This is a genomic window from Mesorhizobium sp. M0293, assembly GCF_040321735.1.
Classification (GTDB): Bacteria; Pseudomonadota; Alphaproteobacteria; order Rhizobiales; family Rhizobiaceae; genus Mesorhizobium.
Genome location: NZ_JAMYSA010000040.1, coordinates 1 through 56,521 on the forward strand (window position 1 = coordinate 1; position 56,521 = coordinate 56,521).

Here is a 56,521-nt window from a genome sequence, read left to right on the forward strand (position 1 = left end):
CGGGTTGGTGTCTCCCTTCTGTGCCTCCCAACCCCCCCCCGGTACATGCTTGTTACCCAAAACCCCGCCCCCCCCCACACGGCCAGACCGCGGGGGGGATTTTGGTACTCCCCTTCCCCCCCCCCCCCCCGGTCGACCAGACATGCGTCACCCCACGGAATCCGGATCATGGTCCATCCTCCAGGGTTGCCGCGATCCCGACCGATGCCGTATTGACGGCGACCATGGTTGGCGTTTTGAAATTGGCGGAGAAAAAGCACATGTCAGAACAGATGAAGATCATCTCCGCCGCCAGGTCGCATGGCGGCGTGCAGGGCGTCTATTCCCACGCTTCGGATGCCTGCGCCTGCGACATGACTTTTGCCGTTTTTGTACCACCGCAGGCCCGTGAAGCGCCTTGCCCCGTAGTGTGGTACCTCTCCGGCCTCACCTGCACCCATGCCAATGTGATGGACAAGGGCGAATACAGGCGGATGGCCGCGGAGCTTGGCCTGATCGTCGTTTGTCCCGACACCAGTCCGCGTGGTGCCGACATTCCCGACGAGAAGGGCAATTGGCAGTTCGGCAGTGGCGCGGGCTTCTATGTCGATGCGACGCAGCAGCCTTACGCGAAGAACTATCGCATGTATTCCTATGTCACTGAGGAACTGCCGGCTCTGATCGCGCAGGAATTTCCGGCCGACCTGAGGCGCCAGGCGATCTTTGGCCACTCGATGGGCGGCCACGGCGCGCTGACGATTGGGCTGAAAAATCCAGAGCGCTTCAAAAGCTGCTCGGCGTTTGCGCCGATCGTGCAGCCGGCCACCGCCGGCTGGTCGAGACCGGCCTTCGAAAAGTATCTCGGCAACGACGAGGCCTCGTGGCGCGGCTACGACGCCACCTCGCTCATCGAGGATGGACACCGTTTTCCGGGGTTTCTCATCGATCAGGGAACGTCGGACGGATTTCTGAATGACGGGCTGAGGCCCTGGCTTCTGGAAGCGGCCTGCGCCAAGGCTGGCATCCCGCTGACGCTACGCATGCAGGACGGCTACGACCACTCGTATTTCTTCATTTCCAGTTTCATGGACGACCATCTGAAATGGCATGCGGAACGGCTTTCGTCATAAGCCGATTTGGGCCTATCTCGACCGTCGGCCGTTAAGCCTTGCGCAATCTATGCAGTCTATCTTGGCTGGCAGATTGTCGAGGGAACATGAAACGCAAGCCGCTTCTGCTTTTTGCCTTCCCGTTTCTCATTCTTGCGATCCTGGCAGGGGAGCGCATGGCGACGTTCTTGCTGGGAGCCTATCCAGCCAGCCCCACCGCATGGTGGATATGGCTTGAACTGCGTCCGTTGGCGACGATGCTTTGGCAGCAGGTCGATGTCAATCTGGGGGGCTCGATGGCTCTCGACGCCGCCATCCTTGCCGCGGCATCGATCGTCTGCTGGATGGCGTGCAACACCAGAAGGTCGGCTTTCTTCTTCCTCGCCAACCACGTCGCCCTGATTTTCGCCGGGCTGATGATCGCGGTCGGCAGTCATCCGGAAACGGCGAGCACGATTGCCGCGTTCACGTCGCCGAGCGGTCTTCCATTCTCGCTGACGGTCGATTTCACCTTGAAGAACAGCCTGGTGCTGCTTCTGGGCGTCACGGCCTGTGCATACTGCCACATCGCCTTCCTCGGCGAAGCGCGGGCGCGGACCGAAGCCCGGATCATCCGCAGCCTGGCCCTGCAGCGCGATCTCTAAACTGTTCCAGGCGGTCTAGTTGATCCTGCGGTAATAGACCTTGCCGTCAGGTTGCTCCATGCGTTGGTAGTTGGAGCTTGGGGCAGGGGGCGAGGCCGGCGCGATCCTCTTCCTCGGCGCACGCGGCGCTTCGATGACGCTCGGTTCGCTCTCGCCTTCGAGAGCTTCGGGCGCTTCCGCCAGCGTACTGGTGGTGATCTCGGACGGTTCCGCCGCACTCGGCATGGCCTCGCCGCCGGCGACCGGCACATTCTGTCCCAGCCGGGCAATGCTGCCATCGATCTCGTTGAAGCTGCCTTGCAGTTGGCTGTCCAGTTTCTCGAACCTGCTCTGGAAGCCGTTATTGACCGTGTCGAGCCGTGCCGCGATCCGCTGCTCGAACGCGCCGAGCTGCTCCAGCCGCGCTTCGACGAAACGCAGGTCGCTCATGCCGCGATAGAGATAGATCGCGGCCGCCATGTTGACGGCGGTGATCAGCAAGGCACCGCTGGCGATGAGAATGCCAACCGTCTTTGTCTTGCTGGGTTTCTCGATGGCGCCCTGTTCGCGCTGCTCATGGTTTCCGATGTCGATCGCCGGCATGTCCGGTTCGCTGATCGTCGTCATTGGACCACCACCTTTGCGCCGACCGCGACGCGCTTGAAAAGATCGATCACATCCGTGTTGGTGAGCCGAAAACAGCCCGATGTCCCGTCGAAGCCGACCCCTGACGGATCGTTGGTGCCGTGAATGCGGTAGAGCGTGTCGCGCCCGTCCCGAGACAAATAGAGCGCCCTTGCGCCGAGTGGATTGTAGGGACCGGCGGGCACCATTTTCGGCAGCTCCGGCTGGCGGGCCCGCATTTCCTGTGGCGGGCGCCACTCCGGCCATTCGGTCTTCGCCCCCACCTTGACGACGCCGGTCCAGCCGAACCCGTCGCGCCCGACGCTGATCTGGTAGCGCAGCGCCTGGCCCTGGCGGGTCACCAGGTAAAGCGCCTTCTCATCCTTGCGGATGATGATCGTTCCCGGCTGCTCGGTGGTTGGAAAGGCAACGGCCTTGCGCAGGCTGGGGCCCATCGCCGGCAGCGGCGGCCGCTCGGCAAGTCCCGATCGCGCGTCGGCGAAATCGTGGACGGACAGCGCCAGCGCCACGCCGAGCACGCAGGCGCCGGCGAGCCGCCCAGCGATCCGATATCTCGCGATCCGATATCTATCGGGCAGCGTCATCGAGCCGCTCTTTGAACATCCGCTTCAGATCCTTGTTGAAGCGCGCCCTCCCATCCACTTCCGATGGCGGGATGGCCCTGTTCAGTGCATCGGTCAGAAGCGCGTTGTCCAGCGCCACCGACTTGATGTGCGGCGCCTTGAATATCTTTTCGAGCTCGCTGCGCGAAAAGTGGTTCCCGAACCACTTGCGCTTGTGCTTGTTGGCGACCAGCGTGATGCTGACGGCATTGCCGCGCAGCTCGCGGATCTTCTTGTAGAGCCGCTTGCCTTGCCGCAGCGAAGCGACATTGAGTTCGAAGACGATGAAGATCTCGTCGCTCGTCGACAGCACGGAATTGTGCCAGGGCGTTTCGAGATTGGGCAGGTCGATAACGATGTCGTCGAAGCGGTAGGCGACGAGGTCCAGAAGCCGGAAGACGAAATCGCTGCCATGCGGCTCGAACGGCAGTTGCGGCCGCTCGAACGCATAGAGGGTGAGGCCGGACGGGCGCGAAAGCTTGATCACATCCATCAGCTCGACATCGAGCCGTTCCGGCTGGCCGATGATGCCGGCAAGATCGAACTGGTTGAACAAATTGAGATAGGCGCCGCAATTGGCGGCCTGGAAATCAAGATCGACCAGGCAGGTCGAAGCCGCGCGTTCGGCGGATTTCGAGGCCAGGAATTCGGCCGCCGACAGTGCCAGCGTCGTGGCGCCCGCGCCGCCGCTGGCGCCGATGAAGGTGATGATCCGGCTTTTGGTTCCCTGGTTGCCGGTATCGTGGAAGGTCACCGCGTTGAGCAGCTCCTTGCCGTCGAGCGGCTTGTGCAGCCAGTCCGAGGCGTTCATGCGCACCAGCACGCGCGTCTGCTCCGAGGTCAACTCGTCGGAAACCGCAATCAGCGGCACGGTAGCCCACAGCGCGCGCGCCTCGACAATGCCGGGCCTGCCGAGCAGCTCGCCATTGCCGAGATCGAGGATGACAATGCCCGGGCGCGTATCGGCCGGCGGACCCTTGAGAAAATCGCCCGTCTCGGAAACCTTGACATCATAGATCGCCAGCGCATCGAGCCGCGTCGCCACATCCCGCTTGAAATCCGCATCCGAAGAGAACAGCGCAACCTGCTTGCGCTTGGTCGGCGTAACCTTGGTGTTGATGGCATTCATGGCCAGGTACTCTTTAGGTCTTCGCCCGTGACCGTGCTCAGCATGGAGGGCATGGTGATGTTTCCGAATCCGAGAAGTCCGCCCAGGAAGAAGAACTGGAAGGGATGGTTGGTGATGCTGACGGTGATCGTCGGCACCGGCCCGTTGGGCCGCGTCCAGTAGCCGAGGCCAGAGGCGGCATATTCGATCCGCACCTGCGATTTCTCCAGCATCGGCAGGAAGTCGTGCATTCCGGCACGGTTGGCGGTGCCGTCATAGATCGCATCGAACGAGGCTTGGCTCGCGTTCGAGGCGTCGCACGTGCCAGGCCCGATGCTGCAGCAAGCGACACCTGCTACGTTCGCAGTGCAGGCATAATCATACGTGCCGGCTGGCACCGCGTTTCCAACATCCGTGGCAACGCTGGGGGTTTTTGCTTCGAGAGGCAGTCCGATGGCGACTGGCGTGGAAATCCGCGCCAGCCTTGCGCCCGCCTGCACGGCCTTGTTGCCTGCGTTCCACTGGTAGTAGGCGTAGCCGAAGTCGACGAACCCGAGCACAAGTGTAAGCAGCAACGGCATGGCGATGGCCATTTCAACCATCGTGGTACCCGACTGCTCCGCGCTGAATCTTCTTTTTTCCATCACCATCCGAAGACGCGCTCCTGATGCGATACGGTGATGTCGATCGTTCCAAAACCCAGAAAATCCCAAAACACGACGCCGCTGTAGGGCAGCGTGGTGCTGACCTTGACGACGTCCACTTTGCCCGTGTTGCTCAGGTAGAGCTGGGTTCCACTACCGTCGACCGCGTCCGTATGGGTCGTAGTGACGTGGACTTCTGCCGTGGTCCATCCCGTGACCCTGGCGCTGCCACCGATGGCGGCGCCGTTCACTGCGAGATTTGTCCCCAACGTAACGCAATTGTTCCAGTTGCTGTCGCTGCAGCGCGCCATATAGCGGGCCGCGTCCTCCACGCCAGCTGCGAGCAGCAGGCGCGTGTTAAGAATGTTTGAGAATTCAAAGACACCCGCCGACAGCAGCAGCACCAAGGGGACGGTGATGGCAACCTCGACCAGGGCGGTGCCGCAGTCGTCACGATTAAACTTCCGTATTATGTTTATGAGCTCGGTCAGCATGGCGCTACCGGTACAATTGAGCTTCGTTGCGCTGAAGCTTCTTCAGCGTGCCCTGGCCGACGACCGTGCTGATATCCTGCATCTCGCCATAGATGTCCGCGTTAGGCGGCCCTCCGGCCGTTTCAGTCACGAACACACTGCCAAACGCTTGTACCGGCAGGGTCTGATGGCCCCCTTTGACCCCCTTGTTTTTGACCAAGTTGCTAACGCAATCAATGATCGCGACATAAAGAAGTCGCCGGTCAGCGCCCTGCGTCGTCGTATTGCATTGGGGGTCCGTCTTTTCCTGCCCGCTCTTCAAGGTCGGATTGTCGATTTCGTATTTGTAAACACAGTACCGGCTGGGGCTTGCGCCACAGGAGGTTGTCACCTCAGCAGTGCTTGCATTGCCATGGTTGACGGACCAGTAGCCCGCGAAGTCCCAGGTGCCATCGCCCAGCACTCCAGCTTGCGAACAACTGCCCGATGTAAAGCAATTGTCCCTAGGCAATGCCTTGTAGTTATTCGCCTGCCCGCTGTTGGGCGCATCGTAGGTGCAGTTTGACTTGCCTGCATTCTTCACAACCATGCCCTTGCGGACATTGGGGGCCGGCGGATTGATGGCTGGATCGGTTTTGTAAGGGCCGCTGTTGTCGTAGATGTCGAAGCGCGTATTGATGCCGTTATTAACCGGGGGGATGTCACCGGGGCGAGTCGTTACCCCACTTTGGTCATAGCAAGCGGGCGGGTTGGTCACCGCGAACATTTCCGTAATTGAGCCAGTATCTTTGTCCCCTTCCGGCGATGAAAGGAAACCGTAGTTGCCGGGAAGATATTGGGCGTCGTTGCCACCCTGCTCCTTCAGCCAGATCATCGGTTTCTTGGTTCCCGAAAGGGCCGTCTGGAGTGCGCTCACCGAGGTGTATGGGTTGCAGATGAACATCGGTGTGAACTGGCACAATGCATTGGTGAAGCCCGCAACAGCCTGTGGCTGTATGTCCATCGTGTCGTTGCTGCCGATGAAGCTCGCAGGGAAGATCGTCGTGAAGGCACCCGCGCCATCCGCCACCCCGGAGGGGTTCACCGTCACCTCCGCGAATTTAACGGCTTTGGGATCGGTGCTTGCCCAGTTCACGCCATTGCCGTCGACTCCGACGGCACTCAAAAGAGTGCTGTCACTGGCAGGTATACCCGTCAGGAATGTGATGGTCAGGTCGGCGCGCGCCAGCGTGTGATCATTCGAAGTTGAAAACTTGGTGCTGTTGGTAAGGAGATTGTCAATTGCCCGGTTGGCCCGGGTGATCGCATCGGCGTTGCCATCCAACTCGGCGGCTGCCGCGAGCGCGTAGGCATCAACACCCTTCTGCAAATCGTTATGGAGTCCGTTGGCCCGGCTCATGTCGATGGCAAGCAGGGCGAAGCCGATAAGCACCGGCAGCATGATCGCCACCAGGATCATCGCTATACCGCGTTGATCGTTCCAGAAGGCACGAATGGTCCCCAACATGACCTTACTCTCTGCTTTCTTGCACCAGGGCCCCTCGCATGCCCGGCGCCCTCCGCATCCTTCCGTTCAGTTCACTGTGTCACGCCCGATCCGCCGACATTGACCGTAATCGCCGGCGGCGGTGGTGGCGGCGGTGGAAATTTGTAGTTGTGCGCAACAAGTGCGGCGCGCGTGCCGTCGCCTTCGATCTTCGTATTGTTGGACGCCGGATTGAGCGGGTCGACCGTCTGCAGGAGCGAATTGAACTTCTGCGTGTCGCCGGCGGCCAGGGTCACCGAATCGTAATGGTTCAGATAGTCCGCGGCGCAGCCCGACAGCGCACCGGCGCACAGGATGAGGATCAAGGCGCTATTTCTTGACATAGAGCATCTTGTCCTTCGATTTGAAGTCGAGCATGTGGCCATAGGGGCCGGTGACGCCTTCGCCCAGTTCATATTTGCGGACCATGTCCTTGGTCACTTCAAGCTGGCCGAGCACGAAGAATTCCGGATCGTTGGCGGGCCGCGTCTTGTCGAACGGCGTCGCCAGCTGCTCGCCGGGCTTCACCGGCCGCACGATATGCGGCGTGACGATGACCACCAGTTCGGTCTCTTCCTTCTGGTTGCTCGAATTGCGAAACAGCGTCCCGATGACCGGCACCTGGCCGAGCCACGGCACCTGGTCCTGCTGCTTGGTGGTCTTGCTGGACAGTAGGCCGCCGACCGCGAAGCTCTGGCCGTCGCGCAGTTCGACGACGGTATCCAATTTGCGGTTGGTGAAGATCGGGTCGCCGGCGGTGGTGAAGCCGGTCAGGTCGCTCACCTCCGGCGCAAGCTTCATATGGATCTTGTCGTCGGCGAGCACGACCGGCGTGAACAGAAGATTGACGCCGAACTGCTTGTACTCGATCTGGATCTGGCCATCGGCGGTGACACTGCGGATCGGGACCTGGCCGCCGGCGTTGAAACTGGCCGTTTCTCCGGAAAGCGTGGTCAGATTGGGCTCGGCCAGCGTTCGCACGACACCCTTGGCTTCGAGCGCTTCGATGATCAGATCCACCTTGATGTTGCTGTCGATGACTCGGGTGATCAGTGCCGCGAAGGGATTGCTGTTCGAAAGGAGGCCGCTGATAATATTGCCCGTTCCGGCCACCACATTGTCTTCGTCGACGGCGGCAATGCCCGTTCCGCTACGAGTTGTGCCGCTGTTGTTCTTGGTTCGGATCGAAACGCCGAGATCGCGGCCGGCATTGCGCTTGGCTTCCAGCACGCGCACTTCCAGATTGACCTGCTGGCTGTCATCGACAGTAACGGAGTTGATGATGGCGTCGGGACCATACTGCTGCGCAACTTGCATGATGGCCTCCAGCGTCGCGCCGTCCTTGACATGGCCGCCGAGCCTGACTTTGCCGTTGATCGAGCCGATTTCAATGCGCGACCTCGGTGCCACCTGGCGGATCGCCTGCGCCATGTCGCTGACATCGACGCCGACCTCGATCTGGAGGGCGCCGAGCGAGCGCTTGTCCGTGGAGAAAAGATTGACCGTGGTTGTGCCGGTGCCCTTGCCGATGACATAGAGCGTGCGGTCGGTCATCGGCTGGGCATCGGCGATCTTCTCGTCGCCAACGACGATGTCGCCCAGATTGGCACTCACCTGGACCGTCACCGATTGCGACATCGGCAGGAAAATCCGATGGACGCTTGGGGTCGATACATCGATGAAGCGGTCGGCTGCATAGGCAGCAAAGCCCGAAAGCAACAGCGCTGCCAGACAAGATAACGCGGCCGCCGCCACCCTCAACTTAGACCCCTGCATCCCCGTCTCCCCAATCGCTGCCGGTGGCAGCTCCGTCTTATTTGCCGCACTGTATCATGGTTGTCGCGGCACGTCATATGTCTCGAGTTTAACGCCTCGAAAGACGCCCACCGTCACTTGTACCGGCGGCGCGGGGGTCACATATTTGACCACTTCCTTGACGACAGGCTGCGGTGCGGGTGCCGTCACCACGACCGGGGCGGGCTTTACCTTGCCCAGTTCATCGAGGCGGCTTCCCACTTTTTCCACAGCCTGCGTCAACCCGGCGATCCTGTCTTCGGCGCGTTTGCGTTCCTCCGCGGCCGCGGCTTCCGCTGCTGCCTTCTTGTCGAGCTCAGCCTGCCGCTTGGCGACGTCTTCCGGCGTATCGCCGGTCAGGTCGGAAAGTGTCACCCGTTCGGTCATTTCGCCCTTGCTGGCCGCCGCCTGGCGAAGCGCCAGCGACAACTGACCCGCGCCCGCTGCAAGGGTCAGCTTCTGCGCATCCTTGGTGCTGGCCTCCAGCGTCACGGACTTCACCACCGTCGGATTGTCCTTGCTCACATCGGCAACCTGGTCGATGGCGAGCACCTTCATGCTCTGCAGCAGTACATCGACAAAACTCCTGTCCGCACCGTCGTCGCCGCGCGCAGAGCGCGTCAGAAGTATGTCGACACGGTCGCCCGGGAAGACGAAGCCGGCAACGCCAAGCACGTCGTTGACCCGAATGGAAACAGCTTTCATGCCGTCGCCGAGTACCGCGGAAAGTGTGGCACGCTGGCCTGGACCGGTGATCTTGCTGGCTAGAATAGGTTCATTTGCGCTTATCGTTTGAAGCGCCTGCCTTGTGCCTTCGCCGGCCATGGCATCCTTTGTCGTCTTGAAAGCGCCTGCCGGTATTGCGCCCGCTGGCCAGGGAATTTCACGCAGCTTGTCGACGCTTAGGGTATCGCCGAATTTCAGCGGCATTGCCGCCACCACGACCGTGTCGCGCTGGGCGCCATTCGACTGTGCCATCGCATTGCGCTGGCTGGCCAGCCAGATATTGGCAAGCACCACCGCCAGCACGCCGAACACGCCGGCGAGGACAATCATGATGAGAGTATTGGCGCGCATCTTCCCACCCCAACTCGCCCCCCAAGGGCGAAGCTAATTTCTTTTCGATGCAGAAAACCTGGGTCGAGATCGAGCGATCCCGACCCAGCGATATATGATTACGACGGATCGCAAGCCCCAGAACCCGTGCCGAGCGCGTCCACGCCCTTGCCGTCAAGGTTTGCGCAAAGGCCGGTAAACTGGTCTCCGACCCAGGCGCCGATCGCTAGGATTGCCAGCAGCGACGCCGCAGCGATGATGCCGACCAGGATGGAATATTCGACCATGGCAGCGCCGTTTTCATCGTCGCGGAACTGCCGGGTCATCGTCATGAGCTTCTTCATGCCAATTTCTCCCTTTGGAGGTTAGAACCCGACGAGACAGAGCAAAGGATGAAATCCATACCCAAGCATCCCCCGTCATCTCGATCCTAGGTCCCGAGAAAATGCAGAGTCAAACGAGATTAAGGGTTCCTTAACTTTCATATACGTGATTCGGCAAGAATATTGCAAACCGAGACCTTCTCAAGGGATTGATTTTTTTCATTTTTCAACCGTCCTTAACCATCCGTTCACAATTTTGCCGCGGATGTGGCGAAATTAGGAAAGCATTAGCTATAATGCATATTCCTTTATATCTAAGGGTTTAGCAGCCTTTCCGGGGCGGTTTGGCGCCGAAAAACAAACGGACGCGGAAAACGGCGTCGACGCTCTGACCGCGAACAGATGGCCATCTCAAATAAACACGTTATTTCAGGCTCCTGCTCTTAACTATGTAGAAAGTATTGGCTGTGCGTGGGGCGTCTGGGCGCTTGTGCCCCCGGTGGTTAACAGTTAGTTTTCTCTAATGTGAGTCCGAGGGGAGTATAAGCAATTATGCTGGGGCGGTTTATCAAAGGGCCAGGCGAGCAGCAGGCAGCGACAAAGGCGGAGCGGTTGGCGGTGCTGCCTGTTGCTCCGGCCCTTTCGCCAGCCGCTGATATTGAATCGCATGGCGACGATTTCCTGACCCTTAAGGTCGAGCTTCATCGCCACCTTATCGATCGGTTCAATCTGACCGCTCTGGAAAATGCGTCCAAGGATGAGATCCTGAATGAGATCCGTCCGATCGTCCGCGAGTTCGTGCGAAATCGAAATGTGCCGCTGAATGCGCGGGAGCTCGATCAGTTGACCAGCGACACCGCCGACGAGATGCTCGGGCTGGGGCCGATTGAGCCACTGCTCAAGGACGATTCCATTACCGACATCCTGATCAACACCCACAAGCGCGTCTTTATCGAGCGGCGTGGCTTGGTCGAAGAGACGCTAATCCGGTTTCGTGACGAGGCGCATCTGCTGCGCATCATCAACAAGATCGTCTCCGCCATAGGCCGCCGCGTCGATGAATCGTCGCCCATGGTCGATGCGCGGCTGGAAGACGGATCGCGCGTCAACATCGCGGTGCGGCCGATCTCGGTCGACGGCCCGCTGGTGTCGATCCGCAAGTTCTCCAAGAACCCGTATTCGCTCGAACGCCTGATGGCGCTCAACTCGATCAAACAGCCGATGATCGACATGCTGCGTATCGCGGTGCAGGCACGCAAGTCGATCCTGGTTTCGGGCGGCACCGGCAGCGGCAAGACGACCTTGCTCAATGCGCTGTCGAGCTACATCCCGTCCAGGGAGCGACTGATCACCATCGAGGATGCAGCGGAACTGCAATTGCAGCAGCCGCATGTCGGCCGGCTGGAGACACGTCCGCCCAGTGTTGAAGGGAAAGGTGAGGTTCGCCAGCGCGAGCTGGTCAAAAATGCGTTGCGCATGCGGCCGGACCGGATCATCGTCGGCGAAGTGCGCGGCGAGGAAGCTTTCGACATGCTGCAGGCCATGAACACCGGGCATGAGGGCTCGATGACCACCATCCACGCCAACACCCCGCGCGACGGGATTTCGCGGCTCGAGCAGATGGTCGGCATGGCTGGGATGCCGATGACGCACGAGTCCATCCGGGCGCAGATCGCTTCGGCCATCGACATCATCGTGCAGACACAAAGACTGTCGGACGGCGGCAGGCGCGTGACATCGATCTCGGAAATCACCGGCATGGAGGGCAATGTCGTGCAACTGCAGGAAATCTATCATTTCGTCCGGCGCGATGTCGCCGCCGATGGCACGATCATCGGGGAATTTCGCGCCACGGGTGTCAGGCCGAGGTTCGCGGCGGAAGCGGCAACGCTAGGACACCATTTCAACAAGGACGCCTTCAATCCGCAGGTTGCGCTCTGATGCTGACCGGCCAGGCATTGCTTTATTTCATTTACGCGCTTGCGGCTGCGTCGGTCATCCTCGCCGGCGAGGCTCTGTATCTTTCCTTTGCCGGGCGCCGTGCAGCGGTCGGCGCCATCAATCGTCGGTTGAAGCGACTGTCTGATGAAGTTCCGGCTGAACGGACTCTGCAAAACCTTCTCCGCGAGCGGGGTTTGACGGAATCTGGCGACTTTCTTTTTGGGCTGATCGGGCTGAACAGGCTCTATACCCAATCCGGCATCACCGGAAATCCACTCACATTCGCCGGCATATTCGTCTGTGCCGGGTTGGCATTGGCACTGCTGCTGTCGTTCCTCTTGGGCTTGTCGGCCCTACTGGCGCTCGTTGTATTTCTGGTTGTCGGGTTTGTGTTGCCCCTTCTCATGCTTCGCCGCGCTCGCAATAAGCGAATCCAGAAGTTCGCCAAACAACTCCCGAATGCTCTCGACATGATCGTGCGCTCGCTGCGCGCCGGACATCCAGCCTCCGTGGCCATTGGCCTTGTGGCACGCGAGATGCCTGATCCTCTGGGCACGGAATTCGGAATCGTATCCGATGAGATCACCTTTGGTCTGAGTATTGAACAAGCCGTGCGAAAACTGTCTCAGCGGGTCGGGTTCGAGGGCCTCCACCTACTTTCGATATCGCTCTCCATTCAGTCCAAAACCGGCGGCAATCTTACCGAAATTCTTGCCAACCTTTCCTCGGTTCTGCGTGAACGCCAGAAGTTGCGGATGAAAATAAGAGCGCTTTCGTCTGAAGGCCGCGTCTCAGCCTGGATCATCTCGCTATTTCCAATTGTGATGTTCCTGATCCTTCAGATCACTGCCCCGTCCTACTATGGCAAGGTTTGGCACGACCCGATGATTACGCCTGTGTTTTTGGGCTTTGGCATATGGGCTCTGCTAGGCGACTTCATCATGTATCGAATGGTCAATTTCGATTTTTGAGGAGCTTATCATCAACCTGCTTTCTATAACCAACGACCTGAGCTTTCTGGTTTCCACCGCCGTTTTCGTGGCTGCGGTCGCCCTTTTCCTGTTTGGCGCGCTTGTCTTCTTGCCGGCCTTGCAGACGCGAAAGCTGGTGGCCCGAAGCCTCATGGCCGAAGGTGTGGTCGATCCTCGCTCGCTCGCGGGTCAGGAACAGCTGGCCAAGATCGCGGCGCAGCGGCCGGTCGACGCGTACTTTCGAACGATGGAGAAGGAGCGGCAAGAGCCGAGCGCGCTTGAAACTAAGCTCTTTCGTGCCGGCTTCTATCAAGCGAGCGCTCCATTGATCTATACGCTATCGCGACTTGGCGCGGTGTGTGTCGGATTTTTGGCTGCCTACGCATTTCTCCCGCGAGTGTTGCCACCGCACCTGCCCGGTTTCTTTGCCCTTGCCGGCTCAGCCCTGCTAGGATTGGGGTGCATAGTGATTCCGAGCATTCTGCTCGATCGCTTCGAGAATGCTCAGAAGGAAACCTACCGTCGTGGCTTTCCGGATTTCATGGATATGATGATCACCTGTGCCGACGCAGGTATGAGCCTTGAGGCAGCGGTCGAGCGCGTTGGTTCGGAGTTGGCCGGTACCCACAAATGGCTGGGCATCCAGCTTGCTATCATGAACCTGCAACTGCGCGCGGGAAAACCTTTACGTGAAGCACTGCGTGAACTCGCAGACCGCATCGGACTTGAAGAAGCAAGGGCGCTGGCTGTGCTTTTCCGGCAATCAGAAGAGTTGGGCACCAGTCTGACGGATGCGCTGCGCGTCTACAGCGAAGAAATGCGAGGACAGAGAATTCTGACCGCGGAGGAGAAAGCCAACTCACTGCCTGTGAAAATGATGATTCCGTTGGGCCTGTGCATCTTTCCAGTCGTGCTGATGGTCATTATGTTGCCGGTCATCATTCGGATGAAGGGCATTTTCTTCTGATCGCTTATATGCTTTGGTCCTAAAATAGATTCGGGGCCCTTTGGGGATACAATATGAAGAGGGTTTTCGCGGTCGCGGCCTGTCTGTTGATGGCGGTGCTTGCCGGCTGCCAGACGGCGGACGTAACCGATGGTGTTGTTCGCACCAATGAGCCATCGAAGGGGGATGTGACGTCCTTTGGCGATGCTTTCGACGGGCTGAAGACGGTCAGCGACGTCGAATATTACGCCTCCGACCAGGCTGTTGCCGAAGCCAAGAACCAGTTCCGCGCCGAAAACTACGGCAATGCCGGCGCGCTGTTTTTCAAGGCGACGCAGCTGGCGCCCAATGATGGCAATGCCTGGATGGGATTGGCCGCCTGCACCGACCGGATCCACCGCTTCGATCTGTCCGACCGCGCCTATGCCCGTGCGTCCAAGCTGGTCGGCGCGACGCCTGAATATTACAACAATGTCGGCTATTCCTACCTGCTGCGCGGCAAGCTGCAGGATGCACGCAGCAATTTCCTCAAGGCCTATGAACTGGCGCCCAACGATCCGACCGTCGCCAACAATCTGAAGCTTCTGTCATCAAGCGTGCAGAATATCGAGCGCTAGCATGTTGCTCGTCGAAGCGCTGCTGCTGAAGGTCCTCGCCATCCCTCTGCTGGCAAGGATTGCCTGGCTCGACTTCACCACCCAGAAGATATCCAATCGCGACGTGTTGCTGCTACTCTGCCTCGGGGCGGGGGGCTTGCTGCTGCTGTCGCTTCAATCCGGCGCGTGGTTGGAGATGGGGCTGAGCGCTCTCGCAGGCCTCATGTTGTTTGCCGCACTCTTCCCTTTCTGGGCGCTGCGCAAGATCGGTGCCGGCGATGTCAAGCTGATGGCGGTCGTGCCGTTCTTGATCGGACACAGCGATCTCATCGTGTTCTGCGGATTTCTGCTCATTTTCACCCTCGTCACGGCCCTAATCGTGAAGAGACCACTGATGCTCCCGCAAGGTGTTTTTCGCCTCTACGTTCAGCACCTGGACCGCAAGCGTGTGGTGCCGTTCGGCGTGCCGATTTCACTGGCCGTGATCTGCACGATAGCCTTCCATATCTACGAAAGGCTGGTGCTGGTGGGTAGCTCCGGAATCCTGAATCAGCTTAACTGACCCTTTTACAGTCGGATCCTCCGCCGGAAGCGCGGGGTCACGGCGATGTAAGCTTTGTTTAATGGCCGGCAGGCATTCTATGCGCGAATGGAGGCTTGAATATGACACCCAATTACCGGTCCACAGTGGCTTGGCTTGCGGCTGGATTGATCGTTGGCGCGGTGGCCGTCCCGTTTGCGGCTGTTGTCAAAAAACCGGCGTCACCAACAATTATCAGCGCCGACCCGCCATCGCTCCCAATCCTCAAAAAGAAGTTCATCCGAAAGTGGCGCCTAACATAGCGCCCCGCGTTGTACCTGTCCTCGGAGTGCCCAGATCGATGGCTAGATGATATCGATAGTCAAGTCCGTACTTGGTGATAGTTCGGCGGCATGGCGGGCCAATCAACCGTTCTTTGCGACAGCTTTTGTCTATGTACTGGTGGCGCTTGCCGCCGCAGTGCATTGGAATATTCCTGTCAGCCTCGAATTATATAACCTGGCTTTCTTGCGGGCTGGTTCTGTCGTGATCGTCATCCTGTTTGTGATAGTTTCGATGCGCGTGCTGCTTGAGCGGCCACAGAGACCGTTTCCTGCTCTATGGGCTCGGCTGGTAGCCAACAAATTGCCTAACCGGATCATCATAGGTTTGCCGGTAGCTTTGGTCTTGCCTGTCTTTTTTTCGTTGTTCACCAGTATCAAGGGCGGTCTCAGCAAGATTATGCCTTTCTACGCCGACTCCACCATCATTGCGATTGACAGGACAATCCACGGTGGCGTCGATGCATGGCAGATATTGCATCCACTACTTGGGTACGGCCTGACAATTTATGGTCTGAATTCTTTTTACAATATTTGGTTTGTGGAGATGTTCGTTGTGCTATTTTGCGTCACGTTCTCAACGAGCAGTGGACGCCTTCGCTCTCAATATTTGGTGGCATTTGTTCTTACCTGGGCATTGTTAGGCAATCTTGCGGCCTCGATATTCGCTTCGGTTGGGCCAGCTTTCGTCATGCCTTACTACGACGACGCCGCGTTTTCTCCGCTGATGAATCATCTTCGCACAATCGATGTCACCTATCCTCTGTGGGCTCTTAAGGCACAGGGCGCGCTGCTTGCCAATGCGGCCATAGGCGGTCCACAATTTGGCAGCGGCATTTCAGCCTTTCCTTCGCTGCACGTCGCTGTCGCAACTTTGAATGCTATTTATCTTTGGCGCTTCGGCGCAATGCTGCGCTGGGCCGGTGTCGCCTTCCTGATCATAATCCAGATAGGGTCAGTCCATCTGGCTTGGCATTACGGGATTGACGGATATGCTTCGATGCTGGCGACGCCGATCATATGGTTCGTTGCCGGACTCATAGCGAAACCTTGGCCGCGCTCGACGCGAATCGAAATCCCATCCCATAGTCGGTCAGGGCTACGAACTCGGGTTCACGGGTTCCTTCGCAGCCTTCGCCGGCGCGTAGGCTGACGGAAACGAAAAACCCGCCTCTACGGCGGGTCACTGGCGCAAATCAGCACCATAGGCAAATATGTACCATAGCTGAGGGCACGGAGTCAAGAAAAAATTCCTATCATGAACGGCGCCGCCGACACCGCCGAACTGGCTGTCGTCAGGTTTTTCGTCAACCTGAGTTTGGAACCCGAGGACCTTACCGATCAATCAGGTCGATGGCTAAATAAACGATCACAGGGAGAAGGCAGCATGGCACTTCACCTTTCGGCGGATGCGCCGGTCTCAGTCGCCCCGCAAAAACATCTCTTTGGTCCGTTCATCGACTTTTTCATGCTTGGCGGGAGTGCGTTCGTGATCCTGCCGGTCCTGTATTTCGTGCCTCTCAAATACGAAGGTCTGGTGGCGCTGACGGCGTTCTTGCTGTCTCATCTCATAAACCAGCCGCACTTTGCCCATTCGTACCAGATTTTCTATCGCAATTTCGCGCGCAAGGTGCGCGGTGATGGGTACGACAGGAATCTCCAGCTTCGTTACATTTTCGCGGGCATTTTCGTCCCGCTGATCATGTGCGCTTTCTTTGCCTATGGCTCCGTGACCGGGAACGCTCGCCTGCTGGGATATGCGACCAATGCGATGGGCTTTTTCGTGGGCTGGCACTACGTCAAGCAAGGCTACGGCATGCTGATGGTGGACGCCGTGTTGAAGCGCAAATTCTTCAGCGATCAAGACAAGAAAGTGTTGCTGTTCAACGGCTATGCCGTGTGGCTGTTCGCCTGGCTCCAGACAAACGCGGTGATCACCGAAAGGCAGTTCTGGGGCCTGGATTACTACACATTCGCTGTCCCGCCATGGCTCCTCAACATCGCGCTCGCGGTCGCCGCTGCTTCCTCGGCGGCCACCGTCGTGATGTTCGTCAATCGGTGGCGCAAGCATGGCGGCGCGCTGCCGTATAACGGCGTCGTCGCCTATGTCGTCACCCTCTATGCCTGGATCCTGTTCGTGACGATAAATCCGCTCTGGCTGCTTGTGGTGCCGGCGCTCCATTCGCTGCAGTACCTGGCGGTGGTCTGGCGTTACCAGACCAACGTCGAGCGCGACCGCGCGGATGCCGCCAGGGATCCGGGACTCAAGGTCCTGTCCATTCTCGGGCCGCTGTACAGGCTGCGGGTGCTGATATTCATCGTCGCCGGCACAATTCTTGGCGCGCTTGGGTTCTGGCTCGTGCCGATGGCGCTGACCGCCCTGGTTCCCTACGACAAACAGGTGCTCGGCTCGTCGCTTTTCCTCTTCATAGCGTGGATATTCATCAACGTGCATCACTACTTCCTGGACAACGTGATGTGGCGTCGCAGCAACCCGGAAGTGTCGAAATATCTGTTCCGCTAGCCACGTGACCCTCCGCCCGCGAGATGTTCAGTCCCGCAGCAGATCGAACATCAGCTTGAAGAAACGGTCCGCATCGACCTCATATGCGATGCGGGCATTGTCCTTTTCACCGCGCTCGCTCCAGAAATCGGCGATGGTCGCGCCGAAGGCGTAGGTGCCGGACAGATCGACGCCGATATGGGCAGGGCGCATGCGCACCAATGTCGGGTCGATGGCGAGCGCCAGCGCCAGCGGATCATGCATGGCGCCGCCGACGCCCATCGAGTCGCGATGCAGCTTCTCGTAGAACAGCAGCCAGTCGTTGACGAGCCGGCCGAGTGGCGTGTCGATGGTGGCGAGTTCGGCATATTGCGGCGCCTCGACCAGCACCTGCATGGTGACGTCGAGGCCGACCATCAGGATCGGCACGCCGCTGTCCAGAACGATCTTCAGCGCTTCGGGGTCGCAGAACGCATTGAACTCGGTCGGCGTGATGATCTCGCTCTTGCGATAGAACACGCCGCCCATCCAGATCAGTTCCTTGATCTTGGGCAGCACATCGCGATGCTTGAGGATCATCAGGCCGATATTGCTGAGCGGGCCGGTGGCAACGACCAGGATCGGTTCGGGGGCGGCGCGCAGCTTGTCGGCCAGGAAATCGACCGCATGCCGATCGACCGGTTTGATCGTCGCCTGCGGCAGGTAGGGCGAGCCCTCGAGGCCGCTTGGACCATCGGCGGTGCCGAGCACCAGCAGGCGCGCCAGCGGACGGTGACAGCCCTGCGCGACAGGCACGTCGCCAGCGCCGATATATTCCAGGATGCGCAGGGCGTTGGCGGTCGTCTTCTCGACCTCCGCATTGCCGCAGGTCGTGGTGACGCCAACGAGTTCGATGGCCGGAGAGCGATGCGCCATGACCAGCGCAATGGCGTCGTCATGGCCAGGGTCGCAGTCGAACAGGATGGGAGTTGGCTTGATCATCATGTCGTCTTTCACGCCGCCCGCTCGTAGCGCGCTATGGTTTTCTTGAAGCTATCGAGGAAACGCCGGCCGTCGAGGCCGGTGCAGATGCGGGTGGTCCTGGGTCCGCCGCCGGGCAACAATTGCCGGCCGCGATAGGCGACGGTCTGGCCGCGCGCCAGCCTGCCGTCGAGCACGACGTCGGCAAACAGCGGCTCGGTCATCGTCGCCAGGCCAGGATCGAAAGCCAGCGCCACGGTGATCACGTCGTCCATCGGGAAGCCGACAAGGTCGAAGAATTCGCGCCAGATGTCGATGTAGATCGGAAAGCTGTCGGCGATCATCTCCAGGACGGGATTGTCCCTCGCGACGGCCTGCATGTCGGCGATGTCGTCGCGTGTCAGCATCGAATCGGCGACGCGATTGTCCTCGCAGATGTCGAGCGGGACGAGAATCTTCTCGACATCGGCGTTCAGCACGATGCGCGAGGCCTCCGGGTCGGCCCAGATATTGTATTCCGACAAGGGCGTGATGTTGCCCGGTGTCTGGAAATTGCCGCCGAGCACGATCAGCCGCTTCAGCGCGCCGGTCAATCGTGGCTCCTGCAACACGGCCATCGCCGCGTTGGTCAACGGGCCGGTGGTCACCAGCGTGATCTCGCCCGGATTGGCCATGACCGTACCGATGATGAAATCGACCGCATGTCCTGATGTGGCTTGCCGCACGGGCGTCGGCGCCGGCGGGTTGAACTTCTCCAGGCGATCGCCGAACCGGGCAACAAGCCGTTTTTCGAAATGGACCGGCGCCTCCATGTCGGCCTTGGCGTTGCCGACGATCGGCCGCCATGCGCCGGCGTGAACGGGGATGTCGTCACGCCCGGCGAGCGTCAGCGTGTTGAGGACGACGTTGGTGACCTGCTCGATCGGGCCGGCCGCACCCGTCACAGTTGTCACGCCCTCGAGCCGCAGCTTCGGATTCACCGCTGCAAACAGCACGGCGAGAATATCGTCGCCGGCCGAATCCACGTCGAGGATTATGCGTTCCATGGAGGGTTCCTTCACTGGGGATTTCTGCCGCCGGGCTCGGCGTTCTTGTCCACCGACAGCAGTTTCCGCATCGACTCCAGTGTTTCCGCGATGGCCCTTGGACGCGCCCGGTAAGACAGCGCAAACAGGGCGATCAGCGCCACGACGTAGGGGACGGTGAGAACCAGATAGGACGGATAGCCGAACGTCTGCAGGCGCAACGAAAAGGCATCCGCGAAGCCGAACAGCAGGCAGCCAGCCAGAACCTTCAGCGGATCGCCGTTGGAAAAGATCAGGATCGCGACCGCCATGAAACCGCGGCCCGATGACATGTTTTCGGTGAACATGGTGATGTAGCCGAGTGACAGATGCGCGCCGGCGAGGCCCGCCAGCAATCCGCACAGCAGGGACGCGGTGTAGCGGACGCGGGTGATCGAGATGCCGAGCGCCTCGGCGGCTTCCGGCTTTTCGCCGACGACGCGGATATAGAGGCCGAGCCGCGTCCGGTTGTAGCACAGAACCAGCAGCGCCACGGCGATGAAGGCGACATAGACGAGTGGCGTGAAGCCGGAGATCAGCGGCGCCCATGAACCGAGAAGGTCGCGGGCACCGGGCAATTGGACTTTCGGCAGGCCGACGATGCCGTGCCCGACGATCGATCCGCGCGTGCCGAAGATCGCTTTCATCAGCGAGATCGTCATGCCGCCGGCCAGGATGTTGAGCGCCAGCCCGACGACCACTTCATTGGCTTTGAAACTCACCACCAGAACAGCAAAAGCCAGGGCGAAGACGAGCGCCGCCGCGACGCCGCAGGCGACGCCCGCCAGTGCGGAACCCGTCCAGATCGAACCGAGGACGGCGAAGAAGGCGCCGACCAGCATCTGCCCTTCGAGGCCGATGTTGAAGATGCCGGCCTTGGTGGTGAACGAGCCGCCAAGCGCGACCAGAAGGATGGGCGCGGTGGTGCGAAGCGTGGCTACGATCAGCGCGATGTTGACCAGCCTGTCTAGAATTTCCATCGCCGCTCCCCTGCCTGGCTGTCGCCGCGCCTTCTCACAAGCACCTGGGCCGACACGCTGAGGATGATCAGCGCCTGGATCACGGTGATGATCTCGCGCGACGCACTTGTATCGACCTCGAGCAGCAGCGATCCGTTGCGCAGGGCGCCGAAGAACAGCGCGGTGAAGATGGTGGCGACCGGCGAGCCATTGGCGAGCAGGGCGGCGATCAGCCCATCGAAGCCGAAACCGGGAGCAAACCCTTCCATGAAGCGGTGATGGACGCCGAGCGTCTCGACGCCACCGGCCAGCCCGCCGACAGCGCCCGAAAGGAGCAGTACCAGGAAACCCTGCCGTTTCACGTTGACGCCGCCATATTCGGCGAATTTCGGCGCCGAACCGACCATCGTGACGCTGTAGCCCCACCGGGTGTAGCGGAAAACAAGGGCTGCGCCGACCGCCAGCACCAGGCCAATGACCAGGCCCCAGTTCAACCGCGAGAAGGTGAAGATCTCCGGCAGATAGGATGTGGGCAGGATCGGCGGCGTCTCCGACCAGCCGCCCGGCCGTTTGAAAAGGAAAATGGTGAAATAGGAGGTAAGCAGCACCGCCACGTAATTCGACAGGATCGTCGAGACCACCTCGTTGGTGTTGTAGCGGGCGCGGAAGTAGGCGGGGATGGCGACCCAGGCCGCGCCTGCCACGATCGCGAGCGCCAGCGCCGCCAGCGTGTGAATGCCCGCGGGCAGGGGCATGGCAAAGCCGACCCAGGCGGCAGCGAAGCCGCCGAGGAACAGCTGTCCCTCGATGCCGACGTTGAACATGCCGCCGCGCAAGCCGATGCAGGCAGCGACACCGCAGATCAGGATCGGCGTCGTCTGCAGCAAGGTCCCGGCAATCTTCTCCTGGTCGCCGAAGGCGCCGCGCAACAGGGTCATGAACACACGCACTGGGCTTTCGCCAACCATGAGGATGATGATCGCACCCATCAGCAGCGCCACACCGATGGCGATGATCTGGCCGGAAACGGCACGCAAGTGGTCTTTCATCATGCGGTCTCCGCCGCGAAGTCTGGCGCGGCCACGCCTGCCATCATCATGCCGATGCGCTCCTCGTCGGCGTCATCGCCGGCGACCTCGCCCATGATCCGCCCGTTGAACATCACCAGGATACGGTCGGCAAGGGCGGCCAGTTCATCGAGCTGCACGGAAATCAGCAGGATCGCGCGGCCGGCGGCGCGCTGGCGCATGATCTCGTCATGAATGGCCTCCTGGGCGCCGATGTCGACGCCACGCGTCGGCTGATCGATCAGCAGGAAATCGGCGCCGTTGGTGAATTCACGTGCCAAAACGACCTTCTGGATGTTTCCGCCGGAAAGCAGCTTGACGGCATCGCCCGGTCCGCGTGCGCGAATATCGAAGTCCTTGATCAGCGTTTCGGCATTCTGGCCGATGGCGTTCCAGTTGAGCACGCCGCCGCGGCTCCATGGTGCGCGATGCTGGCGGCCCATCAGGATGTTGGCCGATATCGAAGCGTTGCGGTCGACCCCGCGGACCATGCGGTCGCCTGGAACATGGGCAAGGCCTGCCTCGCGGATCGCGGCAGGCGAGAGGGCGGTGAGGTTCTGCCCCTTCAGCCAAGCCCCGCCATGGCTTGCCTGCCGCAGGCCCGAAAGCACTTCCGCCAGCTCTGTCTGACCATTGCCGGCCACACCCGCGATCCCCACCACCTCGCCGGAGCGGACCGTGAAACTGGCGTCGCGAAGGGCCGGCAGCAGGCGATCGTCGCGCGCCCACAGATCCTTCACTTCGAGGACCACGTCGCCGTTCAGCGACGCGCGCGGCCGTCGGTCGAAGCTGACCTCGCGGCCGACCATCATGTGCACCAACTCGTCCTTGCTGAGTTCGGCCTTCGGTCGCGTCGCCACCTTCCTGCCATTGCGCAGCACTGTCACCGTGTCGGACACTTCCATCACCTCTTCCAGGTGGTGCGAAATGAAGATCACCGTCATGCCCTCCGCCACGAAGCTGCGCAGCGTCTGGAACAGTTCACGGCTCTCTTGCGGCGTTAGCACCGCGGTAGGTTCGTCGAGGATGATGGTGCGCGCGCCGCGCACCAGAACCTTCAGGATTTCGATGCGTTGCTCTATGCCGACCGAAAGAAGCCCGACGCGCTCGGTCGGATCGACCTGCAAGCCGAAGCGCTTCGACAGTTCGCGCGTGCGTGCAATCTGTGCAGCGTGGTCGATCAGCCCGTGGCGACGGATTTCCATGCCGAGAAAGACGTTGTCGGCGACCGAGAGCGAGGGAACCAGCTTAAAATGCTGGTGAACCATGCCGAGCCCGGCCTTTATCGCCATGGACGGGTCGGCGATCACGATCTCCTCGCCGTTCAACCGGATCGAGCCTTCGTCTGGCTGCAGGAGGCCGAACAGGATGTTCATCAGCGTCGTCTTGCCGGCGCCGTTCTCGCCGATGATGGCGTGGATCTCGCCGCGGCGGACCGCAAGGTCGATGCCGTCATTGGCGACGAATGCGCCAAAACGCTTGGTGATGCCAGTCAACTCGACGGCCATTGCGGCAGTGCTGTGAAGGGTCGGCGACCCCGGCGTGTTGGACAACATGGCTCTCGCAGATTGGACACTGATCCGCCGCGGCAAGCCGCGGCGGATCAGTGTAGCGCTTTCTTGGGAGGGAGGCGCTTTTGTTGGTTTACTTCGCCTTGGCGATCGCGATCTTGCCGTCGAGGATGCCCTTCTTGATCTCATCCAGTTTGGCTGTCACGTCAGCCGGGATCTTGGAGGCGATGTCATCGCAGACCTTGACTTCGACACCACCCGAGGCGAGGTCGAACGTGCGTGTGCCGGCGGTGATCTTGCGGCCTTCGACCTCGTCCTTGATCAGCGTATAGACGGCGATGTCGCCGCGCTTCAGCATGCTGGCCAGCACATTGCCGGGGGCCGAGCCGCACATGTCGATGTCGACGCCGATCGAATATTTGTCGACCGCGGCACTTGCCTGCATGACGCCTTCACCTGTCGGGCCGGCAACGTTGTAGACGATGTCGGAGCCTTGGCCGTAAAGCGCCTGGGCAAGCTCGCTGCCCTTGGCGGGATCGTCAAAGGTTCCGGCGAACACGGAGTTCACCTTCACATCGGGCGCGGCGTATTTGGCGCCTTGCTCGTAACCACCGAGGAAGTTGCGGATCACCGGGATATCGCGGCCGCCGACGAAGCCGATGGTCTTACCGTCGCCGATCTTGTCGAAGGCGGTGCCCTTGGCTTCGATCATGCCGGCGAGCGCGCCGGCGACGAAGGAGCCCTGTTCCTCGGCGAAGTTGGCGTAGATCATCTTGGGGTTGTCGAGGACGCCATCGATGAACACGAAGCGCTGGTCGGGATATTCCGCGCTGACCTTCTGCAGCGAGTCCACCAGTTCCCAGCCCATCACGAAGATGAGGTCATACTGTTTGCCCTTGGCAAGGTTCTCGAACTGCTGCTGGTAGTCGAGCGCGCGATTGCCGGTATCGACCAGCTTGAGGTCGATGCCGAAATCGGTCTTGGCCTTGTTGAGGCCGTTGACGATCGAAACGCCGAAGCCCTGAGCAAAATATCCTGAGATGGCGGCCACGGAAACCTTGGCCTGTGCGGCGGCCGACCCGAACGAAATGGCAAGCATCGTGCCGGCCAGACATAAACTCTTGAGCGCCCTTTTCATGTCATTCCCCTTCAGCTTTTTTCAGCTTTTGAAGCCACGCTTTGACCACCCCACGTGTCGCCGGGACAGCGGCGAGTTCGTTGATGGTCATATGAGTTTAGGAGCGGCTCAACAGGCTGTCAATCGCCATCCGCTGCAGTTTTCTTGGCCCTTCGCTCACTTGCTGAACGTCTGCGCTTGACAAATATCGACGATGCATAATTGTTGATACTCTAACGAGTTTTCATGAACGACGTGACGAAGGAAGCGAACAATGCCGGCTGTGTTGGTCAGGAAATTTCTGGTTCAGGTCGAAGAGATCTTCCATGAGGGCGGGCCCCAGGCGGCACGCCCGCTGAAGCGTGGCGCGGTCGTTGCCGTCATCGCCAACCCTTTTGCCGGACGCTATGTCGAAGAGATTACCGGCTTCATGGAAGACCTGAAGCCGCTCGGTCTCGATATGGCCCGGCGCCTGATCGACGCCATTGGTGACGGCGGCCAGGCCATCGAAGGCTATGGCAAGGGTGCCATCGTCGGCGCCGCCGGCGAGCTTGAACACGGCGCGCTCTGGCACAATCCGGGCGGCTACGCGATGCGCGAACTGCTCGGCAACGCCAAGGCCATCGTGCCCTCGACCAAGAAGGTCGGCGGCCCCGGAACGCGCATCGACATCCCGATAACGCACATAAATGCCTCCTATGTGCGCAGCCATTTCGATGCGATCGAGATCGGCATTGCCGACGCGCCGCGCAGCGACGAAATGGCGGTCATCCTGGCGATGACGACCGGCGCGCGTGTTCATGCACGGGTCGGCGGTCTTGCCGCCGCCGACATCAAGGGTGAGGACGGATTGCGATGAACCCGGAAATCCGCCGCATCATCACCATCGTCGAGGAAACCCGGATCGAAGGCGGTCGTCCCGTCGATCCGCCGACGCGACGTGCCGCGGCCATTGCGGTGATCCGCAACCCTTATGCGGGCACCTATGTCGAGGACCTGTCGGCGCTGAGCGCTGTCGGCGAAGCGTTGGGAGACATCTTGCCCAAGCGCGCTATCGCTGCTCTCGGCACTGCCGGTGACCGGGTCGAGAGCTTCGGCAAGGCGGCCGCCGTCGGTGCTGACGGCGAACTCGAACATGCCGCAGCTATCCTTCACCCAAAACTCGGTGCCCCGTTCCGCGATGTGCTCGGCAAGGGTGCCGCACTCATTCCCTCATCGAAGAAGCGCGGCGGCCTCGGCGTGTCGCTCGACATTCCGCTCGGCCACAAAGATGCGGCGCGGGTGCGCAGCCATTTCGATGGCATGGAGGTTCGCGTTCCCGACGCACCGCGTGCCGACGAGATCGTCGTCGCCATCGCCGTCACCGATTCCGGCCGGCCGCACCCGCGCGTCGGCGGGCTGACCAAGGACAAGATCGTCGGCGAGGATGGCGTCAGCTAGAGCAATTCCAGGAAAAGTGCACGACGGTTTTCCCGGGAAAAGCGCATGCCGCTTTCCCTTGGAAATTGCGTAAAAACAAAGTCCGTGAAGGTCGTCGCCATTACACAGCTCTGACCTCCGGCACCCGCATCGCCGGCGGGGTGTTGCGGCTCCGGCCGGTCCGCACCACGCCATCGATGACCACCATTCCGATGCCTGGAAGATTGCCCAGCGCCACGCTGTCGAGCAGCCCGTCGCCGGCACCGCCGATCGCCTGATCCATGAAGATCAGGTCGGCGGCGCGACCAACCTCGATCATGCCGCGATCATCCAGCCCGCGCACGCGCGCCGTGTTGCCGCTGGCAAAACAGAACGCCACTTCCGGCGCGATACCACCCAGCGAAGCCAGCATGGTCAGGGTCCGCAGGATGCCGAGCGGCTGCACGCCGGATCCGGCCGGGCTGTCCGTGCCGAGGACGACGCGCGCAAGTTCGCCGCGCTGCCTTGCCAGGTCGAGCACGAACAGTCCGGTGCGCAAATTGCCGTTGTGGACGATTTCAAGCGCCCTCGAACCCTTCTCGCAGATCTGCCGTATTTCCGCGTCGGGCAGGGCGGTTGGCCCGCCATTGACGTGGGCGACGATGTCGGCGTCGACCTCCAGCACGACATCCGCGCCGATGCGGCCGGAGCCGGGCAGAGACGGGCCCCCTGTATGGGTCATGGAGGTCATGCCGTATTTGCGTGCCCAGGCGATCATCTGCCGGCCGGTCGGCCCGTCCTTGACGCCGCCAAGCCCGACCTCGCCGACAAGCGTCACCCCGGCTTCGGCGAGAGTGCGGAAATCCTCTTCGGTAAGGCCGGGTTCCAGGATCGGTGCCCCGGCCAGGATCTTCATGCCGTTCGGACGGAAATTGGAGAAGGTGCGCTGGGCAGCGATCGCCAGCGCCTTCAGCCCGACCAGGTCGCGCGGGCGGCCTGGCGTGTGGACTTCGCCCGCCGAGACGATGGTGGTGACGCCGCCATGCACGGTCGAATCCATCCAGCCGATCTGGTTCTGGCGCGGTGTCCAGTCGCCGGCCACCGGATGGGCATGGTTGTCGATAAGCCCCGGCGCGACCGCGCAGCCCATCGCATCGATGATCGTCGCTGCGCTGCCGTCAACATCGCCTGCCTTGCCAATGCCGGCGATGCGGCCATCGGCCACGACGATGGTGTCGGCGTCGATGATCGGTTGAGCGAGATTGCCGCTCAGCATCAGACCGATGTTGCGGACAACGAGCGTGTTGGCAGACGACTGGGGGTCGGACGACATCGATTCTCACTTCTGCTGTTATGGAAAAAGGTCTGGACGCCGCTTATTTGCCGCCGTCGCCATTCGATGGATCGTCGTCATTGATACGCTGGAGCAGGCGAAGCAGCGTCGCCTGCTCCGCCGGTGAGAGCGGCGACAGGAACCGCCTTCCAACTTCGACGCTGCGTTCGAGCCGCTCGAGCGTGTAGTCGGTTCCCTTGCCGGTCAGCGCGATCATCGTCAAACGTTGGTCGGTGTCGGAAGCGCTGCGCGTAATCAGCCCGTGTTTGAGCAGCTTGCGCATGACGATGCTGATGGTCGATGGGTCCATCGCCGTCAGCCGGCCGAGATGGTTCTGTGAGACTTCGCCATGCTTTAGGATCGTGGCGAGCGCCGCGAACTGGGTTGGCGAAAGGTCTTCGCCGGCCATGACCTGCTGGAAGCGCAGCGTCGCGCGCTGATGCGCCCGGCGGATGACGTGCGCCGGGTGGCGGTCCAGTTCGTAGCCGGTCTCAGCGTATTGCTGCAGCACTTGCTCACGGCTCAGAGGCGCCGCATTGCCGCTTGGCCCTTTCGACGTCCCGTCGTTTTTGGGCTGCGGTTTCTTTTCAGTCGTCACGCCGGACTCCTATCGCCGCTGTCTCGGATGCCGCCGGCCTGAAAGGGTTCAAGCCGCAACACTCGCCGGTTGAAGCGACGTCCCGTCGCGAAGGGCTGCGACGACATCAGCTGAATCGCTGACCACGCCGAAATGCGTCGCTATGTCGTAGAGCGAACTTTCCTGCTCGCGCGGCCCCGTCGCCGCGCAGCAATCGCTGGGCACCACCACCTCATAACCCTCGAAAAAGGCGTCATGGACGGTCGAGCGCACACAGATGTTGGTGACCACGCCGAAGATGACCAACTGATCGACCTGCATATCTTTCAGCGTCAAGTCGAGGTCGGTTTGAAAGAAGGCCGAGTAGCGCCGCTTGATCACGTGGATCTCATCATCGCGGGCGCCGAGGTCCTCGATGATTTCCGGCCCCCAGCTTCCCTCCAGGCAATGCGGCGTACGCTTCAGCCATTCGCGCTCGCGTCGCATGCCGGGCCGATGGCTGTCGTGAACCCAGATCACCGGCACGCCGGCGGCGCGCGCCGCCTCGATGACGGCCAGCTGCGGTGCGACCAGTGTCTCGTATCCAGGCAGGACCATGGCCCCGCCGGGCTTGCAGAATTCATTGACCATATCGATGACGACAACGGCCGCACGGCGTGGATCGAGCCGCACCGCGTCATCGTGCCGATGTGAGGAAAAACTGTCCACGGGCATGGCGATCTCCTTTGACCGATCGTTGATGCTCATACAAAAAACCCTGGCGGATGCCAAGTCAATCCCGTTCGACGCAAAGCGTGCTCGTCGGCCTTGCGCACCGCGCTCCGACAAGGGTATGCGCTATTTGTTCAGCGCGAAATGGCCTTGACAAGGCTCTTCAATCATGTGCTCGATTTGTATGACCATCAATGATATTCAAGCCGCTGAATTGCGGATCCGAGGTCGAGATATGAAGACGATCGTCACCGGAGCCAGTGGCCTGCTTGGCCGCCATGTGGCCGAGGCTCTGGTTGCGGCCGGCCACGATGTGCTGGGCATTGATACCGTGGTGCCTTCTGGAGTCGCATGGCGCCACGCAACCGCCGATTTGACCGATCTTGGATCGGCGCTGCAGCTGGTGCGTGATTGCGATGCCGTGGTGCATGTCGCGGCCATTCCGCGACCTACCGGCCGGGCCGGCGGCGAGGTGTTCAAGACCAATGTCGCGACAGCCTACAATGTCGTCGAGGCCGCTGTCATGGCTGGTGCCAGGCGCTTCATCTATGCCTCGTCCTTCAGCGTTTTCGGCTATCCCTTTTTCGAGAAGCCGGTGCGGCCGCCCTATCTGCCGGTCGACCTGAACCACCCGGTCGGCGCGCAGGACCCATACGGCCTGTCGAAATGGCTGGGCGAAGAAATCGTCGACGCGGCGGTGCGTCGCGGCGCCTTTTCGGCGGTCAGTATCCGCATGCCGTGGATCCAGACGCCGGGTTCCTTTTTCGCTGGCGTCGGTCCGCGCCGCGCCACCGCCGACAGTGCCCGCGACCTGTGGAGCTATCTCGACTCGCGCGATGCCGGGCAGGGTTTCCTGCGGGCGCTTGAATGGCAAGGCGAAGGCCATCTGCGCGTCATCTTGAGCGCTGACGACACCTTCATGGAAGAGGAAACCGAAGCGCTCGTGCGCCGGGTCTACCCTGATGTCCCGCTGTCGCGGCCGATCGCCGGCTTTGGCACCGTACTCGACACGGTCCATGCGCGCGAAACGATCGGCTTCGAGGCAAGCCATTCGTGGCGTTCCTATCCGAAGCCGGAGTCCGGACAATGAAATGGTTCGACAAACAGAATGTTCTCGTCACCGGCGGCGCCGGCGCGATTGGCAGCGCCGCGGTGCGGCGTTTCCGCGACGAAGGCGCACGGGTTGCCATTGTCGACCGCAATGGCGCGTCGGCACAGCAACTGGCCCGCTCTCTCGGCGAGGACGTCCTGGCGATCGAGGCCGACGTCACCGACGAAGCGGATGTGCAGCGCGCAGTCGCAACGACCGTCGAGACGTTCGGCGGCCTCGACGTCGTGTTCAACAATGCCGGTATTTCCGGCGCCATCGCTCCCGTTCACGACCTGCCGGTCGAGGACTGGGATACGATCATCCGCATCAATCTGCGCGGCATCTTCCTCGTTCTGCAGGCATCGCTTCGGGCGATGATCAAGGCCGGGACCGGTGGCTCGATCGTCAACATGGGCTCGTCCATGGCCGGTTGGGACGTCCTTTCGGGCGGTGCGGGTTATGTTGCTTCCAAACACGGCGTGGTCGGCCTGACGCGGGTCGCAGCACTCGATGCGGCGCCTTATGGCATACGCGTGAATGCCATCTGTCCCGGCGTGATCGAGACGACGCTTGGCGTGCCGGCTTCCGGCGGCGGCGATTTCAAGAGCAGTGTCCAGCATTTCGCCGATCGCATTCCGTTGCGCCGCATCGGCCAGCCGGACGATGTCGCGGCCGCGGTGGCCTTCCTGGCCTCCGACGAGGCAAGGCATGTCACTGGCGTGGATTGGCTGATCGACGGCGGCCAGACCTTGCAGAGCTGGGCTAACGCGCCGGCCGGCGGCGCGTTTCCGAAGTTTCGCTAAAGTCTCTTGGGCGGCATTGCCTGGATGATCCGGACGGCAAGGTCGAGGTCGGCGAGACCGCCCGAAAGAGGCGTGCGCGGCTTCGCGCCGGCATGGATGCAATCGGCGAAATGCAGCCACTCGCGGCGGAACGACGTATCCGGAACGCCAGGTATCACACGTTCGGACGCGGTTTCGCCTGCCGCTTCGCGTAGCCGGACCGTCGCCGAGGCATTGCGGTAGTAGGGGTTCTGGAATTCGATCCGCACCTCGTCGTGCTCGCCATGCACGTGGATCCACTCGTCCCACCATTCATACTGGGCAAGTGCCATGTCGAAGAGGCAAGGGACGCCGCCATAGTCGAGTACGGCCAGCAACTGGTTCGGACCGGTCTGTTGTGCATGGACGACGCGGTCCGGCGTGCCGAAAGCGCCGCGCATGACGGCAAGATCGTGGCTGCTGAGGCCCAGCAGCAAGAGATAGAGGTCGCGATAACCGGCATGATCGGCACCGAGTGCCGCTTCGACGCGCCGGGCGACGGCATCGCGCCCCGCCGCGAGCATATCGGCCGGCACGTCGGTGATGCGGGTCTGCGTATAGAGCTGGCCATAGCGGTCGAAGCGGCCGGCGAAATCATGGACATGGATCGACTTCGGTCGGCCGATGGCGGCAATGCGCTCAAGGCCGATCTCATAGCCGGGGTCGTAGAATTTCATATAGCCGACAAGGGCGACGAGGCCGCTCCGCTCGGCCTGCTCGACCAGCGGCCGCGCCTCCTCAGGGGTAAAGGCAAGCGGCTTCTCGACGATCAGGTGCTTGCCGGCGCGGATTGCGTCGGCGACCATCTCGCCATGGTCGTAGGTGCAGATCACCACCGCATCGACATTGGGATCGGCAAGCAGCGCACGATGATCCGTATACCTTGCGGCAACGCCATAATGTTCCGCGACCTTGCCGACCGTGCCGGGCGAGATGTCGCACAAAGCGGCGATGCGAAACGCCGGCAATTCCATGAGATAGGGCAAGTGCATCAGCTGGGCGATCTCGCCGCAACCGATGACGCCAACGCCAATGACGCGATCCTGCATGTCAACCCTTCACGGCGCCGGCGGTTAGGCCGGCGATGAACTGCCGTTGCATGGCGACAAAGACGACGATCACCGGCAGTGTCGTGATCGTCAACGCGGCGAAGTAGAGGCTCCACAGCGAGTCGTACTGCTGGAAGAAGCTGACCAGCCCGAGCGGGATGGTCTGCACCGACGGGTCGCGCAGCAGCAGGAAAGCCAGGAAGAAATCGTTCCAGATCTCGATGAAGCCGAAGATGAGGATCAGCGCGACACCCGGCCGGACCAAAGGCAGCATGATATGAATCAGGATCTCCAGCCGGCTTGCGCCATCGACACGCGCGGCGTCTTCGAGATCGGCCGGCAGCGTGACGAAGAAGCTGCGCAGGATGAAGACCGAAAGCGGCAGCGATGTCGCGGCATAGATGAAGGCAATACCGAGCCGGTTGTTGATCAGGCCGAGATCGCGCGCCACCATGAACAGCGGAATGGCCATCACTTGCGGCGGCACCAGCATGGCCGCCACCGCGACTGCAACCACGAGACCGCGCCCGGGGAACCGAAGACGCGCCACCGCATAGGCGCAAGGCGTCGCGACCGCGACCAGGATGATCAATGCCGAACCGGTGACGAAGACGCTGTTGACGATGCGCGATCCCATGCCGGCGATCCGCCAGGCGTCGGCATAGTTCTGCAACATCAGGCTCGACGGCGGACCCCAGACATTGCTCAGCATTTCCTGCTTGGTCTTGAGCGAGCCGAACAGCACCCAAAGCAGGGGATAAAGCGTCTCGAAGAGCACGAGGACGAGCGCGGCATAGATGCCGGCGAGTTCGAGGATGCCGCTTATGCCGAGGCGCTGCATGAGCCCGCGACGGCGATCGCCGGCCGCGCCATCGCCAAGGGAAATCGGGGGGTTGGCGGTGGCTCTCATCAGATATCAAGCCTTTGCCGCCGCATCAGGGCCAGAAGACCGACACTGGCCAGCCCGACGATCAGGAACAGCACATAGCCGATGGCGGCGGCATAGCTCATGGCGCCGTCCTGGAAGGCCTTGCTCATCATGTAGGTAAGCACCACTTCGGTGGCGTGGTTCGGGCCGCCCTTGGTCAAGACATAGACGATGTCGAAGTTGCGCACGAAGGCGCCGGAAAGGCCGAGGATCGTGTTGATGAAGACGATCGGCATCATCATCGGAACGGTGACGTGCCGGAAACGCTGCAGGGGGCCGGCGCCGTCCATCTTCGCCGATTCATAGAGCTCCGAGGGGATCGTCTGCAGCCCGGCCAGATAGATGACGGCATGGAAGCCGAGCCATTTCCAGACATCGACGACGATGATCGAGTAGAGCGCGATGTCGGCGTCGCCAAGCCATGACTGTTTCAGCGCACCGAGGCCGACGAGATCGAGCCCGCTGTTGAGCAGCCCGAAGACCGGATTGTAGATCCAGGACCAGAGCAGGCCGACGGCGACGAAGGACATCGTCACCGGGATGAACGCGGCGGCGCGAAAGAAGGTACGGCCGAGCAGCGCCCGGTTCAAAAGCAGCGCCAGCCCGAGCCCTAGCACATTCTTCAGGATCACGACGGCGACGACGAAAATCAAATTGTTGCGCAGCGCACCGAGGAAGATGCGATCATGCGCGAGGCGCCAGTAGTTGGAGAAGCCTGCCCAGGTCGGGTCGGAAAATCCGTCCCAATTGTGCAGGCTGAGCCAGAAGCCGTTGATGAACGGCCAGAAATAGAAAAGACCGAAGAGGATCGCGGCGGGCAGGATCATCACGAAGGCCGTAGCCCCGTCCCCGGCGTCGAAGCGCCAGCTGCCGGATCGGCCCGAAACAGGAGCCGCCTCTTGCGGTCGCGTGCTCATGCGGCCTTTGCGCCTTGCGGGGTCAGCACCAGCCCGAGCGTATCCCTGACATAGGCGATGCTCTCAAGCGTGCTTTGCTCCGCTGTCTTCTTGGACGCATCCAGCTCGATGATGGCGAGGCCATCGTAGTTTGCCTCCAGCAGGACGTCGACGATGCCGGCAAGATCGACGACGCCGGCACCGAGCTCGCAAAAGGCGCCGTAGCGGTCATAGCCCTTCAGCGCCGGATCGACCCTGGTGTCCTTGAAATGCATGTAGCGCACGGCCGAAATGTAGGTCTTGACCGCGTCGACCGGATCGGAATTGGTGTGGGCAAGATGCGCCGGATCGATGCACAGGCCGGCCAGGTTGGTGTCCAGCTCATCCATCATGCGGTCGAGCTGGTCGCGGCGCTGGATGAAGGTGTCGAGATGCGGGTGATAGACCGTCTCGATGCCGAGGTCCTTTGTCCGCCTGCCGATATCCTCAAGCGCCCGGCAGAAGGCGCGGTAGTCATCGGCCGTGTGCGGCCCGGCAGCGGCCTCCGAGGGACCGCCGCCGAGAACCAGCACCGGTGAGCCGAACCCTTTCAGCAGCCTGGTCAGCGCGACGAGCACGTCGCGCTCATAGGGCCAGGCGACAGGGTTGGTGAAGATCGCATTGACGTAGAAGGAGGAGAGCTTGATGCCATACTCGCTCTGGCCTTCCGACAGCAGCGCGTAACGCCGCAAGATGTCGGTGTCGGTGGTGACACCCATCGGCGCCTGATTGCCGAGCTGCATGTATTTGCGCGCATACTGGTCCGACAGGCTGGTGAATGCGAGGATCTCGAACCAGCCAAAGCCCTGGTCGGCCAGGAACTTGATGGCCGGCCTGAGCGGAAGGCCGGTCAGGTCCCAGCTGTTCAGATGATAACCGATCGAGAAGCGCTGCCGTTCGGCGCGATTTGTCCTCATGTGTTCTCTCCGATTGATGAGGCTGCCCGAAGCGGGCAGCTTCATTTTCTTGCCTGGCGCATCAGCTTCGCTGGATGCGCGCCCGCTTGCAGGGGCTCATTTGGGCGGCCAGCTGCCCTGGGCCTTGAGGTCGTCGAAGGTGGTCTGGATCGATGCGGCGGCGTCTTCGGGCGTGGTCGTGCCACCGACGATGCCGGCGATTGCCGAAGCCGTGGCGGTCGCGACTTCCGACGGCCAGATCCAGTCGAGGAACTTGATCGTGTTCGGGAAGGCTTGCTTGCGCAGTTCGACGGCATAGGCATCGTCGACCTGCGGCACGCCCTTGATCGAGGCCGCGATCGGCTGTTCCGGCGCGAGATAGAGCGTCGCGACCTCTGGCCTTGTCAGATATTCGATGAACTTGACCGCGGCATCGAGCTTTTCGGGCGGGATCGAAGAGGCGACGCACATGCCGTTGTCGGCACCGCCGCCATGGCCCGGCGCGCCCGGCGTTCCGTCCATCTTCGGAAAGGCGAAGACGCCCCTTTTGAAGTCCTTGACGCTCGACTGGAGCGACGGGATTTCCCAGGTGCCGCCATAATACATGGCGCTCTTGCCGGCGGCGAAGGCCGCACGCATGCCGTCCTGGTCGACGGAAAGCGAATCCTTGGAAAGGATGCCGTCATCGACCCATTGCTTGATCAGCTTGAACCCTTCGACATCAGGGGCATCGGTGAATTTCGCCGTGCCTTCAAGGTTCTTCTGCGTCTTGCCGACCGGGTCGCCCGAGGCCTGCGAAAAGGTTTCGAAGTACCACATCGGCCACATGACGGTGTTCGAGCCCTGATGCAGGAGAGGGATCACGCCCGCGGCCTTGAACTTCGGCACGGCCGCCTTCAGGTCGTCATAGGTCGTCGGGACGGGGATGCCGAGCTTCTGAAAGAGATCGACATTGTAGAAGATCGTCGATGTCGAAAGCGTCGAGATCGGCACGCCGTAGACCTGCCCGCTGACCGTGAAAGCGCCAAGCGCCGCGGCGTCGATCCTGTCCTGGAACGGCTTGATCTTGTCGGTAATCGGCATCACCAGTTTGCGCCTGACATAGGCGCCATTTGTGTAGAAGGCCGGGCAGGCGATCAGATCCATTTCCTGGTTTGCCAGCTTGGCGGTCATCACGCGCTGAATGGAATCGGTCTGTGGTCCCTGGGCATCCCACTCGACCGCGGCGACATCGGGATTGGCCTTGAGGAAGCCGTCGATAACCTGCTGCTGGATTTTCTTCTGCTCGTCCGGCGGTTGACGCGGCGCGAGTTCGTCGAGCGCCGAGCCGCCGAAAATCTTGAGCGTGATCCCGTCGGCGTGGCCGATGCCGGGCAGTGTGATCAGGCCGAGGCTTAAAAGTGCGGTGGCAAGGATGGGGGCGGCGGGACGTTGTTTCGGACGATGGGTCACTCTCTGCTGAAGGGGCATCTGGCTCTCCTTTACGCCAATGCCGAGGGGCAACCTCGGGACCAAGATCGTTGATGGTCATATGATCTTGGTCGCCTGTTGATGTTTTTGTCAATCGGCAGGAGTGCCTATTATTTCATCGATCTCGTTGGCCCTGAAAATGGCTTGAGGTACCTCGACATCGGCATCCGTGACGTTCTCACCACGCGCGGACTTCTCCAGGATCGGGGTGCGGATCGAGCCCGGGCTGACGGAATTGACGCAGATGCCGGCGCGCGCATGGTCGAGGGCCAGCGCGCGCGTCAGCGTGTGAATGGCGCCCTTGGCATAGGCGGCGACGTTCTGCTGGCAGGCAAAGCCCTGCACCGAAGCCACGTTGACGATGGCGCCGCCGCCACGCTTGATCATTTCCAGAATGCCGAAATGCACGGTCAAATCGATCGACCCGATATTGCCGACATCGCTTTGTTCCAGGTTTTTCGAAATCGGTGCTGGCAGATATAGGCGATGATCGTCACACCGCCTGCAGCGAGGCGTCTGGCGGTTGCGAGGCCAATCCCGGTCGTCCCCGCTACCAAGGCCACCGTCGTCTCGACATGGCGGCTTCAACGCCATCCAGTAATGGCCATCGAGTAATGGATTGTCACAAACGCCGCGATCTTTAGGAAAAATCTCCACGCGCGATCGTCTGAATTACACTAAATCCATAGACAAAGATTAGTCGCCATATGGCGCGCGTTTGTCTGGGTTGTCATATGGCAAAATCTCCCATCATTCTCAATGGCTTCACCATGAACGCCGTCTCCCATGTCGCCTACGGACTTTGGCGTCATCCGGCCGACCAGGCGTATCGCCACGCCGAACTCGACTACTGGATCGAGCTTGCCAGGGCGCTGGAGGAGGGCGGCTTCGACTGCTTGTTCATCGCCGATGCGCTGGGTCTCCTCGACGTCTATGGCGGTGGATACGATGCCTCGCTGGCAAAAGGCGTTCAGTCTCCGGTCAACGATCCGCTGTTGCTGGTCTCAGCCCTTGCCGGCGCGACAGACCGGTTGGGTTTTGGCGTCACCGTTTCGACGACCTACGAAAAGCCGTATCTGCTGGCACGCAAATTCACCACGCTCGATCACCTGACCAAGGGGCGCATCGCTTGGAACGTCGTCACCTCGCAGCTCGACAGCGCGGCGCGCAATCTCGGCCTGGACAAGCAGGTGGCGCATGACGAGCGCTACGAGATAGCCGACGAATTCATGGATGTCGCCTACAAGCTCTGGCAGGGCTCCTGGGAAGACGGAGCGCTGGTGCGCGATCGCGGCAGTGCGGCCAAACCGGACGGTCTCTATACCGACCCGGCAAAAGTCCATTCGATCGGTCATTCCGGACGCTATTTCAACGTGCCGGGCCCGCATCTTTCGGAGCCCAGTCCGCAACGGGTGCCGGTGCTGTTCCAGGCAGGCGGTTCGCCGCGCGGCCAGCACTTTGCCGCCCGTCATGCGGAGGTGGTCTTTGTCGCCGGTGCCGATGTCGATGGCATCCGCCGCAATGTTGCTGAGGTGAAGCGGCTTGCCCGCGAAAAGGGCAGGGCTCCCGGCAGCATCAAGTTCATATCCGCGGTCTCCGTGATCACGGATGCGACCGATGCCGCCGCTTCAGCCAAGCTCGCCGACTACAGATCGCACTGCGATGTCGAAGGCGCTCTGGTGCATTATTCGGCGACGACGGGCATCGACTTTTCCAGGCACGATCTCGACCAGCCCATCCGTTACACCGAGACCGACTCCAACCGTTCCCTGTTGCGCATGTTTGACGACCCGTCGTCGGGGCGGCCGTGGGCCCGGCGCCAGGCGTTTTAGCCGGCGGGTGGTTTCGGGCGCGGCAAGTCCTTTGTGGGCGGCCCGAAGACCGGCGCCGACGAGCTGGAACAATGGCTGGAAGCGACCGATACCGACGGCATCAACCTGACACATGTGGTCAGCCCCGGCAGCTTCATCGACTTCTCTGCCCACGTCGTTCCCGAGCTGCGGAAGCGCGGACGAATTCGCGAGGATGTCGGTCCCTCGCTGCGGTCCAGGCTCTTCGGGCGCGACAGCCGTGTGCCCGCCGATCACCCCGCGGCGCAACATGCGTTCTCGCAGGTCCGCCGGCCGGAGGCGTTGGCATCATGACGATCCACGCCGCCGTTCAGCGCGAGCAGCGCAGTGATTTTCAGGGCTGGGTCGAGCGGGCCGAGGAGGTCGCCCGCGAACTCAAGCGCACCGCCGCCGCGCGCGATCTGGCCGGCGCCGCACCGCATGCCGAGATAGACCTTTTGCGCCTGGCCGGCCTGCTGACGATCTATATCCCGAAGCGATTTGGCGGCGGTGGCGCGACGCCGGCCGAAGTGCTCAGGATCGTCCGCATCCTGGCAAAGGGCGATACATCGATAGCCCAGATCGCCATCTACCATCTGTTCGGCACGGCGATCGGTCTGGACGGCAACAATAAGACCTTGATCGAAAAACGGCTGGACGGCTTTTTCTCCAAGGGCTGGTTCCATGCCGGCATCGCGCAGGCCGCCTACGAGCCGCTTGTCGAGGCAAGGCAGGTGGACGGCTGCTTCGTGCTCGATGGCGCCAAGCCTTTCACCAGTGGTGCGCAGGTGGCCGATACGCTGCAGGTCTGGGTACGCTTTGCCAAGGGCACGCGGATTTCCGGCATCGATGCCAGCCGTCATATCGGCCAGTTCATCGTCGCAAATCCCACGCCCGGCCTCAGCTTCGGCAATGACTGGGACAATATCGGCCAGAGGCTGACGGTCAGCGGCAGCGCGACGCTCGAAAATGTCGCCGCATCCGCTGACGATCTGGTCGGGCATTGGCCGGAAGATACGGTTCATCCGCCGCATGCCACGCTGCACGTGCCGATCGTCCATGCGGCCTTCGGCGAACTCTATCTCGGCACCGCGCTTGCCGCTCTGGAAGACGCCAAGGACTACATCACCCAGCGCGGCAGGCCATGGCTGTCCTCACCGGCGAAGAAAGCTTCCGAGGATACGCTGGTCGTCGAGCGCTTCGGCCGGCTTTCGATCGCGCTGGCGTCCGCCGAGGCACTCGCGGATGCGGCTGGCGAAGCCGTGCAGCGCGCCTTCGAGCGCGGCAGGGATCTCACCGCGGAAGAACGCGGCCGCACCGCGGCAATCGCCTATCAGTCGAAGGTGCATTCGACCGAGGTCGCCCTGGAAGTGACGTCGCGCATATTCGAGCTGACCGGCGCCCGCTCCACTGCCCGCTCGCTCGGCTTCGACCGCTACTGGCGCAACGTCCGCACCCACAGCCTGCATGATCCCGTGCACTACAAGGTGCTGGAAGTCGGTGACTTCGCGCTCAACGGCCGTGTGCCGCCGTCAACCTACTATTCGTGAGGTGAGCCATGACAAATTCCACCAGCGAGGCGGTCAAGCCTCTCATCCTCAACGGCTTCGGCATGACCGTGGTCGGCCATGTGTCGGCGGGCCTCTGGCGTCATCCGAGCGACCGCGCCCACAATTATACCAGCCTCGAATACTGGACCTCGCTGGCCAAGTTGCTCGACGATGGCGGCTTCGATGCGCTGTTCCTCGCCGACGCGCTCGGCCACCTCGACGGTCTTTCGGGGCACGCCGGATGCGTCGCTGCGTACCGCCGCCCAGTCGCCGGTGAACGACCCGCTGCTGCTGGTCTCGGCAATGGCCGCCGCCACCAGGCATCTTGGGTTCGGCATCACCGTGTCGACGACCTATGAACAGCCCTATCTTCTCGCCCGCAAGTTCACCACGCTCGATCATCTGACCAAGGGCCGCATCGCCTGGAATGTGGTCACCTCGGTTCTCGAATCGGCGGCGAAGAATCTCGGCCTGGAACGCCAGATCGATCATGACGAGCGCTACGATCTCGCGCAGGAATTCCTCGATGTGACCTACAAGCTCTGGGAAGGTTCGTGGGAGGATGGGGCGGTCGTGCACGATCGCGAGAAGGGACTCTATACCGATCCCACAAAAGTCCATCCGATCGGCCATCGCGGCAAATATTTCTCCGTGCCCGGCGCGCATCTGGCGCAGCCCAGTCCGCAGCGCACGCCGCTTCTGTTCCAGGCCGGAACCTCGCCGCGCGGGCGCGAATTCGCCGCCCGCAACGGCGAGGTGGTGTTCCTCGGCGGCACCAGCACGGCATCCATCCGCCGCTCGATCGAGGCGATCCGCGCCCGCGCCGTCGAACTTGGACGAGCACCGGACGCGATAAAGTTCATCACGGCGGTTACCGTCATCACCGGAGCCACGGACGAGGAAGCCGAGGCCAAGCACAAGGACTATCTGTCCTACACCAGTGTCGAAGCAGCACTGGCGCTGTTTTCGGCATGGACCGGTGTCGACTGGTCGCAATATCCGCTCGACCATCCGCTCGAATATATCGAGACCAATGCCGGCCGCTCAGCACTTGCCAATCTGACGCGGATCGATGCCGACCGGCGTTGGACCGTGGCCGGGATCGCCGATTATATCGGGCTCGGCGGCATCCATCCCAAGCTGGTCGGCTCGCCGCAAAAGATCGCCGACGAGCTTGAACGCATCGCCGATGAATCCGGTGTCGACGGCTTCAATCTCGCCTATGTCGTCAGCCCGGGCACATTCGAGGATTTCATCGAATTCGTGGTGCCGGAACTGCGGCGGCGGGGCCGCATCCGCGAACGGGGCGCACCCGGCACAACGATCCGCGAGCGCTTCCAGGGCGAGGGACAGCGCCTGCTGCGCGACGACCATCCGGGAGCAGCCGCGCGCGACCGCTCGAGCTGGGGTGCAACAGCCGAGGCGGCCGAGTGAGCGGCATTTCGCCGAAGGCGCACTGGCGAACCTTGAAGGGGCTGCTCGCAGCCTGAAGCATGTCTGGTCTTTGGTGGCCGCGACAATGGAGCATGACGAGAAGACAATGTCGGACATCCAGATCTATCCCGGCCTCAGCGACGCCGAATTCGAGACCTGGGCCGAGAAGGCCCGCGACGTGGCGAGGCAACTCGCGGCGACGGCGCTCGAACGCGACAGGGCCAACAAGGACCCGGTGGAAGAACTGGCGCTGCTGCGCGACAGTGGCCTGCTTGGTCTCGCGGCACCGCGCGAATTCGGCGGCGCCGGCGCAAACCTTGTCCAGGCGCTCAAGATCAGCCGCATCATCGCCGCCGCCGATGGCTCGATCGGGCAGCTGATCGCCTATCACTATTCCAACGGTGTCTGGACCTACATTCTCGGCACGCGCCAGCAGTGGGAAAAGACGGCCCGCGGCGTCGGTTCACAAGGCTGGTTCCAGGGCGGCGTCAGCAATCCTCGCGACCAGTGGAATGAGATCGAGCATGTTGGCGGCCGCCGCTTCCTGAACGGCAAGCGCACTTTCGCAACCGGCGCGTCGGTGGCGCAGGTCATCACCGTCAGCCTGTGGGACAACGGCAAACGCGCCCACTACCAGATCCCGCCGACGCGCAAGGGCATCAGCTTCGGTTCCGACTGGGACAATCTCGGCCAGAGGCTAACGGCGAGCGGAAGCGTCACTTTCGACCGTGTCGAGGTCTTCGAGGACGAGTTGCTCAGCGCCCTCGACGACTATCAGGGCGATGTCGAGTTGCGCGACGGCCTGCGCGTCCTGTTCAGCCAGCTCATCTTCATCAATTTCTATCTCGGCATCGCCGAGGGAGCCCTTGCCGCCGCCGCCGATCATGTCCGCCGCTTTGGCCGGCCTTGGCCGGAGTCCGGGCTGGAACGAGCGATCGACGATCCCTACCATCTGGTGCTGTTCGGCCGGCTCTCCGCAGGCGTAGCGGCGGGCATCGCGATAGCCGACAAGGCCGCTGCGCTCTACGAGGCGGCACTGCATGCCGGCTCATCAATTACCGGGCAACAATGGGGCGAACTCGCAACGATTATCGACCAGGGCAAGATCGTCGCCAACGACGTCGTGCTCGACGTGACGGCGCGCATCTTCGAGGCGACGGGTGCGCGCTCGACGGCCAACAAATATGGCCTCGACATCTATTGGCGCAACGCGCGCACCCACACCGTCCATGACCCGGTCTCCTACCGGGCACGCGAGGTCGGCACATATCTGCTGGCCGAAACGCTGCCCAGGCCGCGCACCTACGCGCAGCCGCCCCAGCCGGAAGCGCACAAGCCGGATGAGCAGAGGCCTGAAGCCGTGCCCAGGCGGAAGGCGTCATGATATCGGATGTGCGCCTTCTGACCGGGAAGGCCGAACTCGCGCAGGCCGCGCGCACCTTCCGCACGGCCATGGTCGGCCTGCCGCCGCTCGGCCCGATCGACGACACGCTGATCGACAGACTGTTCGAGCCGGATCGCACCTGGGGCGCCTTTGACGGTGAGACGCTCGTCGGAACCACCGACTCCTATTCGGGACGGATGGCGGTTCCCGGCGGCGCCTGGCTGCCGCAGGCCGCCGTCACCCATGTCGGCGTGCTGCCCACCCATACGCGGCGTGGCGCGGCCACGGCGCTGTTCAAGGCGCAGCTTCGCGCGGCGCGCGAGCAGGGTGAGGCGGCGGCCACCTTGCGGGCCTCCGATGCGCGCATCTACGGCAATTTCGGCTATGCGATCGCCAACACGTCCGTCAGCTTCGAGGTCGACACGCAGCGCGCGCGTCTGCGGGCAGGCCTGATGTCCAGGGACCAGGTTCGGCTGATCGATAGTGACGATGCCTGGGCAGTACAGGCGCGCATCTATGCAGGCCAGTCGGCTCCGCGCGCAGGCGTCATCACGCGCTCGTCCTATTGGTGGGATTTCCAGGCGTTGCGGCAGGCCAACAGCGGCGCGCCGGCCTATGTCGCCATTCACGGCGAGAAAGGCTCGGAAACCGGGTTCGTGCGCTATCACCCTGTCGGCCTCGACAGCTGGTTCACCAGCTCGGAACGCACCATCGTGGTCGACGATATCGTGGCCTACAGTCCGGCCGCCTATATCGCGCTGGTCGCGCATCTGCTGGCGGTCGACCTGCCGCATCGCATCGTCTTCTGGAGCCGTCCCGCGGACGATCTGCTGCCATGGCTGTTCGAGGATTTTCGGAGCGTTCGCGTATCGGCGGTGCGCGACGAAACATGGCTGCGGCTCCTGGACGTGGAAAAGGCCCTGACCGCTAGAACCTATGCCGGACGGGACAGCGTCGTGCTGGAAGTCTCCGACGCCATCCTGCCCGAGAACACGACCCGGTTGCGCCTCTCGCCAGAGGGGGCCGAGCGCACCAATCTGTCCGCCGCCGTTGTGACCGATGTGGCTACGGTTTCGGCGGCCTATCTCGGCGGCGTGAAATGGTGGCAACTCGCGCAGACGGGGCGCCTCAATGCCTTCGACAGCGCCGCGGTCGAAACGCTCGACGCGCTGTTCACGGCGCCAGCCTTGCCGCATTCCGGAACAATGTTTTGACAGGCGACGCTAATATAAAATGCAATTTGAAAGCTGCACTGAAAAATAGACAATTTTATCTCTAAATTACAATCGCTTACTGCAATGGTAGTACGAAGAATTTCTTGCTAACTGGAGAGAAGTAATGGCAACAAAAGTTGCGCGCAATCTATCCAAAGGTGTTGCCGCCGGCCTGATGGTATTTTCTGCACTTGGTGCCTCCACGCAGGCGGAAGATCTGAAGCCTGGTGGGGTTCTGCGGATTGCTTCGATCCAGTCCGACCTCGATGCGTTCGATCCGCTTACCGGCTACAGCATCGATTCCTGGGAAATCCTGCGCGCGACGACGCGTCAGCTGGTGACCTATCCGGGCTCGCCCGCCGGCCTCAAGGAGGACACCACTCTGGTACCGGATCTCGCCAAGTCCTGGGACATCAGCGACGACGGCAAGGTCTACACCTTCCATCTGAAGGACGACGTTTTCTTCTCGGGTTCGACCGAACGCAAGATCGTCGCCAGCGATTTCGTCTATGGCGTCAAGCGCTTCTGCGATCCCAACAAGCAGGTCGCCGCCATCAACTATTTCAACCTCGTGATCTCCGGCTTCGTCGACTATTGCAAGGAATTCGCGAAAGTGCCGACGGGCGATCTGGCGGCAACCAAGGCCTTCACCGACACGCATGAGATTGCCGGTGTCTCGGCTCCCGACGAGCACACGCTGGTCATCAAATCGGATACCAAGAACTACGATTTCCTCAACATCCTTTCGATGAACTTCGTGTCGCCGGTGGCGCCCGAGATCGCGTCCAAATATTTCCCGGACTCGCTGGAGTCGCGCAAGAACCTGCCGTCCAGCGGCCCCTACTATGTCGACACCTACGAGCAGGGTCAGAAGCTGGTCCTGAAGAAGGCAAAGAATTTCAAGCCGGAGTCCGACCAGGCGCGCAAGGCCTATGCCGATGAGATCGACATCGACTTCACCGCCAACAGCGAGGACAGCGTCGTCCAGAAGATCATCGCCGGCGAGGCCGATCTGTCGCTTTATCTCGATATCCCGCCCATCCCGACGATCCAGCGCTTCCTGTCGCAGAAGAGCCCCAACATCCATGTGACGAACAGTGGATCGGCGAACTTCATCACCTTCAATCAGCGGCCGGAGGTCAAGAGCGACGGAGCCGAGGCGCTGCGCAAGCTGAAGGTCCGGCAGGCGCTGACCTATGCGGTGAACCGTGAGCATCTGGCGCAGACGCAGGCCGGTTCGATCGGCGCTGTGCCGCTCACCCAGATCATCACCTCCACCATCCTTGGTTTCGAGAAGTTCGATCCGTACCCGACCGAGAGCTACAGGGGCGATCCGGCCAAGGCCAAGCAATTGCTTGCCGAGGCGGGCTATCCGAACGGCATTGCATTTGACGCCATCTATCGCGGCAACGCACAGTTCGAAGCCATCGCCGTGACCGCGAAGGAGGATCTGGAGGCGGCGGGCATCACGCTCAACCTGATCCCGATCCCGCCGACGCAGTGGTACGCCTTCATCCAGGATCCGAAGAGCCGTTGGGATCTTTCCCTGGGCGGCACCTTCTCTCCCGATTGGCAGGGACCGAGCACGCGCATGCTGCTCGGCGGCTGGCTGAATTCGGACGCGGCACCTTGTGGCACCGGCAATGTCCACGCCATCTGCTACAGCAATCCGGCGCTCAACAAGCTCGCGGCGCAGGCTTATCCATCCGACGATCCGGGACCGATCTGGACGAAGGCCGACCAGCTCGTCTCCGCCGACTTGCCTTGGATCCCGCTGTTCGAGAAGCGCAAGGTCGTGGTCACCTCCGATCGTCTCGCCAACTGGGTATGGTCGTCGCTGGCAGTCAATGCCGACATCACCAACATCGCTCTCAAGCAGTAGCAAGCCCGGACCGGCAAAAGGAGGCGCGCGTGCCCATCTTCTCCATCGCCTATCTGCGCGTCGCATTCGGCGGCGTGGACGTGGTGCATGGCGTCTCGTTCTCCGTCGAGCCGGGCAGGACGCTCGCCATCGTCGGTGAATCGGGCTCGGGCAAGAGCGTGTCGCTGCTCGGCGCCACCGGCCTTCTGCCGCCGGCGGCGAGCGTACGCGGCAGCGTCCTGCACAAGGGTGATGAGATACTGGGCCTCGGCGCCGGCGACCTGCGCCGGCGGCGAGGCGCCGACATCGGCTTCATCTTCCAGGATCCGCTCAGCAACCTTCATCCACTGAAGACCATCGGCCAGCAGATCGCCGAAGCGATCACCGCCCACCACAGGGTGGGACGCGGGGAATTGCGTCAGCGCGTTCTCGATCTTCTGGCCGATGTCGGTATCCCCGATCCTTCGGCCCGTGTGAACGACTATCCCAGGCAGTTCTCCGGCGGCATGCGCCAGCGTGTGATGATCGCCGCGGCGATCGCGCTCAATCCCGGCCTCATCATTGCCGACGAACCGACGACGGCGCTCGACGTGACCGTGCAGGCGTCGATCCTCGATCTGCTGAAGCGAATTCAGCAGGACCATGGCACGGCAATGATCTTCATCAGCCACGATCTGGCCGTCGTTTCGGACATTGCCGACGATGTCCTGGTGATGCGTGCGGGACGGGTGGTGGAGCAGGCGCCGGCCGAGCTGATCTACCAGGCACCGCGCCAGGCCTACACCAGGGAGCTGCTCGGTGCGGCGCGACTTGGCGGCCTTGTCGCACGCGCGGCGCGGCCACCCTTGCCTGTGGCGCCCGACCTGCTTTCCGTCGCGGCAATCGCGCGTTCCTTCGCAGGCCGCTCCGCTGCGGGCGCTCTGATCAGGCCAGTACTTAAGGATATCTCGTTCAGCGTCCGCGAGAACGAGATTGTCGGCCTCGTCGGCGAATCCGGTTCCGGTAAGTCGACGATCGGCCGGCTGATCGCCGGCCTCGACCAGCCGGACGAAGGCAGCATCTCGTTGCGTGAGCGTAGCTATTCCCGTCCGGGTGCCGGCGGCGTCGCTTTCGACCGGCAATTACGATCGGACATACAAGTCATCTTCCAAGACCCCTATTCCAGCCTCAACCCGCGGCGGCGCATCCGGTCCATTCTGGCGGAACCCTTCATCATCGGCACCAGACTGGACGCAGCAGCGATACGCAGGCGCGTGCAAGATCTGGTGCGCGATGTCGAACTTCCCGACGACGTGCTCGACCGTTTCCCGGCCCAGCTTTCAGGTGGCCAGCGGCAGCGCGTCGCCATCGCGCGCGCCATTGCGCTCGAACCGTCGCTGATCGTCGCCGACGAGCCGGTATCGGCACTCGACATCACGACACAGGCAAAGATCATCAAATTGCTGCAGACCATTCGCCGGCAGCGAGGCCTGTCGCTGCTGTTCATCTCGCACGATCTGGGTGTCGTGTCGGAACTGTGCGACCGCGTCATCGTGCTGGAGAAGGGCGTCATCGTGGAAGCCGGCGAGACAGCCCGTGTCTTCGGCGCTCCCCGGCACCCCTACACAATCCGGCTGATAGACGCGATCCCCGGCAAGGCTTTGCAGCGCAACCCGGTTCCCGAGCGGATCGCCGCGCATGCCTGAGATCCGTGCCCTGGCGTCCGTCCAGGATCATGTCCTGCTAGGACATGGCGAGGTCGTGAAATCATACAGGTCGCTGCTTCTCCATGCACTGCTGCGCGAGCGTTCCTTCCGCATTGGCGCGCTGATCATAGGCTTTGTCACCGCCGGTGCGCTGCTGGCGCCCGTGGTCGCATGGCTGTTGGGGCACGGGATGACCGAGCAGTTCCGCGATACCGCATTGACCGAGATGGGGCTGCCGACCGGCCCCACGCTCGAATTTCCACTTGGCGCCGACGGCAATGGCCGCGATGTGCTGGTGAGGACGCTCTACGGCGCGCGCGTGTCGCTGGCCATCGCCATCCCGGCGACCACGCTTGCCATGATCATCGGCACCGCCATCGGCCTCGTCAGCGGATTTCTTGCCGGCCGTGTCGACCGCATCATTTCGCAGGCCGTGGACGTCGCTTTGTCCTTCCCGTTCATCGTCACCGCGCTCAGCCTTCTGTCGCTGAACCGGGGCGCCGACGGCAAGCCGCTGGTCGCGCCCTCGCTGGTGGTCGTCCTGATCATAACCCTGTTCTCGTGGACGTATTTCGCCCGGCTGACGCGTGGCCTTGTGCTCGTCTTGCGCCGCAGCCCGTTGGTGGAGGCCGCGCAGACGATCGGCGCCTCGGAGACCAGGATCATCGTGAGGGAAATCCTGCCGAACATCGCGCCGGTGATCCTGGTCTACTGGGCGGTGCAACTGCCGACCAACATCATCGCCGAAGCGACGCTCTCCTTCCTCGGCGTCGGCGTGCAGGCGCCGCAGCCGAGTTGGGGCAACATGATCGCCGAGGCGCAGCGCTCCTCCCTCTACCAGTTACAGCCCTGGTTCCTGCTCGGCCCCGGCATCGCGTTGTTTCTCACCGTAGCCGGATTCAACACGCTGAGCGCCGGCTTGCGCAACGTCCTCGATCCCCATCGCCGCAGCGGGTGACGCGATGATCCGGTATACAGGCGGGCTGATCTTCAGGGCGCTCTCGACGCTCCTCATCGTGCTGGTGATCGCGTTCTTCATCACCCGCATAGCCTATCGCAATCCGGCCGCCATGCTGGCGCCGCGCAACGCCAGCCAGCAGGCGATCGATGCCATAGCGCACGCGCTGCGGCTCAACGAGCCATGGTATCTGCAGCTGTGGTACTATCTCTACCGCGGTCCTGATATCCAGGGCGCGCCGATGGGGATTGCTCACTGGCCGCCGGCGCTGGGCTACTCCTTCCGCAAGCAGACACCGGTGACCGATCTCATCCTGTCCAAGGTGCCAGTGACGCTATCGCTCGCCCTTGGTGCAGTCGTCATCTGGATGACGTTTTCGATCCTGCTTGGCGTGATTGCCGCGCGCCGGCAAGGCTCCTGGCTGGACAGGCTGATATCGGGCTTCGCCTATGCGAGCCTGTCGGTGCCGACGTTCCTCTCCGGCATCCTGATCTCCTACTTCCTGTTCTTCCAGCTCTCTAACTATGGGATCTTCTGGTTTCCAAGCAGCGGCTACGTTCCGCTGACGGAAGACCCATTCGAATGGGCCCGTCATCTGGCGCTGCCGTGGCTGACACTGGCGCTTGCCGAGATCGGCATTTTCCAGCAGCTGGTTCGCGCCAGCATGCTCGAGATCCTTGGCGAGGACTACATAAGGACCGCGCGCGCCAAGGGTGTTCCGGAATGGCGGGTCTACTACGATCATGCGTTGAAGGCCGCCCTCAATCCGGTGATCACGCTCGGCGGTCTGGAACTCGCCGTCATCATGGGCGGTGCGATCGTCACCGAGACGATCTTCGGGCTGGATGGCGTCGGCCGGCTGGCCATCAACTCGGCACTAGAAGGCGATTTTCCGGTCGTCATCGGCACGACGGTCTTCGCCGCGGTATCGTTCGTGTTCTCCACGTTCGCCGTCGATATCATAACCAGATGGCGCGACCCGGTGGGCCTGTCGTGACCGCCCGCCATCAGGCAATTCGCTCTCATTTCAGCACGGATATTGGGAAAAATATTCGCTCTGCCCGATATCGGTGAAGCGCGTTCCCTTATCATAATCCCCTTTGTCTATAATCTTAGTACACAAACTGGCGCCGCAGTTCGCTAGAGGCAGGTCAGGCGCGCCATCCTGCGGAACCACACTATCCCGCGGGGCGACATCTCAGGCCCCGCGATCAATCATTCGACAAGGTGAATTCACAATGATCTCCCGCCTGTTGCGCACCCTCATGCTGTCTCTAGCAGTCACGCTCCTGACGCTGACCGGACTGGCGGCACAGGAGGCAGGCGGGACGCTCAACCTGATCGTTCAGCCCGAGCCGCCGACGGTCAATGTCGGCGTCAATCGTCTCGGCCCGACGACCTATGTCGGCAACAAGATCTACGAAAGCCTGTTGACCTACTCGGCCGATCTGAAGCCGCTGCCGAGGCTGGCGCAGAGCTGGTCGATTTCCGATGACGGCCTGGTCTACACCTTCAACCTGCGCCACGACGTCAAATGGCATGACGGCCAGCCCTTCACGGCCAAGGACGTGGTCTTCAGCTTCCAGAAATTCCTGCCCGCACTTCAGGCCCGCTCGCGGCTCAATCTGGCGGAGGTGAAGGATATCGCCACGCCGGACGACTACACCGTGGTGTTCACGCTCAAGGCGCCGTACCCGGCCTTCATCTATGTGCACAACACCGCCGTGCTGCCGGCCCATCTCTATGAGGGGGTGACGGACTTCCGCACTGCCGAGGCAAACAGCAAGTTCATCGGCACCGGTCCGTTCAAATTCGCGGAGTGGAAGAAGGGGTCATTCATCCACCTTGTCCGCAACCCTGACTATTGGGATGCCGGCAAACCCCATCTGAACGACATCTTCTTCCATGTCATCCCTGACGCCAACAGCCGCGCGGTCGCCTTCGAAACCGGCCAGGTCGATGTCCTGCGCGCAGGCGACGTCGAGAATTTCGACATCACGCGGTTGGCCGGGCTCGATGGCGTGCAACTGACCGAAGCAGGCTGGGAATTTCTTCAACCGGTCGGCTACATCCACCTCAACAATCGCCACAAGCCCCTCGATGATGCGCGTGTGCGCCAGGCGATCGCGCATGCGATCGATCGCCAGTTCATCATCGACACGATCTTTGGCGGATTCGGCCACGAGACCAACGGTCCGCTGTCGCGCCTGTCGCGGTTCAAGGACTCATCGGTCGAAACGAAATATGAATTCGATCCAGCCAAGGCAAATGCCATCCTCGACGAGGTTGGCCTGAAACCCGACGGTAACGGTGTGCGTTTCGAACTGCAGTTCGTTCCTCTGCCCTATGGCGAGCTGTGGCAGCGCGAGGCGGAATATATCCGGGAGGCGCTGGCGCCTGTCGGCATCAAGGTCAACATCGTGGCAACCGATGTGCCGGGATGGTTCAAGCGGCTCACCACCTTCGACTATGATCTTGCCGAGAACTTTGTCTACACCACGCCCGACCCGGCGATTGGCATCAGCTACGCCTATACCACGCTGCAAGGCGACAATGCGGGCACGACCGGCGGCAACGTGCATGGCTATTCCAACCCGGCCGTCGACAAGCTTCTCGCCGATGCCGCGCATGAGAATGATTTCGACAAGCGCAAGACGCTCTATTCGCAAGCCCAGAAGATCATTTCCGCGGACGTGCCGCTCATCTGGACGCACGACATCGTCTTTCCGACGCTCTACCGAACCAAGGTCCGCAACCTGATCACCACCGGTCTCGGCACCGACGAGAATTTCGCCGATGTCTGGCTGGCGAAATAGCCGCGGAGCCGGATGAGATGGGTCGTCTTGGCTTCCTGACGGGACGGGCTGCCCGCGCGGTTCTCATTCTGTTTGGCGTTATCGTCCTCAACTTCGTACTGCTTCGGCTGGCACCCGGAGATGCGGCATCGGTACTGGCCGGAGATCAGGGCGCGGCCGACCCGGCCTTTGTCGAGGAACTGCGCCATGACCTCGGGCTCGATCGTTCTGTTCCCGAGCAATTGTGGATCTACACCAAGTCGCTGGCGCGTCTCGACTTCGGCCAGTCCTATCGGGACCAGCGTCCTGTCATCGACATCATCGCCGAACGGCTGCCGGCGACGCTGCTTCTGACCTTGACGGCATTTGGTTTTGCGCTGACGGCCGGCATTACGCTCGGGTCGATCGCCGCCCGGCACGCCGGTAGTTTGCTCGACACCGTGCTCACCGGCATTTCGGTGATGTTCTTTGCCATGCCGCTGTTCTGGACCGGCCTGATGGCGATCCTGCTGTTCTCGGTCTGGCTGAACTGGCTGCCATCCTACGGCATGCAGACAGTAGGCGAGGGCGGGTCGGACCTCTCGCTTGTCGGGGATGTCGCCCTTCATCTCATTCTTCCGGCGCTGACGCTCGGCCTGTTCTACATGGCCATCTACATGCGCGTGACGCGCGCCTCGGTGCTCGACGTGCTCGATCGCGATTTTGTCCGCACCGCCTGGGCCAAGGGTCTGAAACCGGGCCTGATCTGGCGCCAGCATGTTCTGAGGAACGCGCTGCTGCCGATCATCACCTTCGCCTCCTTGCAAGCCGGACAACTGATCGGCGGGTCGATCCTGATCGAGACGGTGTTCGCCTGGCCAGGCGTCGGGCGTCTCGCCTTCGATGCCCTCATGCAGCGCGACTACAACCTCCTGCTGGCGATCTTCTTCATCACCTCGGCGATCGTCGTCGTCATCAATCTGGTCGCGGATTTTCTCTACGTTGCCGCCGATCCGCGCATCGAACTGGGGGCTTGAGGCCATGGCCCTTCTGCGAAGCTCGTTCCTCAGGCATCCGGGCGCCGTTGCCGGCGCGCTGATCCTGATCGCGATCCTGCTGATGGCGGTCTTCGCCGGCATTCTCTTTCCGGGCGATCCCTGGCGCATGGTCGCCCGTCCGAACCTGCCGCCCTTCAGTCCGGGTCATCTGTTCGGCACCGACATGCTAGGCCGCGATCTTGCGGCCGGCATCGCCCACGGGGCACAGGTCACGCTGCTGATCGCTTTGGCGGTGACGCTGCTCGCCGTCGCCTTCGGCACGGCGATAGGTGCTGTCGCCGGCTATTTCGGCGGCTGGGTCGATGACGTCGCCATGCGGTTCACCGAGTTCTTCCAGACCATCCCGAGCTTCCTGCTGACGGTCGTCATCGTTGCGATCATCGCGCCTTCGTTGACCTCGATCATCCTGGCCATTGCAATCGTCAGCTGGCCGCAGATCGCACGGCTGGTGCGGGCCGAGGTGCTCAGCCTCGTGAACCAGGACTTCGTGCGGGCGGCACGGGTTGGCGGGCTGTCGACTGCCCGCATCATCTGCGGGCACATCCTTCCTAACGTCCTGTCGCCGGTGATCGTCGCCGCTTCGCTGATGACGGCGACCGTCATCCTGATCGAGTCCGGCATCAGCTTCCTTGGTCTGGGCAATCGCGAGTTCGTCTCCTGGGGTTATCTGCTCGGCACCGGCAGGACCGCCTTTCGCGTCAACTGGTGGCTGTCGACCATTCCGGGCCTGGCGATCTTCCTCACCGTTCTTTCCCTGAACCTCGTCGGCGACGGCCTGAACCATTGGCTCAACCCTCGAAACAGCAATCGCGGCGGGCGCGCATGACGGCTCTGGTCGAGATCGACGATCTCTCCATCGCGTTGCCGGTCGATGCCGATCGGGCATTGGCCGTAGAGGGCGTGTCGTTGCGCATCGACCGTGGCGAAGTGCTCTGCCTGGTTGGCGAATCCGGGTCCGGCAAATCCATACTGGCAGCGGCCATTGCCGGTCTGTTGCCGGCGAAGCAGCTTCAGGTCGCCGCCGGTGCGATCCGTTTCGACGGCCGCGACGTCGCCGGGATCAGCGAGGCCTCGTTTCGGCTGCTGCGCGGCAAGCGCATAGGCTTTGTCTTCCAGGAACCGATGAGCGCGCTCAATCCGGTGCTGACCATCGGTCGCCAGATCGAGGAAGCGCTCGCCGCGCATGACGGTGGTGACCGCAGGGCGCGCGCCGCTCGCGTGCTGGAGCTGGCGCGGGCAACCAGGCTTCCGGATCCGGAGACGATCATCCACCGCTACCCGCACCAGCTTTCGGGCGGGCAGCGGCAACGGGTGATGATCGCCATGGCGATCGCCAACGACCCGGACCTGCTGATAGCCGATGAGCCGACCACCGCGCTCGACGTCACGACCCAGGCTGAAATCCTGCGGCTGATCCTTGAAATCCGCGAAAGGCTCGGCCTCGCGATCCTGTTCATTACGCATGATTTCGGCGTGGTCGCCGACATTGCCGACCGTGTCATGGTGATGAAGGAGGGGCGGGTGGTTGAGGCCGGCCGAGCGCATGATGTCCTCGAAGCGCCGTCGCAGCCTTACACACGCCGCCTGATCGAAGCCGTTCCGGTTCTGCATGCCAATGCAACGGACAGACAGGACGCAGGGGATCCGTTTCTCGTGGTCCGCGGGCTGACCAAGACCTATCGCGATCGCCGCGCGCCATGGCGGCGGCAAATATCCGCCACCAGGGCACTCGACGGCGTCAGCCTGACAATCGGGCCAGGCGAGACGGTCGCCTTGGTCGGTGAATCCGGTTCGGGCAAGACGACGCTCGGCCAATGCGTTGTAGGGCTGGCCGACTGGGATGAAGGCAGCCTGCGCTTTGACGGGCGTGATCTCGCCGGGACGACACGCGAACGGACTTTGCGTCCGCGTATCCAGATGGTGTTTCAGGATCCCTTCGCCTCCCTCAATCCTCGCCATCGCGTCCGCCGCATCCTGACCGAAGCCGCCATAGTCAACGGCCTTTCGCGCGAGAGGGCCGAGGAGCGCATGTCCCGTCTTCTTGTCCGCGTCGGGCTTGATCCCAGTGCGGCCGATCGATTTCCGTACGCTTTCTCGGGAGGCCAAAGGCAGCGCATCGGCCTGGCGCGAGCACTCATGCTTGAGCCCGATCTGCTCGTCGCCGACGAGCCGGTCTCGGCCCTGGATGTCTCGATACAGGCGCAGATCCTCGACCTTCTGGCGGAAATCAAACGCGACCTCGGCCTGTCGATGCTGTTCATCACGCACGACCTGCGTGTCGCCTCGGCGATCGCCGACCGCATCGTCGTCATGCAGAACGGCAAGATCGTCGAGGATGGACCGGCGGAGCAGGTGTTGACGCGACCCCAATCCGACTATGCGCGTGCGTTGCTGGCGGCGGTCCCAGGCCTGTCTTGGGAGCGCAGCCGCGAGCAGATCAACCGGGCGGCCGCGGAATAGAGGTGCTTTGCGATCGGTGCGGCGAAACGAGGAAGGTGTCGCGCCGTGGTTAGCGTTGTCTCATGACTAAGGGATAGTCGAAGGAAATCCGGCAGACGCATCGTGCAGAGAATAGCCGCCAAAAATATTATTTTCCGGAAAGCGATAATATGCAGCGCTGACTTTCTTTCATGCGCCCTCAGATTGGATCATCCGTTGCTTTGATCGGGACGCTCAGCGTGTCACCTTAAACGCGTTATCCATATCCAGAGTGCTTGCCAATGGCCGATTCTACTTCTCCTCGCCAATTGCCCATTCTGGATTTCTCCCGCTTTGACGGCGGGTCCGCGTCACGGCATTCCTTTCTGGAGGACCTGCGGTCGATCGCCCGCGACGTCGGTTTTTTCTACCTGACAGGGCATGGAATCGCCCAGTCGCAGATCGATGATGTGCTGCGCGTTTCCAGGCAATTCTTTGGGCTTCCCGAGGCTGCCAAGCTCGAAATCGAAATGGTCAACTCGCCACATTTTCGCGGCTATAACCGTGTCGGCCAGGAACGGACCAAGGGTCAGCGCGACTGGCGCGAGCAGGTCGATATAGGCTCCGAGGCGCCGGCCTTCCCTCTCGATCCCAAGCTGCCTGTCTGGACCCGGCTGGAGGGTCCTAACCAATGGCCGAACGCTCTGCCCGAGCTGCAGCCAGTGCTGCTCAACTGGCAATCGGAACTCACCGACCTGTCGACCAGGCTGCTGCAGGCCTTTGCCATCGCGCTCGAGCAGGACAAGGACGTCTTTGCCTCGATCTATCGCGGCACGCCCAATCACCTCATCAAGATCATCCGCTATCCGGGCCGTGATGCGACCGAGAGCGAGCAAGGCGTCGGTGCGCACAAGGACAGCGGTTTTCTGACCTTGCTGCTGCAAGAGAAGCAAAAGGGACTGGAAGTTGAAACCGAGAGCGGCTGGATCGACGCAGAGCCGCGCCCGGGCACGTTCGTCGTCAACATCGGCGAACTCCTCGAAATGGCGACGGACGGCTATCTGAAGGCGACGGTTCACCGCGTCGTCACGCCGCCGGCCGGTGCCGATCGGCTCTCGGTGGCATTCTTCCTGGGCGCGCCGTTCGATGCCGAGGTGCCCTTGCTGGAACTCGCTCCTCATCTGAAAGCGCAAGCCGGCGGCATCACGCGCGATCCGCAAAATCCGCTGTTCCGCAATTCCGGGCAGAACGCCCTGAAGAGCCGGCTGCGTTCACATCCCGATGTCGCCCAACGCCATCATGCCGACCTCCTCGCGGCCCAGGGCCACGCCGAACTCGTTCCCATCGCTTGAACCGGAGAATTGACGATGACGCTCGAGAACCTTGCACCCGAAACGCTGGCCCTGCATGGCGGCACATACCGTTCCGACCCAGCGACAGGGGCGGTTGCGGTGCCGATTTACCAGACGACATCGTACCAGTTCCGGGACACGGATCATGCCGACAAGCTGTTCTCGCTCGATGAGGACGGACACATCTACACGCGCGTATCCAACCCGACACAAGACGCCTTCGAGCAGCGCATTGCGGCGATCGAAGGCGGTGCCGCGGCGTTGGCCGTTTCGTCCGGACAGGCTGCTTCCGCCTATTCGGTTCTCAACCTCGCCGGGGCCGGCGACAACATTGTCTCATCGACCGATCTCTATGGCGGGACCTGGGCGCTGTTTGCCGCAACGCTGAAGCATTTCGGCGTCGAGGTGCGGTTCGTCGATCCGTCCGATCCAGAGAATTTCCGCCGCGCCACCGACGCGCGAACACGCGCCTACTACGCGGAATCGCTGCCCAATCCCAAGCTGCATGTCTTCCCTATCAAGGAAGTCGCCGACATTGGCCGGTCGCTCGGCGTGCCGCTCATCGTCGACAACACGGCGGCGCCGCTGATTCTGCGGCCGTTCGACCATGGTGCTGCCGTCGTCGTCTACTCCGCCACCAAATATATCGGCGGCCACGGCACGACGATTGGCGGCCTCATCATCGACGGCGGCAATTTTCCCTGGGAAGAGCATGCCGAGCGCTTTCCCACGCTCAACCAGCCGGATCCGAGCTATCATGGCAAGATCTGGGTGGAGGCGGTCAAGCCGCTCGGACCCGTCGCCTATATCGTGCGCATCAGGACCGTGCTGTTGCGCGATATCGGCGCCGCGATCAGCCCCTTCAGCGCGTTCCAGCTGCTGCAGGGGCTGGAGACGCTGCCGCTCCGCATTCGCCAGCATAGCGAGAATGCGATCAAGGTGGCGGAATATCTGAAGGCCCACCCGAAAGTCTCGAGCGTCATCTTCCCGCGCTACCAGTCGGGTGAAGAGAAACGGCGGGCCGACTACTATCTGCGAAACGGCAGCTTTGGCGCCCTGGTCGGTTTCGAGCTGAAGGATGGCCGCGAGGCGGGGCGCAGCTTCATCAATGGGCTGAAGCTGCTGTATCACGTTGCCAATATCGGCGACGCAAGATCGTTGGCAATCCACCCTTCGACCACGACGCATTCCCAGCTTTCACCCGAAGACCAACTCGCGACCGGCGTGACGCCCGGCTATGTCCGTTTGTCGATCGGCATCGAGCATCCCGACGACATCATCCGTGATCTCGACCAGGCGCTCGATCAGGCGGAGGGCGAGAGAGAATTGAAAGCTGCTTAGATCCACAAGGCAGAGAAAAGAAGGAACCTGACCATGCCCAGAATTGTGCCGGTGCTCGATCTGAGCCGTCTCCAACAA

At 61.8% G+C, this 56,521-nt stretch carries 55 protein-coding genes and 1 pseudogene (1 of these 56 cut by a window edge); 31 read left to right on the forward strand and 25 right to left on the reverse strand.

Annotation, left to right across the window (positions count from 1 at the left end):
- Positions 1-260: 260 nt before the first annotated feature.
- Positions 261-1,109: an S-formylglutathione hydrolase gene (gene fghA / locus NKJ06_RS16775; RefSeq protein ID WP_352810253.1), complete on the forward strand. Its 849-nt coding sequence runs from the start codon at positions 261-263 to the stop codon at positions 1,107-1,109.
- Between the two features lie 86 nt (positions 1,110-1,195).
- Positions 1,196-1,732, forward strand: coding sequence for a hypothetical protein (locus NKJ06_RS16780; RefSeq protein ID WP_352629577.1), 537 nt, complete (start codon positions 1,196-1,198; stop codon positions 1,730-1,732).
- A 15-nt stretch (positions 1,733-1,747) separates the two neighbouring features.
- Here the strand turns inward: NKJ06_RS16780 and NKJ06_RS16785 are convergent, their stop codons facing one another.
- From NKJ06_RS16785 to NKJ06_RS16830, 10 genes are all read right to left on the reverse strand, one after another.
- Positions 1,748-2,338, reverse strand: coding sequence for a hypothetical protein (locus NKJ06_RS16785; RefSeq protein WP_352629570.1), 591 nt, complete (start codon positions 2,336-2,338; stop codon positions 1,748-1,750).
- Positions 2,335-2,940, reverse strand: coding sequence for a L,D-transpeptidase (locus NKJ06_RS16790; RefSeq protein ID WP_352629557.1), 606 nt, complete (start codon positions 2,938-2,940; stop codon positions 2,335-2,337). Before NKJ06_RS16790 ends, NKJ06_RS16785 begins: the two co-directional genes overlap by 4 nt.
- The gene (locus NKJ06_RS16795) at positions 2,924-4,087 is read right to left on the reverse strand and encodes a CpaE/TadZ family protein (protein ID WP_352810254.1); all 1,164 of its coding nucleotides are present in this window, start codon (positions 4,085-4,087) and stop codon (positions 2,924-2,926) included. The genes NKJ06_RS16790 and NKJ06_RS16795 overlap by 17 nt, the downstream gene beginning before the upstream one ends.
- Entirely contained in the window at positions 4,084-4,716 is a 633-nt protein-coding gene (locus tag NKJ06_RS16800) for a TadE/TadG family type IV pilus assembly protein (protein WP_352810255.1), read from the reverse strand. The genes NKJ06_RS16795 and NKJ06_RS16800 overlap by 4 nt, the downstream gene beginning before the upstream one ends.
- Complete coding sequence (locus NKJ06_RS16805; RefSeq protein WP_352810256.1) at positions 4,710-5,204, reverse strand: TadE/TadG family type IV pilus assembly protein; 495 nt, start codon at positions 5,202-5,204, stop codon at positions 4,710-4,712. Before NKJ06_RS16805 ends, NKJ06_RS16800 begins: the two co-directional genes overlap by 7 nt.
- A 4-nt stretch (positions 5,205-5,208) precedes the next feature.
- Positions 5,209-6,690: a TadE/TadG family type IV pilus assembly protein gene (locus NKJ06_RS16810; RefSeq protein WP_352810258.1), complete on the reverse strand. Its 1,482-nt coding sequence runs from the start codon at positions 6,688-6,690 to the stop codon at positions 5,209-5,211.
- A gap of 71 nt (positions 6,691-6,761) precedes the next feature.
- Complete coding sequence (locus NKJ06_RS16815) at positions 6,762-7,052, reverse strand: hypothetical protein (RefSeq protein WP_352810259.1); 291 nt, start codon at positions 7,050-7,052, stop codon at positions 6,762-6,764.
- Positions 7,039-8,484: a type II and III secretion system protein family protein gene (locus tag NKJ06_RS16820; RefSeq protein WP_352810260.1), complete on the reverse strand. Its 1,446-nt coding sequence runs from the start codon at positions 8,482-8,484 to the stop codon at positions 7,039-7,041. Before NKJ06_RS16820 ends, NKJ06_RS16815 begins: the two co-directional genes overlap by 14 nt.
- A 54-nt stretch (positions 8,485-8,538) precedes the next feature.
- The gene (cpaB, locus tag NKJ06_RS16825; RefSeq protein ID WP_352810261.1) at positions 8,539-9,579 is read right to left on the reverse strand and encodes a Flp pilus assembly protein CpaB; all 1,041 of its coding nucleotides are present in this window, start codon (positions 9,577-9,579) and stop codon (positions 8,539-8,541) included.
- A 98-nt stretch (positions 9,580-9,677) separates the two neighbouring features.
- Complete coding sequence (locus NKJ06_RS16830; RefSeq protein ID WP_352810262.1) at positions 9,678-9,902, reverse strand: Flp family type IVb pilin; 225 nt, start codon at positions 9,900-9,902, stop codon at positions 9,678-9,680.
- Between the two features lie 531 nt (positions 9,903-10,433).
- Between NKJ06_RS16830 and NKJ06_RS16835 the strand changes: the two genes are divergently transcribed.
- The 7 genes from NKJ06_RS16835 (at position 10,434) to NKJ06_RS16865 (ending at position 17,720) form a co-directional block, all read left to right on the forward strand.
- Positions 10,434-11,822, forward strand: coding sequence for a TadA family conjugal transfer-associated ATPase (locus NKJ06_RS16835; RefSeq protein ID WP_352810263.1), 1,389 nt, complete (start codon positions 10,434-10,436; stop codon positions 11,820-11,822).
- Positions 11,822-12,793, forward strand: coding sequence for a type II secretion system F family protein (locus NKJ06_RS16840; protein WP_352810264.1), 972 nt, complete (start codon positions 11,822-11,824; stop codon positions 12,791-12,793). Before NKJ06_RS16835 ends, NKJ06_RS16840 begins: the two co-directional genes overlap by 1 nt.
- Positions 12,794-12,860: 67 nt before the next feature.
- Positions 12,861-13,760 carry a type II secretion system F family protein gene (locus NKJ06_RS16845; RefSeq protein WP_352810265.1) on the forward strand — a complete coding sequence of 300 codons (900 nt, stop codon included), beginning with the start codon at positions 12,861-12,863 and terminating at the stop codon, positions 13,758-13,760.
- Positions 13,761-13,813: 53 nt separating this feature from the next.
- Complete coding sequence (locus NKJ06_RS16850; RefSeq protein ID WP_352810267.1) at positions 13,814-14,356, forward strand: tetratricopeptide repeat protein; 543 nt, start codon at positions 13,814-13,816, stop codon at positions 14,354-14,356.
- Between the two features lies 1 nt (position 14,357).
- On the forward strand, positions 14,358-14,897 hold the full coding sequence (locus NKJ06_RS16855) for an A24 family peptidase (RefSeq protein ID WP_352810268.1): 540 nt from the start codon (positions 14,358-14,360) through the stop codon (positions 14,895-14,897).
- A gap of 327 nt (positions 14,898-15,224) precedes the next feature.
- Positions 15,225-16,349, forward strand: coding sequence for a phosphatase PAP2 family protein (locus NKJ06_RS16860; protein WP_352810269.1), 1,125 nt, complete (start codon positions 15,225-15,227; stop codon positions 16,347-16,349).
- A 105-nt stretch (positions 16,350-16,454) separates the two neighbouring features.
- Positions 16,455-17,720, forward strand: coding sequence for a hypothetical protein (locus NKJ06_RS16865; protein ID WP_352810270.1), 1,266 nt, complete (start codon positions 16,455-16,457; stop codon positions 17,718-17,720).
- Between the two features lie 27 nt (positions 17,721-17,747).
- Here NKJ06_RS16865 and NKJ06_RS16870 read toward each other — a convergent pair whose 3' ends face one another.
- The 6 genes from NKJ06_RS16870 to NKJ06_RS16895 all read right to left on the reverse strand — a co-directional run bounded on the left by NKJ06_RS16870 (position 17,748) and on the right by NKJ06_RS16895 (position 24,398).
- Positions 17,748-18,683 (reverse strand): nucleoside hydrolase, encoded by a 936-nt coding sequence (locus NKJ06_RS16870; protein WP_502905626.1) that lies wholly within the window; start codon positions 18,681-18,683, stop codon positions 17,748-17,750.
- A gap of 8 nt (positions 18,684-18,691) precedes the next feature.
- Entirely contained in the window at positions 18,692-19,705 is a 1,014-nt protein-coding gene (locus tag NKJ06_RS16875; RefSeq protein WP_352629530.1) for a nucleoside hydrolase, read from the reverse strand.
- A gap of 11 nt (positions 19,706-19,716) precedes the next feature.
- The gene (locus NKJ06_RS16880; protein ID WP_352629528.1) at positions 19,717-20,703 is read right to left on the reverse strand and encodes an ABC transporter permease; all 987 of its coding nucleotides are present in this window, start codon (positions 20,701-20,703) and stop codon (positions 19,717-19,719) included.
- Positions 20,691-21,734 carry an ABC transporter permease gene (locus NKJ06_RS16885; RefSeq protein WP_352629526.1) on the reverse strand — a complete coding sequence of 348 codons (1,044 nt, stop codon included), beginning with the start codon at positions 21,732-21,734 and terminating at the stop codon, positions 20,691-20,693. Before NKJ06_RS16885 ends, NKJ06_RS16880 begins: the two co-directional genes overlap by 13 nt.
- Complete coding sequence (locus NKJ06_RS16890; protein ID WP_352629524.1) at positions 21,731-23,305, reverse strand: ABC transporter ATP-binding protein; 1,575 nt, start codon at positions 23,303-23,305, stop codon at positions 21,731-21,733. The genes NKJ06_RS16885 and NKJ06_RS16890 overlap by 4 nt, the downstream gene beginning before the upstream one ends.
- A gap of 88 nt (positions 23,306-23,393) precedes the next feature.
- Positions 23,394-24,398, reverse strand: a complete 1,005-nt coding sequence (locus NKJ06_RS16895) for a BMP family lipoprotein (protein WP_352629522.1) — start codon at positions 24,396-24,398, stop codon at positions 23,394-23,396.
- A 253-nt stretch (positions 24,399-24,651) separates the two neighbouring features.
- On the opposite strand from NKJ06_RS16895, the gene NKJ06_RS16900 reads away from it, so the two are divergent.
- Together NKJ06_RS16900 and NKJ06_RS16905 are read left to right on the forward strand one after the other, a co-directional pair.
- Positions 24,652-25,236 carry an amino acid synthesis family protein gene (locus tag NKJ06_RS16900; RefSeq protein ID WP_352629520.1) on the forward strand — a complete coding sequence of 195 codons (585 nt, stop codon included), beginning with the start codon at positions 24,652-24,654 and terminating at the stop codon, positions 25,234-25,236.
- On the forward strand, positions 25,233-25,817 hold the full coding sequence (locus tag NKJ06_RS16905; protein ID WP_352629517.1) for an amino acid synthesis family protein: 585 nt from the start codon (positions 25,233-25,235) through the stop codon (positions 25,815-25,817). The genes NKJ06_RS16900 and NKJ06_RS16905 overlap by 4 nt, the downstream gene beginning before the upstream one ends.
- A gap of 100 nt (positions 25,818-25,917) precedes the next feature.
- Here the strand turns inward: NKJ06_RS16905 and NKJ06_RS16910 are convergent, their stop codons facing one another.
- Genes NKJ06_RS16910 through NKJ06_RS16920 form a run of 3 tightly spaced genes read right to left on the reverse strand, consistent with a single transcriptional unit; the run spans position 25,918 to position 28,399 of the window.
- On the reverse strand, positions 25,918-27,108 hold the full coding sequence (locus NKJ06_RS16910; protein WP_352629515.1) for an amidohydrolase family protein: 1,191 nt from the start codon (positions 27,106-27,108) through the stop codon (positions 25,918-25,920).
- Between the two features lie 43 nt (positions 27,109-27,151).
- Positions 27,152-27,706, reverse strand: coding sequence for a MarR family winged helix-turn-helix transcriptional regulator (locus NKJ06_RS16915; RefSeq protein ID WP_352629513.1), 555 nt, complete (start codon positions 27,704-27,706; stop codon positions 27,152-27,154).
- A 48-nt stretch (positions 27,707-27,754) separates the two neighbouring features.
- Complete coding sequence (locus NKJ06_RS16920; RefSeq protein ID WP_352629511.1) at positions 27,755-28,399, reverse strand: cysteine hydrolase family protein; 645 nt, start codon at positions 28,397-28,399, stop codon at positions 27,755-27,757.
- Between the two features lie 232 nt (positions 28,400-28,631).
- On the opposite strand from NKJ06_RS16920, the gene NKJ06_RS16925 reads away from it, so the two are divergent.
- Together NKJ06_RS16925 and NKJ06_RS16930 are read left to right on the forward strand one after the other, a co-directional pair.
- Positions 28,632-29,486, forward strand: a complete 855-nt coding sequence (locus tag NKJ06_RS16925) for an NAD-dependent epimerase/dehydratase family protein (RefSeq protein WP_352629509.1) — start codon at positions 28,632-28,634, stop codon at positions 29,484-29,486.
- On the forward strand, positions 29,483-30,289 hold the full coding sequence (locus NKJ06_RS16930) for an SDR family NAD(P)-dependent oxidoreductase (RefSeq protein ID WP_352629507.1): 807 nt from the start codon (positions 29,483-29,485) through the stop codon (positions 30,287-30,289). The genes NKJ06_RS16925 and NKJ06_RS16930 overlap by 4 nt, the downstream gene beginning before the upstream one ends.
- Here the strand turns inward: NKJ06_RS16930 and NKJ06_RS16935 are convergent.
- From NKJ06_RS16935 to NKJ06_RS16960, 6 genes and pseudogenes are all read right to left on the reverse strand, one after another.
- On the reverse strand, positions 30,286-31,356 hold the full coding sequence (locus NKJ06_RS16935) for a Gfo/Idh/MocA family oxidoreductase (protein ID WP_352629505.1): 1,071 nt from the start codon (positions 31,354-31,356) through the stop codon (positions 30,286-30,288). The genes NKJ06_RS16930 and NKJ06_RS16935 overlap by 4 nt on opposite strands.
- Position 31,357: 1 nt before the next feature.
- Positions 31,358-32,266, reverse strand: a complete 909-nt coding sequence (locus NKJ06_RS16940) for a carbohydrate ABC transporter permease (RefSeq protein ID WP_352629503.1) — start codon at positions 32,264-32,266, stop codon at positions 31,358-31,360.
- Entirely contained in the window at positions 32,266-33,201 is a 936-nt protein-coding gene (locus tag NKJ06_RS16945; protein ID WP_352629501.1) for a carbohydrate ABC transporter permease, read from the reverse strand. The genes NKJ06_RS16940 and NKJ06_RS16945 overlap by 1 nt, the downstream gene beginning before the upstream one ends.
- Positions 33,198-34,136, reverse strand: a complete 939-nt coding sequence (locus NKJ06_RS16950; RefSeq protein ID WP_352629499.1) for a sugar phosphate isomerase/epimerase family protein — start codon at positions 34,134-34,136, stop codon at positions 33,198-33,200. The genes NKJ06_RS16945 and NKJ06_RS16950 overlap by 4 nt, the downstream gene beginning before the upstream one ends.
- 96 nt (positions 34,137-34,232) lie before the next feature.
- On the reverse strand, positions 34,233-35,585 hold the full coding sequence (locus NKJ06_RS16955) for an ABC transporter substrate-binding protein (protein ID WP_352810272.1): 1,353 nt from the start codon (positions 35,583-35,585) through the stop codon (positions 34,233-34,235).
- Between the two features lie 93 nt (positions 35,586-35,678).
- A pseudogene (locus NKJ06_RS16960) lies at positions 35,679-36,148 on the reverse strand (SDR family NAD(P)-dependent oxidoreductase); the annotation flags it as partial.
- Between the two features lie 171 nt (positions 36,149-36,319).
- Here NKJ06_RS16960 and NKJ06_RS16965 point away from each other — a divergent pair.
- From NKJ06_RS16965 to NKJ06_RS17050, 18 genes are all read left to right on the forward strand, one after another.
- Positions 36,320-37,417 carry an NtaA/DmoA family FMN-dependent monooxygenase gene (locus NKJ06_RS16965; protein WP_352810273.1) on the forward strand — a complete coding sequence of 366 codons (1,098 nt, stop codon included), beginning with the start codon at positions 36,320-36,322 and terminating at the stop codon, positions 37,415-37,417.
- Positions 37,418-37,450: 33 nt separating this feature from the next.
- Positions 37,451-37,729 (forward strand): FHA domain-containing protein, encoded by a 279-nt coding sequence (locus NKJ06_RS16970; RefSeq protein WP_352810275.1) that lies wholly within the window; start codon positions 37,451-37,453, stop codon positions 37,727-37,729.
- Positions 37,726-38,964 (forward strand): acyl-CoA dehydrogenase family protein, encoded by a 1,239-nt coding sequence (locus NKJ06_RS16975; RefSeq protein WP_352629493.1) that lies wholly within the window; start codon positions 37,726-37,728, stop codon positions 38,962-38,964. The genes NKJ06_RS16970 and NKJ06_RS16975 overlap by 4 nt, the downstream gene beginning before the upstream one ends.
- Positions 38,965-38,972: 8 nt before the next feature.
- Complete coding sequence (locus NKJ06_RS16980; RefSeq protein ID WP_352810277.1) at positions 38,973-39,323, forward strand: hypothetical protein; 351 nt, start codon at positions 38,973-38,975, stop codon at positions 39,321-39,323.
- Positions 39,238-40,398 (forward strand): NtaA/DmoA family FMN-dependent monooxygenase, encoded by a 1,161-nt coding sequence (locus NKJ06_RS16985; protein ID WP_352810278.1) that lies wholly within the window; start codon positions 39,238-39,240, stop codon positions 40,396-40,398. The genes NKJ06_RS16980 and NKJ06_RS16985 overlap by 86 nt, the downstream gene beginning before the upstream one ends.
- 106 nt (positions 40,399-40,504) lie before the next feature.
- Positions 40,505-41,782 (forward strand): acyl-CoA dehydrogenase family protein, encoded by a 1,278-nt coding sequence (locus NKJ06_RS16990; RefSeq protein ID WP_352810280.1) that lies wholly within the window; start codon positions 40,505-40,507, stop codon positions 41,780-41,782.
- The gene (locus NKJ06_RS16995; RefSeq protein WP_352629488.1) at positions 41,779-42,996 is read left to right on the forward strand and encodes a GNAT family N-acetyltransferase; all 1,218 of its coding nucleotides are present in this window, start codon (positions 41,779-41,781) and stop codon (positions 42,994-42,996) included. Before NKJ06_RS16990 ends, NKJ06_RS16995 begins: the two co-directional genes overlap by 4 nt.
- Before the next feature lie 124 nt (positions 42,997-43,120).
- Positions 43,121-44,878 (forward strand): ABC transporter substrate-binding protein, encoded by a 1,758-nt coding sequence (locus NKJ06_RS17000; protein ID WP_352629485.1) that lies wholly within the window; start codon positions 43,121-43,123, stop codon positions 44,876-44,878.
- Between the two features lie 29 nt (positions 44,879-44,907).
- Positions 44,908-46,542 (forward strand): dipeptide ABC transporter ATP-binding protein, encoded by a 1,635-nt coding sequence (locus NKJ06_RS17005; protein ID WP_352629483.1) that lies wholly within the window; start codon positions 44,908-44,910, stop codon positions 46,540-46,542.
- The gene (locus NKJ06_RS17010) at positions 46,535-47,500 is read left to right on the forward strand and encodes an ABC transporter permease (protein WP_352629482.1); all 966 of its coding nucleotides are present in this window, start codon (positions 46,535-46,537) and stop codon (positions 47,498-47,500) included. Before NKJ06_RS17005 ends, NKJ06_RS17010 begins: the two co-directional genes overlap by 8 nt.
- Before the next feature lie 4 nt (positions 47,501-47,504).
- On the forward strand, positions 47,505-48,497 hold the full coding sequence (locus NKJ06_RS17015) for an ABC transporter permease (RefSeq protein ID WP_352629481.1): 993 nt from the start codon (positions 47,505-47,507) through the stop codon (positions 48,495-48,497).
- Between the two features lie 241 nt (positions 48,498-48,738).
- Positions 48,739-50,316, forward strand: a complete 1,578-nt coding sequence (locus NKJ06_RS17020; protein WP_352629479.1) for an ABC transporter substrate-binding protein — start codon at positions 48,739-48,741, stop codon at positions 50,314-50,316.
- Between the two features lie 17 nt (positions 50,317-50,333).
- Positions 50,334-51,311, forward strand: a complete 978-nt coding sequence (locus NKJ06_RS17025; protein ID WP_352629477.1) for an ABC transporter permease — start codon at positions 50,334-50,336, stop codon at positions 51,309-51,311.
- Between the two features lie 4 nt (positions 51,312-51,315).
- Positions 51,316-52,158: an ABC transporter permease gene (locus tag NKJ06_RS17030; RefSeq protein WP_352629475.1), complete on the forward strand. Its 843-nt coding sequence runs from the start codon at positions 51,316-51,318 to the stop codon at positions 52,156-52,158.
- Positions 52,155-53,792 carry an ABC transporter ATP-binding protein gene (locus tag NKJ06_RS17035; protein ID WP_352629473.1) on the forward strand — a complete coding sequence of 546 codons (1,638 nt, stop codon included), beginning with the start codon at positions 52,155-52,157 and terminating at the stop codon, positions 53,790-53,792. The genes NKJ06_RS17030 and NKJ06_RS17035 overlap by 4 nt, the downstream gene beginning before the upstream one ends.
- Positions 53,793-54,052: 260 nt before the next feature.
- Complete coding sequence (locus tag NKJ06_RS17040; protein WP_352629470.1) at positions 54,053-55,102, forward strand: isopenicillin N synthase family dioxygenase; 1,050 nt, start codon at positions 54,053-54,055, stop codon at positions 55,100-55,102.
- A gap of 15 nt (positions 55,103-55,117) precedes the next feature.
- The gene (locus NKJ06_RS17045; RefSeq protein ID WP_352629467.1) at positions 55,118-56,443 is read left to right on the forward strand and encodes an O-acetylhomoserine aminocarboxypropyltransferase/cysteine synthase family protein; all 1,326 of its coding nucleotides are present in this window, start codon (positions 55,118-55,120) and stop codon (positions 56,441-56,443) included.
- 33 nt (positions 56,444-56,476) lie between these two features.
- Positions 56,477-56,521, forward strand: the 5' portion of a protein-coding gene (locus NKJ06_RS17050) for an isopenicillin N synthase family dioxygenase (protein WP_352810281.1). Its footprint extends 975 nt past the window's final position; only the first 45 of its 1,020 coding nucleotides appear in the window; the start codon lies at positions 56,477-56,479; the stop codon falls past the right edge of the window.

Coding starts and splice junctions, on each gene's coding strand:
- NKJ06_RS16900 (WP_352629520.1), top strand. CDS start 24,652: ATGCCGGCTGTGTTGGTCAGGAAATTTCTGGTTCAGGTCGAAGAGATC.
- fghA (WP_352810253.1), top strand. CDS start 261: ATGTCAGAACAGATGAAGATCATCTCCGCCGCCAGGTCGCATGGCGGC.
- NKJ06_RS16850 (WP_352810267.1), top strand. CDS start 13,814: ATGAAGAGGGTTTTCGCGGTCGCGGCCTGTCTGTTGATGGCGGTGCTT.
- NKJ06_RS16890 (WP_352629524.1), bottom strand. CDS start 23,305: ATGTTGTCCAACACGCCGGGGTCGCCGACCCTTCACAGCACTGCCGCA.
- NKJ06_RS16895 (WP_352629522.1), bottom strand. CDS start 24,398: ATGAAAAGGGCGCTCAAGAGTTTATGTCTGGCCGGCACGATGCTTGCC.
- NKJ06_RS17000 (WP_352629485.1), top strand. CDS start 43,121: ATGGCAACAAAAGTTGCGCGCAATCTATCCAAAGGTGTTGCCGCCGGC.
- NKJ06_RS16920 (WP_352629511.1), bottom strand. CDS start 28,399: ATGCCCGTGGACAGTTTTTCCTCACATCGGCACGATGACGCGGTGCGG.
- NKJ06_RS16975 (WP_352629493.1), top strand. CDS start 37,726: ATGACGATCCACGCCGCCGTTCAGCGCGAGCAGCGCAGTGATTTTCAG.
- NKJ06_RS16945 (WP_352629501.1), bottom strand. CDS start 33,201: ATGAGCACGCGACCGCAAGAGGCGGCTCCTGTTTCGGGCCGATCCGGC.
- NKJ06_RS16865 (WP_352810270.1), top strand. CDS start 16,455: ATGAACGGCGCCGCCGACACCGCCGAACTGGCTGTCGTCAGGTTTTTC.
- NKJ06_RS17030 (WP_352629475.1), top strand. CDS start 51,316: ATGGCCCTTCTGCGAAGCTCGTTCCTCAGGCATCCGGGCGCCGTTGCC.
- NKJ06_RS16815 (WP_352810259.1), bottom strand. CDS start 7,052: ATGTCAAGAAATAGCGCCTTGATCCTCATCCTGTGCGCCGGTGCGCTG.
- NKJ06_RS16870 (WP_502905626.1), bottom strand. CDS start 18,683: ATGATGATCAAGCCAACTCCCATCCTGTTCGACTGCGACCCTGGCCAT.
- NKJ06_RS16935 (WP_352629505.1), bottom strand. CDS start 31,356: ATGCAGGATCGCGTCATTGGCGTTGGCGTCATCGGTTGCGGCGAGATC.
- NKJ06_RS16805 (WP_352810256.1), bottom strand. CDS start 5,204: ATGCTGACCGAGCTCATAAACATAATACGGAAGTTTAATCGTGACGAC.
- NKJ06_RS16860 (WP_352810269.1), top strand. CDS start 15,225: ATGATATCGATAGTCAAGTCCGTACTTGGTGATAGTTCGGCGGCATGG.
- NKJ06_RS16965 (WP_352810273.1), top strand. CDS start 36,320: ATGGCAAAATCTCCCATCATTCTCAATGGCTTCACCATGAACGCCGTC.
- NKJ06_RS16795 (WP_352810254.1), bottom strand. CDS start 4,087: ATGAATGCCATCAACACCAAGGTTACGCCGACCAAGCGCAAGCAGGTT.
- NKJ06_RS17010 (WP_352629482.1), top strand. CDS start 46,535: ATGCCTGAGATCCGTGCCCTGGCGTCCGTCCAGGATCATGTCCTGCTA.
- NKJ06_RS16800 (WP_352810255.1), bottom strand. CDS start 4,716: ATGGTGATGGAAAAAAGAAGATTCAGCGCGGAGCAGTCGGGTACCACG.
- NKJ06_RS16930 (WP_352629507.1), top strand. CDS start 29,483: ATGAAATGGTTCGACAAACAGAATGTTCTCGTCACCGGCGGCGCCGGC.
- NKJ06_RS16830 (WP_352810262.1), bottom strand. CDS start 9,902: ATGAAGAAGCTCATGACGATGACCCGGCAGTTCCGCGACGATGAAAAC.
- NKJ06_RS16950 (WP_352629499.1), bottom strand. CDS start 34,136: ATGAGGACAAATCGCGCCGAACGGCAGCGCTTCTCGATCGGTTATCAT.
- NKJ06_RS16910 (WP_352629515.1), bottom strand. CDS start 27,108: ATGTCGTCCGACCCCCAGTCGTCTGCCAACACGCTCGTTGTCCGCAAC.
- NKJ06_RS16990 (WP_352810280.1), top strand. CDS start 40,505: ATGTCGGACATCCAGATCTATCCCGGCCTCAGCGACGCCGAATTCGAG.
- NKJ06_RS16810 (WP_352810258.1), bottom strand. CDS start 6,690: ATGTTGGGGACCATTCGTGCCTTCTGGAACGATCAACGCGGTATAGCG.
- NKJ06_RS17045 (WP_352629467.1), top strand. CDS start 55,118: ATGACGCTCGAGAACCTTGCACCCGAAACGCTGGCCCTGCATGGCGGC.
- NKJ06_RS16840 (WP_352810264.1), top strand. CDS start 11,822: ATGCTGACCGGCCAGGCATTGCTTTATTTCATTTACGCGCTTGCGGCT.
- NKJ06_RS16980 (WP_352810277.1), top strand. CDS start 38,973: ATGACAAATTCCACCAGCGAGGCGGTCAAGCCTCTCATCCTCAACGGC.
- NKJ06_RS17020 (WP_352629479.1), top strand. CDS start 48,739: ATGATCTCCCGCCTGTTGCGCACCCTCATGCTGTCTCTAGCAGTCACG.
- cpaB (WP_352810261.1), bottom strand. CDS start 9,579: ATGCGCGCCAATACTCTCATCATGATTGTCCTCGCCGGCGTGTTCGGC.
- NKJ06_RS17035 (WP_352629473.1), top strand. CDS start 52,155: ATGACGGCTCTGGTCGAGATCGACGATCTCTCCATCGCGTTGCCGGTC.
- NKJ06_RS17040 (WP_352629470.1), top strand. CDS start 54,053: ATGGCCGATTCTACTTCTCCTCGCCAATTGCCCATTCTGGATTTCTCC.
- NKJ06_RS17025 (WP_352629477.1), top strand. CDS start 50,334: ATGGGTCGTCTTGGCTTCCTGACGGGACGGGCTGCCCGCGCGGTTCTC.
- NKJ06_RS16835 (WP_352810263.1), top strand. CDS start 10,434: ATGCTGGGGCGGTTTATCAAAGGGCCAGGCGAGCAGCAGGCAGCGACA.
- NKJ06_RS16875 (WP_352629530.1), bottom strand. CDS start 19,705: ATGGAACGCATAATCCTCGACGTGGATTCGGCCGGCGACGATATTCTC.
- NKJ06_RS16955 (WP_352810272.1), bottom strand. CDS start 35,585: ATGCCCCTTCAGCAGAGAGTGACCCATCGTCCGAAACAACGTCCCGCC.
- NKJ06_RS16790 (WP_352629557.1), bottom strand. CDS start 2,940: ATGACGCTGCCCGATAGATATCGGATCGCGAGATATCGGATCGCTGGG.
- NKJ06_RS16880 (WP_352629528.1), bottom strand. CDS start 20,703: ATGGAAATTCTAGACAGGCTGGTCAACATCGCGCTGATCGTAGCCACG.
- NKJ06_RS16905 (WP_352629517.1), top strand. CDS start 25,233: ATGAACCCGGAAATCCGCCGCATCATCACCATCGTCGAGGAAACCCGG.
- NKJ06_RS16940 (WP_352629503.1), bottom strand. CDS start 32,266: ATGAGAGCCACCGCCAACCCCCCGATTTCCCTTGGCGATGGCGCGGCC.
- NKJ06_RS16855 (WP_352810268.1), top strand. CDS start 14,358: ATGTTGCTCGTCGAAGCGCTGCTGCTGAAGGTCCTCGCCATCCCTCTG.
- NKJ06_RS16820 (WP_352810260.1), bottom strand. CDS start 8,484: ATGCAGGGGTCTAAGTTGAGGGTGGCGGCGGCCGCGTTATCTTGTCTG.
- NKJ06_RS16785 (WP_352629570.1), bottom strand. CDS start 2,338: ATGACGACGATCAGCGAACCGGACATGCCGGCGATCGACATCGGAAAC.
- NKJ06_RS16780 (WP_352629577.1), top strand. CDS start 1,196: ATGAAACGCAAGCCGCTTCTGCTTTTTGCCTTCCCGTTTCTCATTCTT.
- NKJ06_RS17015 (WP_352629481.1), top strand. CDS start 47,505: ATGATCCGGTATACAGGCGGGCTGATCTTCAGGGCGCTCTCGACGCTC.
- NKJ06_RS16885 (WP_352629526.1), bottom strand. CDS start 21,734: ATGATGAAAGACCACTTGCGTGCCGTTTCCGGCCAGATCATCGCCATC.
- NKJ06_RS16925 (WP_352629509.1), top strand. CDS start 28,632: ATGAAGACGATCGTCACCGGAGCCAGTGGCCTGCTTGGCCGCCATGTG.
- NKJ06_RS16995 (WP_352629488.1), top strand. CDS start 41,779: ATGATATCGGATGTGCGCCTTCTGACCGGGAAGGCCGAACTCGCGCAG.